At 63.6% G+C, this 55858-nt stretch carries 60 protein-coding genes, 1 pseudogene and 1 riboswitch (1 of these 62 cut by a window edge); of the genes and pseudogenes, 39 read left to right on the top strand and 22 right to left on the bottom strand.

The genetic code is table 11. From position 1 onward, the window contains the following. Nucleotides 1-116 (top strand): annotated as a pseudogene (locus tag ACX80A_RS11155) (IS481 family transposase); the annotation flags it as partial. Nucleotides 117-341: 225 nt separating this feature from the next. Here the strand turns inward: ACX80A_RS11155 and ACX80A_RS11160 are convergent. Further along, nucleotides 342-1568, bottom strand: a complete 1227-nt coding sequence (locus ACX80A_RS11160; RefSeq protein ID WP_459259775.1) for a TerC family protein — start codon at nucleotides 1566-1568, stop codon at nucleotides 342-344. A gap of 108 nt (nucleotides 1569-1676) precedes the next feature. Between ACX80A_RS11160 and ACX80A_RS11165 the strand changes: the two genes are divergently transcribed. Then, nucleotides 1677-2795 (top strand): alcohol dehydrogenase catalytic domain-containing protein, encoded by a 1119-nt coding sequence (locus tag ACX80A_RS11165; protein ID WP_459259889.1) that lies wholly within the window; start codon nucleotides 1677-1679, stop codon nucleotides 2793-2795. 119 nt (nucleotides 2796-2914) lie between these two features. Next, nucleotides 2915-3601, top strand: coding sequence for an SDR family oxidoreductase (locus ACX80A_RS11170; protein ID WP_459259776.1), 687 nt, complete (start codon nucleotides 2915-2917; stop codon nucleotides 3599-3601). Between the two features lie 47 nt (nucleotides 3602-3648). Here ACX80A_RS11170 and ACX80A_RS11175 read toward each other — a convergent pair whose 3' ends face one another. Next, nucleotides 3649-4374 carry a YqjF family protein gene (locus tag ACX80A_RS11175; RefSeq protein ID WP_459259777.1) on the bottom strand — a complete coding sequence of 242 codons (726 nt, stop codon included), beginning with the start codon at nucleotides 4372-4374 and terminating at the stop codon, nucleotides 3649-3651. 59 nt (nucleotides 4375-4433) lie between these two features. Here ACX80A_RS11175 and ACX80A_RS11180 point away from each other — a divergent pair, with 59 nt between their 5' ends. Next, a complete protein-coding gene (locus ACX80A_RS11180) occupies nucleotides 4434-5039 on the top strand; it encodes a class I SAM-dependent methyltransferase (RefSeq protein ID WP_459259778.1) in 606 nt (201 codons plus the stop codon). A gap of 65 nt (nucleotides 5040-5104) precedes the next feature. Here the strand turns inward: ACX80A_RS11180 and ACX80A_RS11185 are convergent, their stop codons facing one another. The 7 genes from ACX80A_RS11185 to ACX80A_RS11215 all read right to left on the bottom strand — a co-directional run bounded on the left by ACX80A_RS11185 (nucleotide 5105) and on the right by ACX80A_RS11215 (nucleotide 10903). Then, complete coding sequence (locus ACX80A_RS11185) at nucleotides 5105-5740, bottom strand: uracil-DNA glycosylase family protein (RefSeq protein ID WP_459259779.1); 636 nt, start codon at nucleotides 5738-5740, stop codon at nucleotides 5105-5107. A gap of 91 nt (nucleotides 5741-5831) precedes the next feature. Next, nucleotides 5832-7505: an alpha/beta fold hydrolase gene (locus tag ACX80A_RS11190; protein WP_459259780.1), complete on the bottom strand. Its 1674-nt coding sequence runs from the start codon at nucleotides 7503-7505 to the stop codon at nucleotides 5832-5834. A 188-nt stretch (nucleotides 7506-7693) separates the two neighbouring features. Next, nucleotides 7694-8065: a hypothetical protein gene (locus tag ACX80A_RS11195; protein WP_459259781.1), complete on the bottom strand. Its 372-nt coding sequence runs from the start codon at nucleotides 8063-8065 to the stop codon at nucleotides 7694-7696. Between the two features lie 102 nt (nucleotides 8066-8167). Continuing rightward, a complete protein-coding gene (locus tag ACX80A_RS11200; protein ID WP_459259782.1) occupies nucleotides 8168-8593 on the bottom strand; it encodes an Hsp20/alpha crystallin family protein in 426 nt (141 codons plus the stop codon). A 177-nt stretch (nucleotides 8594-8770) separates the two neighbouring features. Then, entirely contained in the window at nucleotides 8771-9988 is a 1218-nt protein-coding gene (locus tag ACX80A_RS11205) for an NAD(P)/FAD-dependent oxidoreductase (protein ID WP_459259783.1), read from the bottom strand. A gap of 3 nt (nucleotides 9989-9991) precedes the next feature. Beyond that, nucleotides 9992-10201, bottom strand: a complete 210-nt coding sequence (locus ACX80A_RS11210) for a hypervirulence associated TUDOR domain-containing protein (protein WP_459259784.1) — start codon at nucleotides 10199-10201, stop codon at nucleotides 9992-9994. A gap of 159 nt (nucleotides 10202-10360) precedes the next feature. Continuing rightward, nucleotides 10361-10903 carry a hypothetical protein gene (locus ACX80A_RS11215; protein ID WP_459259785.1) on the bottom strand — a complete coding sequence of 181 codons (543 nt, stop codon included), beginning with the start codon at nucleotides 10901-10903 and terminating at the stop codon, nucleotides 10361-10363. Between the two features lie 148 nt (nucleotides 10904-11051). Here ACX80A_RS11215 and ybaK point away from each other — a divergent pair, with 148 nt between their 5' ends. Then, entirely contained in the window at nucleotides 11052-11537 is a 486-nt protein-coding gene (gene ybaK, locus ACX80A_RS11220) for a Cys-tRNA(Pro) deacylase (RefSeq protein WP_459259786.1), read from the top strand. 37 nt (nucleotides 11538-11574) lie between these two features. On the opposite strand, the gene ACX80A_RS11225 is transcribed toward ybaK, so the two are convergent. Next, nucleotides 11575-12231 carry a peroxiredoxin-like family protein gene (locus tag ACX80A_RS11225; protein ID WP_459259787.1) on the bottom strand — a complete coding sequence of 219 codons (657 nt, stop codon included), beginning with the start codon at nucleotides 12229-12231 and terminating at the stop codon, nucleotides 11575-11577. A gap of 214 nt (nucleotides 12232-12445) precedes the next feature. Here ACX80A_RS11225 and ACX80A_RS11230 point away from each other — a divergent pair, with 214 nt between their 5' ends. From ACX80A_RS11230 to ACX80A_RS11295, 14 genes are all read left to right on the top strand, one after another. Then, nucleotides 12446-13117: a GntR family transcriptional regulator gene (locus ACX80A_RS11230; protein WP_459259788.1), complete on the top strand. Its 672-nt coding sequence runs from the start codon at nucleotides 12446-12448 to the stop codon at nucleotides 13115-13117. 161 nt (nucleotides 13118-13278) lie between these two features. Beyond that, a complete protein-coding gene (locus ACX80A_RS11235) occupies nucleotides 13279-14016 on the top strand; it encodes an SDR family NAD(P)-dependent oxidoreductase (RefSeq protein WP_459259789.1) in 738 nt (245 codons plus the stop codon). Next, on the top strand, nucleotides 14009-14713 hold the full coding sequence (locus ACX80A_RS11240) for a carboxymuconolactone decarboxylase family protein (protein WP_459259790.1): 705 nt from the start codon (nucleotides 14009-14011) through the stop codon (nucleotides 14711-14713). The genes ACX80A_RS11235 and ACX80A_RS11240 overlap by 8 nt, the downstream gene beginning before the upstream one ends. Beyond that, nucleotides 14710-15735 (top strand): TAXI family TRAP transporter solute-binding subunit, encoded by a 1026-nt coding sequence (locus ACX80A_RS11245; RefSeq protein ID WP_459259791.1) that lies wholly within the window; start codon nucleotides 14710-14712, stop codon nucleotides 15733-15735. Before ACX80A_RS11240 ends, ACX80A_RS11245 begins: the two co-directional genes overlap by 4 nt. 6 nt (nucleotides 15736-15741) lie before the next feature. After that, nucleotides 15742-16263: a hypothetical protein gene (locus tag ACX80A_RS11250; protein WP_459259792.1), complete on the top strand. Its 522-nt coding sequence runs from the start codon at nucleotides 15742-15744 to the stop codon at nucleotides 16261-16263. Next, nucleotides 16260-18494, top strand: coding sequence for a TRAP transporter permease (locus ACX80A_RS11255; RefSeq protein ID WP_459259793.1), 2235 nt, complete (start codon nucleotides 16260-16262; stop codon nucleotides 18492-18494). The genes ACX80A_RS11250 and ACX80A_RS11255 overlap by 4 nt, the downstream gene beginning before the upstream one ends. Next, the gene (locus ACX80A_RS11260; RefSeq protein WP_459259794.1) at nucleotides 18491-19738 is read left to right on the top strand and encodes an MFS transporter; all 1248 of its coding nucleotides are present in this window, start codon (nucleotides 18491-18493) and stop codon (nucleotides 19736-19738) included. The genes ACX80A_RS11255 and ACX80A_RS11260 overlap by 4 nt, the downstream gene beginning before the upstream one ends. Continuing rightward, entirely contained in the window at nucleotides 19735-20973 is a 1239-nt protein-coding gene (gene lhgO, locus ACX80A_RS11265) for an L-2-hydroxyglutarate oxidase (RefSeq protein WP_459259795.1), read from the top strand. The genes ACX80A_RS11260 and lhgO overlap by 4 nt, the downstream gene beginning before the upstream one ends. Next, nucleotides 20970-21902, top strand: coding sequence for a dihydrodipicolinate synthase family protein (locus ACX80A_RS11270; protein WP_459259796.1), 933 nt, complete (start codon nucleotides 20970-20972; stop codon nucleotides 21900-21902). Before lhgO ends, ACX80A_RS11270 begins: the two co-directional genes overlap by 4 nt. Beyond that, nucleotides 21902-22675, top strand: a complete 774-nt coding sequence (locus ACX80A_RS11275; protein ID WP_459259797.1) for an SDR family oxidoreductase — start codon at nucleotides 21902-21904, stop codon at nucleotides 22673-22675. Before ACX80A_RS11270 ends, ACX80A_RS11275 begins: the two co-directional genes overlap by 1 nt. A gap of 67 nt (nucleotides 22676-22742) precedes the next feature. Beyond that, on the top strand, nucleotides 22743-23627 hold the full coding sequence (locus ACX80A_RS11280) for a fumarylacetoacetate hydrolase family protein (RefSeq protein ID WP_459259798.1): 885 nt from the start codon (nucleotides 22743-22745) through the stop codon (nucleotides 23625-23627). Further along, nucleotides 23620-24813 (top strand): CaiB/BaiF CoA transferase family protein, encoded by a 1194-nt coding sequence (locus ACX80A_RS11285; RefSeq protein WP_459259799.1) that lies wholly within the window; start codon nucleotides 23620-23622, stop codon nucleotides 24811-24813. Before ACX80A_RS11280 ends, ACX80A_RS11285 begins: the two co-directional genes overlap by 8 nt. 44 nt (nucleotides 24814-24857) lie before the next feature. Continuing rightward, nucleotides 24858-26018 carry an acyl-CoA dehydrogenase family protein gene (locus tag ACX80A_RS11290; protein WP_459259890.1) on the top strand — a complete coding sequence of 387 codons (1161 nt, stop codon included), beginning with the start codon at nucleotides 24858-24860 and terminating at the stop codon, nucleotides 26016-26018. Beyond that, entirely contained in the window at nucleotides 26015-27733 is a 1719-nt protein-coding gene (locus tag ACX80A_RS11295; RefSeq protein WP_459259800.1) for an IlvD/Edd family dehydratase, read from the top strand. The genes ACX80A_RS11290 and ACX80A_RS11295 overlap by 4 nt, the downstream gene beginning before the upstream one ends. A 55-nt stretch (nucleotides 27734-27788) precedes the next feature. Here ACX80A_RS11295 and ACX80A_RS11300 read toward each other — a convergent pair whose 3' ends face one another. From ACX80A_RS11300 to ACX80A_RS11330, 7 genes are all read right to left on the bottom strand, one after another. Beyond that, the gene (locus tag ACX80A_RS11300) at nucleotides 27789-27998 is read right to left on the bottom strand and encodes a DUF4177 domain-containing protein (protein ID WP_459259801.1); all 210 of its coding nucleotides are present in this window, start codon (nucleotides 27996-27998) and stop codon (nucleotides 27789-27791) included. 851 nt (nucleotides 27999-28849) lie between these two features. Further along, nucleotides 28850-28978 carry a hypothetical protein gene (locus ACX80A_RS11305; RefSeq protein WP_459259802.1) on the bottom strand — a complete coding sequence of 43 codons (129 nt, stop codon included), beginning with the start codon at nucleotides 28976-28978 and terminating at the stop codon, nucleotides 28850-28852. After that, nucleotides 28978-29349, bottom strand: a complete 372-nt coding sequence (locus ACX80A_RS11310) for a hypothetical protein (RefSeq protein ID WP_459259803.1) — start codon at nucleotides 29347-29349, stop codon at nucleotides 28978-28980. Before ACX80A_RS11310 ends, ACX80A_RS11305 begins: the two co-directional genes overlap by 1 nt. A gap of 78 nt (nucleotides 29350-29427) precedes the next feature. Then, complete coding sequence (gene ypfJ / locus ACX80A_RS11315; protein WP_459259805.1) at nucleotides 29428-30345, bottom strand: KPN_02809 family neutral zinc metallopeptidase; 918 nt, start codon at nucleotides 30343-30345, stop codon at nucleotides 29428-29430. Between the two features lie 98 nt (nucleotides 30346-30443). Beyond that, the gene (gene fmdA / locus ACX80A_RS11320) at nucleotides 30444-31700 is read right to left on the bottom strand and encodes a formamidase (RefSeq protein ID WP_459259806.1); all 1257 of its coding nucleotides are present in this window, start codon (nucleotides 31698-31700) and stop codon (nucleotides 30444-30446) included. Between the two features lie 31 nt (nucleotides 31701-31731). Continuing rightward, the gene (locus tag ACX80A_RS11325; RefSeq protein WP_459259807.1) at nucleotides 31732-32022 is read right to left on the bottom strand and encodes an FmdB family zinc ribbon protein; all 291 of its coding nucleotides are present in this window, start codon (nucleotides 32020-32022) and stop codon (nucleotides 31732-31734) included. 33 nt (nucleotides 32023-32055) lie between these two features. Continuing rightward, the gene (locus ACX80A_RS11330; protein ID WP_459259808.1) at nucleotides 32056-32691 is read right to left on the bottom strand and encodes an AmiS/UreI family transporter; all 636 of its coding nucleotides are present in this window, start codon (nucleotides 32689-32691) and stop codon (nucleotides 32056-32058) included. A gap of 178 nt (nucleotides 32692-32869) precedes the next feature. Here ACX80A_RS11330 and ACX80A_RS11335 point away from each other — a divergent pair, with 178 nt between their 5' ends. After that, nucleotides 32870-33442 (top strand): hypothetical protein, encoded by a 573-nt coding sequence (locus ACX80A_RS11335; RefSeq protein ID WP_459259809.1) that lies wholly within the window; start codon nucleotides 32870-32872, stop codon nucleotides 33440-33442. Between the two features lie 11 nt (nucleotides 33443-33453). Here ACX80A_RS11335 and ACX80A_RS11340 read toward each other — a convergent pair whose 3' ends face one another. Both ACX80A_RS11340 and ACX80A_RS11345 read right to left on the bottom strand, forming a co-directional pair. Next, nucleotides 33454-34116: a cation diffusion facilitator family transporter gene (locus tag ACX80A_RS11340; protein WP_459259810.1), complete on the bottom strand. Its 663-nt coding sequence runs from the start codon at nucleotides 34114-34116 to the stop codon at nucleotides 33454-33456. After that, nucleotides 34116-34445 (bottom strand): ArsR/SmtB family transcription factor, encoded by a 330-nt coding sequence (locus tag ACX80A_RS11345; RefSeq protein ID WP_459259811.1) that lies wholly within the window; start codon nucleotides 34443-34445, stop codon nucleotides 34116-34118. The genes ACX80A_RS11340 and ACX80A_RS11345 overlap by 1 nt, the downstream gene beginning before the upstream one ends. 231 nt (nucleotides 34446-34676) lie before the next feature. On the opposite strand from ACX80A_RS11345, the gene ACX80A_RS11350 reads away from it, so the two are divergent. The 9 genes from ACX80A_RS11350 (at nucleotide 34677) to ACX80A_RS11390 (ending at nucleotide 42115) form a co-directional block, all read left to right on the top strand. Further along, the gene (locus ACX80A_RS11350; RefSeq protein ID WP_459259812.1) at nucleotides 34677-35690 is read left to right on the top strand and encodes a LacI family DNA-binding transcriptional regulator; all 1014 of its coding nucleotides are present in this window, start codon (nucleotides 34677-34679) and stop codon (nucleotides 35688-35690) included. After that, complete coding sequence (locus ACX80A_RS11355; RefSeq protein ID WP_459259813.1) at nucleotides 35687-37222, top strand: sugar ABC transporter ATP-binding protein; 1536 nt, start codon at nucleotides 35687-35689, stop codon at nucleotides 37220-37222. The genes ACX80A_RS11350 and ACX80A_RS11355 overlap by 4 nt, the downstream gene beginning before the upstream one ends. After that, complete coding sequence (locus tag ACX80A_RS11360) at nucleotides 37215-38198, top strand: ABC transporter permease (RefSeq protein ID WP_459259814.1); 984 nt, start codon at nucleotides 37215-37217, stop codon at nucleotides 38196-38198. The genes ACX80A_RS11355 and ACX80A_RS11360 overlap by 8 nt, the downstream gene beginning before the upstream one ends. A 47-nt stretch (nucleotides 38199-38245) precedes the next feature. After that, on the top strand, nucleotides 38246-39187 hold the full coding sequence (locus ACX80A_RS11365) for a substrate-binding domain-containing protein (RefSeq protein ID WP_459259815.1): 942 nt from the start codon (nucleotides 38246-38248) through the stop codon (nucleotides 39185-39187). After that, nucleotides 39184-40140, top strand: coding sequence for a ribokinase (locus tag ACX80A_RS11370; RefSeq protein WP_459259816.1), 957 nt, complete (start codon nucleotides 39184-39186; stop codon nucleotides 40138-40140). The genes ACX80A_RS11365 and ACX80A_RS11370 overlap by 4 nt, the downstream gene beginning before the upstream one ends. Then, complete coding sequence (gene rbsD / locus ACX80A_RS11375) at nucleotides 40137-40520, top strand: D-ribose pyranase (RefSeq protein ID WP_459259817.1); 384 nt, start codon at nucleotides 40137-40139, stop codon at nucleotides 40518-40520. Before ACX80A_RS11370 ends, rbsD begins: the two co-directional genes overlap by 4 nt. A 134-nt stretch (nucleotides 40521-40654) precedes the next feature. After that, a complete protein-coding gene (locus ACX80A_RS11380; protein ID WP_459259819.1) occupies nucleotides 40655-40969 on the top strand; it encodes a MarR family transcriptional regulator in 315 nt (104 codons plus the stop codon). Between the two features lie 34 nt (nucleotides 40970-41003). Then, on the top strand, nucleotides 41004-41588 hold the full coding sequence (locus ACX80A_RS11385) for a dTMP kinase (protein WP_459259821.1): 585 nt from the start codon (nucleotides 41004-41006) through the stop codon (nucleotides 41586-41588). Between the two features lie 185 nt (nucleotides 41589-41773). After that, on the top strand, nucleotides 41774-42115 hold the full coding sequence (locus tag ACX80A_RS11390) for a TfoX/Sxy family protein (RefSeq protein WP_459259822.1): 342 nt from the start codon (nucleotides 41774-41776) through the stop codon (nucleotides 42113-42115). Nucleotides 42116-42193: 78 nt separating this feature from the next. Here ACX80A_RS11390 and ACX80A_RS11395 read toward each other — a convergent pair whose 3' ends face one another. From ACX80A_RS11395 to kduI (ACX80A_RS11405), 3 genes are read right to left on the bottom strand one after another with little or no spacing between them, the layout of a single operon-like run. Next, nucleotides 42194-42967, bottom strand: coding sequence for an IclR family transcriptional regulator (locus tag ACX80A_RS11395; protein WP_459259824.1), 774 nt, complete (start codon nucleotides 42965-42967; stop codon nucleotides 42194-42196). After that, nucleotides 42964-43713: an SDR family oxidoreductase gene (locus ACX80A_RS11400; RefSeq protein ID WP_459259825.1), complete on the bottom strand. Its 750-nt coding sequence runs from the start codon at nucleotides 43711-43713 to the stop codon at nucleotides 42964-42966. Before ACX80A_RS11400 ends, ACX80A_RS11395 begins: the two co-directional genes overlap by 4 nt. Next, the gene (gene kduI / locus ACX80A_RS11405; protein ID WP_459259826.1) at nucleotides 43710-44489 is read right to left on the bottom strand and encodes a 5-dehydro-4-deoxy-D-glucuronate isomerase; all 780 of its coding nucleotides are present in this window, start codon (nucleotides 44487-44489) and stop codon (nucleotides 43710-43712) included. The genes ACX80A_RS11400 and kduI (ACX80A_RS11405) overlap by 4 nt, the downstream gene beginning before the upstream one ends. Nucleotides 44490-44715: 226 nt before the next feature. On the opposite strand from kduI (ACX80A_RS11405), the gene ACX80A_RS11410 reads away from it, so the two are divergent. The 10 genes from ACX80A_RS11410 to thiM form a co-directional block, all read left to right on the top strand. Then, entirely contained in the window at nucleotides 44716-46041 is a 1326-nt protein-coding gene (locus tag ACX80A_RS11410) for an ABC transporter substrate-binding protein (protein ID WP_459259827.1), read from the top strand. Next, complete coding sequence (locus tag ACX80A_RS11415; protein WP_459259828.1) at nucleotides 46038-46949, top strand: carbohydrate ABC transporter permease; 912 nt, start codon at nucleotides 46038-46040, stop codon at nucleotides 46947-46949. The genes ACX80A_RS11410 and ACX80A_RS11415 overlap by 4 nt, the downstream gene beginning before the upstream one ends. Continuing rightward, a complete protein-coding gene (locus ACX80A_RS11420; protein ID WP_459259829.1) occupies nucleotides 46946-47836 on the top strand; it encodes a carbohydrate ABC transporter permease in 891 nt (296 codons plus the stop codon). The genes ACX80A_RS11415 and ACX80A_RS11420 overlap by 4 nt, the downstream gene beginning before the upstream one ends. 47 nt (nucleotides 47837-47883) lie before the next feature. After that, a complete protein-coding gene (locus ACX80A_RS11425; protein WP_459259830.1) occupies nucleotides 47884-50661 on the top strand; it encodes a hypothetical protein in 2778 nt (925 codons plus the stop codon). Further along, nucleotides 50651-51754 (top strand): glycoside hydrolase family 88 protein, encoded by a 1104-nt coding sequence (locus tag ACX80A_RS11430; protein WP_459259831.1) that lies wholly within the window; start codon nucleotides 50651-50653, stop codon nucleotides 51752-51754. Before ACX80A_RS11425 ends, ACX80A_RS11430 begins: the two co-directional genes overlap by 11 nt. Next, entirely contained in the window at nucleotides 51751-52584 is an 834-nt protein-coding gene (gene kduI, locus ACX80A_RS11435) for a 5-dehydro-4-deoxy-D-glucuronate isomerase (RefSeq protein ID WP_459259832.1), read from the top strand. The genes ACX80A_RS11430 and kduI (ACX80A_RS11435) overlap by 4 nt, the downstream gene beginning before the upstream one ends. Beyond that, nucleotides 52581-53255 carry a bifunctional 4-hydroxy-2-oxoglutarate aldolase/2-dehydro-3-deoxy-phosphogluconate aldolase gene (gene eda / locus ACX80A_RS11440; RefSeq protein ID WP_459259833.1) on the top strand — a complete coding sequence of 225 codons (675 nt, stop codon included), beginning with the start codon at nucleotides 52581-52583 and terminating at the stop codon, nucleotides 53253-53255. Before kduI (ACX80A_RS11435) ends, eda begins: the two co-directional genes overlap by 4 nt. Nucleotides 53256-53284: 29 nt before the next feature. Continuing rightward, the gene (locus ACX80A_RS11445; RefSeq protein ID WP_459259834.1) at nucleotides 53285-54220 is read left to right on the top strand and encodes a sugar kinase; all 936 of its coding nucleotides are present in this window, start codon (nucleotides 53285-53287) and stop codon (nucleotides 54218-54220) included. 421 nt (nucleotides 54221-54641) lie between these two features. After that, a complete protein-coding gene (locus ACX80A_RS11450) occupies nucleotides 54642-55103 on the top strand; it encodes a VanZ family protein (protein ID WP_459259835.1) in 462 nt (153 codons plus the stop codon). A 67-nt stretch (nucleotides 55104-55170) separates the two neighbouring features. Continuing rightward, nucleotides 55171-55273: riboswitch (TPP riboswitch) on the top strand. Then, nucleotides 55265-55858, top strand: the 5' portion of a protein-coding gene (gene thiM, locus ACX80A_RS11455) for a hydroxyethylthiazole kinase (RefSeq protein ID WP_459259836.1). 240 nt of this gene lie beyond the right edge of the window; only the first 594 of its 834 coding nucleotides appear in the window; it begins with the start codon at nucleotides 55265-55267; the stop codon falls past the right edge of the window. It overlaps the preceding riboswitch by 9 nt.

Genomic DNA, 55858 nt, shown 5'->3' on the forward strand with positions numbered 1-55858 from the left:
GTGTTGCCGCGTTCCCGGCATGGCTCCACCACTACAACCATCACCGAGGCCACACCGCACTCAAAGGTCAACCACCAGCCAGCCGCGTCACCAACCTCTCAGGTCAATACAGCTAGGGCACCATAAATTCACTTGGCGGAAACACTGGGCATCGTGTGGATTCGCGACATGTCCGATGGTCGCCGCGCCATCCTGCACGCCGACGAGTACGCCATCTGGCAGATCAGCGCCGAGTAAATCTACCCCAAATCCAAAGAGGTGGCCCCGCCGTTCAGTCTGCGGGGCCACCCTCTGTGATTAAAGCTGGTTCGGGCCCTGTTTTGAGGCTACGTTGAACCCAGTTAGAGCTTGGTCGGGCCGCTGACTCCGGACTCGCGGGTCGGCTCCCTATCGACCGCAGCACCGTGGGCCTGGTGGGCCTTCTTGATGAGGTCCATGAACTCGGTCTCATTGCGGATGAGCTTCTTGTACTTCTCTGGAAGGGCGCGCAGCATTTTCTCCTCTTCAACCATGCGGTTGAAAATCTTCTCGCGCTCGTCGATGTCCGTCTCGTAGTCGAGGTCCATGTACTCGGTGGCGTGACGCTTCGCGCCGGAGACGGCCGTCTTGGCCTTGCCCTTGGGGCTGAAGATCGAGGCGAGCACGGTGATGACGAGGACCCCCAGGATCACCGACAGGGACAGCCCGGTGGAGATTTCGACCACCGGAACGGGTTCGCCGTCGTTGATGAACGGCAGGTTGTTCTCGTGCAGCGCGTGGAGAATCAGCTTGACGCCGATGAACCCGAGGATGACGGCTAGGCCGTAGGACAGGTAGATGAGGCGGTCCAGGAGGCCGTCGATCAGGAAGTAAAGCTGGCGCAGCCCCATCAGGGAAAAGGCGGTGGCGGTGAAGACGATGAACACGTTCTGCGTCAGGCCGAAGATCGCGGGAATGGAGTCCAACGCAAACAGGATGTCGGTGGCGCCGATGGCGATCATGACCAGCAGCATCGGGGTGAGGACCCGTTTGCCGTTCTCAATGGTGAACAGTTTGTCGCCGTCGTAATGTTCGGTAGCCGGGAGGAAGCGCCTGGCCAGGCGCACGATCAGGGTGTCTCCATGATCGTCGTCCGACGATGGCTTGAGCAGGTTGCCGGCGGTCAGCAGCAGAATCAGCCCGAAGATGTAAAAGACCCAGGCGAACTGGTTGATCAGCGCGGCGCCCAGGAAGATGAATCCGGTGCGGGCGATCAGCGAGAACACGATACCGAACAGCAGCACCTTCTGCTGGTCGGCCCGCGGCACCTTGAAGCTGGCCATGATGATGAGGAAGACAAACAGGTTGTCCACCGACAAGGCCTTCTCCGTCACGTAACCAGCAAAGTACTCGGTGCCCATGGTGGTGCCACCGAAGATCAGCACACCGACGCCGAAGAGGATCGCGAGTCCCACATAGATGGAGGACCATACGGCCGCCTCTTTCAGGGACGGCGTGTGCGCCTTGCGGACGTGAAAGAAGAAGTCGAAAAGCAGCAGCCCGACAATTCCGGCGATCGTTAGTGCCCAGACAAGGGGGGATACTTCCATGCGGTTTGTTCTCCTCATACAGATGGCGTACTACTCACGGTAGTTCGCTAAGGGAGTGGACGGCAAGGCGGCCCCAGGCCGTACATTGAACCCATGAACCCCTCCACGATGCGCAGCGCAGTCCTCCACCAAGCTGGCGCTCCCCACCCCTACGCCGCCAGTGCTCCGCTGATTATCGAGGAACTCGCCGTCCCGTCGCCTCGGTCTGGCGAGCTGCTGGTACGGATTGAGCGGGCCAGCCTCTGCCATTCGGACCTCTCGGTGATCGACGGGTCACGGGTTCGTCCGCTGCCGATGGCGCTGGGCCATGAGGCGACCGGCGTCGTCGACGTCGTGGGCACCAACGTAACGGATATCACAGCGGGTGATCGGGTGGTGCTGGTGTTTGTGCCCAGCTGCGGGTCCTGCCGCGCGTGCGACGCCGGCCGCCCCGCCCTCTGCCACCGTGCCGCCGAAGCGAACGGCAGCGGCGATCTACTGCACGGCCCTGCGCTCCTGCGCACCGCCGACGGCGCCCGGATCAACCACCATCTGGGCGTCTCGGCGTTCTCCGAGTACGCGGTGGTGGCCCGCGAGTCGGTGGTGGTGATCGACGACGACGTCCCCTTCGACGTTGCGGCCATGTTCGGTTGCGCAGCGCTCACCGGGATCGGGGCGGTGCTGAACACCGCGCGGGTGACCGAAGGTCAGGCGGTGATTGTGTTCGGTCTCGGCGCGGTGGGATTGATGGCCGTGATGGCAGCCGCTCAGGTACCCGGCACCACGGTGATTGCGATCGATCCGCTCCCCGCGAAACGTGACCTCGCCCTACGTTGCGGGGCGACGTCGGTGGGCGCCCCAGCTGAAGCGGAAGCCCTGGTCAAGGCCCTGGGCAGCGACGGGGTGGACGTGGCGATCGAGGCGGTCGGCAGTGCCCGGGTGATGGAGGCGTGTCTGGGGTTGCTGACCCGCGGTGGCGCGCTGGTGTCGGTTGGGTTGCCGCACCCCGAGCAAACCATCACTACCCAGGCGCTGCAGTTCGCCGGAGCGGGCAAACGCCTGCTCGGATCCTACATGGGCGACTCGGTTCCCGCCCGCGATATCCCCGCCTATCTGGCGCTCTGGCGGGAGGGGAAGCTGCCCGTCGAACTGCTCCACACGGATACCCGGGAGCTGGGTGACCTCAACGAGAGCCTCGACGCCCTCGCCGACGGTCTGGTGGTTCGGCGGATCTTCACCCTCCGGTAGTTGGCCCGGCGCAAGGTCCGCGGGAATCGCGGCTCCCCCGCAGACTCGCGGTTGCGCCGCCACTCCCCTGCGGCCCGGCCACTTTTCCGGCGTGCAGGGGCGCGCATAGGATGTGGAGCATGACTGAACTGCCCGTTGCCCTCATCACCGGAGCCTCACGGGGCATCGGCCTCGCCATTGCCCACGAGCTCGCCCCCACCCACCATCTGCTCCTGGGTGGCCGTGATGCCGCGGCCCTGACGACCCTCGCTCGCGGGTTCCCCTCCGCCGAACCCTTCACGGCCGAACTGACCGAGCTCACGCCCGACCAGGTCCAGGGCATCGACATACTCGACGTACTGGTCCACTCCGCAGGGGTGCTCCAGATGGGACACATAGCGGACCTGACGCCCGAGCAGTGGCGCACCAGTTTCGAGGTCAACGTCTTCGCCGTGGCTAACCTGACCCGACTGTTACTGCCCGCACTTCGCGCCGCCAAAGGTCAGGTAGTGGCCATCAACTCGGGCTCCGGGTACGCCTCCGGCGACGGGTCCGCTGTCTACAGCGGCACCAAGTTCGCGTTGCGCGCATTCACCGATGCCCTGCGCCAGGAGGAGCGCGGCAACGGCGTCCGGGTCAGCTCCATCCACCCGGGCCGGGTAGCCACCGACATGCAGCAGGAACTCCACAATTTTGAGGGCAAGCCCTACCGCCCCGAAGAGTGGATCCAACCCGACCAGGTCGCCAAGGCCGTCCGCCTCGCCGTGAACGCGTCACGCGATTCGGTCATCGAATCGCTGAACATCCGCCCATCCGGGATGGTCTAACCGACCCGCCGAAATCACGCACCATTCGGATCGGTGTTTGGGCGTGCTCAACTCCGCGAAATCACCCGCGGCTTCCCAAACTGCGTCTGCACTCCGGGCGAATACAGTACCGACTCAGGCGGTCCCGCCACCTCGATTCCGGCAGCGCGCACCAACCCGTCATCCAAGTGGTCCACGGTAGCCGGGTGCAATGGCCACGGCGCATGCGTGTTCGGGATGAACAAGGTCCGCCCTGCGAGTTCCGAATGTAGGCCAAACCGTGCCGTGAGGTTTATCGTCAGTGGATCGGCCGCTGCCGACGCCCGGTTCGGCCGGACAGCGAACGACGACGACGCCCCGCCCCGGAACCGCCGCACCGTATAACCGGCGAGCCCCGGATCGGGCACGGGGGCACACCGGGACCAGACGTACGGGATGCCCGCCGCCCGCGCAACCAGTACCACGGCCAGCCGGGAGGCATCAAGGGTCAGGAACACCACCCCGCGCGTCCCGTCCGGCTCACGCGAATACAGCCGAACATTGATCTCACTAAAGGACCCGAAATAGGGCACGGGCATTCCCGAGCCGATCCCCGCACCCACCATCCGGAAGCCGATCAGTCCCACCCAGGCGTCGCCGTCGTACACATCGGGTTCCGTGCCGGGAGGCATGAACTGAGCCGCCGTCGCCACCGGAATCCGCCAGTGCAAGAAAACAGCATCCAGCCACGCCTGGTCCATGATCGGCCAGCTGAGCAGGGGCGGGGATGCCGGCCAGGCAACTGATTCAGCCATGCGAAATCTCCTAGGTCCAGGTCGGTTTCATTCTCCCCTGATCGTATGCCTTGTAGGCTGTGTCAGTGAATGATGAGACCCTCTGGGCAGCAGAAAACCGTGAACACCCGGGGCATTCCGCCCGTTACATCAAGCGCTTCGAGGCGATGCGGGCCGACGGCAAGGACCTGCATGGTGAGGCGCGACTTCTCGATGCAATGGCATCCCGGAGCAGCCGAATTCTCGACGCCGGGTGCGGTACCGGCCGGGTCGGCGGGGAGCTGGCACGGCTGGGACACCACGTCACCGGTGTGGATGCGGACGCGGAACTCGTCGCCGCAGCGCACCGGGATCATCCCGGATCACAGTGGCGGACCGGAGACCTGAGCAGACTGGATCTCGGCGAGTCGTTTGACCTGATCGTCTGCACGGGGAATGTGTTGCCGTTTTTGGCGCCCGGGACGGCACCGGAAGTGCTGCGCCGGCTCGCCGACCATCTGGCCCCGGACGGCAGGCTGGTGGTCGGTTTCGGGAGTGGCCGCGGCTACACCACCGACAGTTTCTTTGCCGACGCCGACGCCGCGGGGCTCGAACGATCCAGCGAGTTCTCCACCTGGGACCTCCGGCCGTGGCGGTCGTCGTCGTCGTTCCTGGTGGCCGTGCTCGCCCGCAAACGCGCCGGTTAAACGACAGACGACGCCCGGTGACAGCCATGAAGGCTTCTCACCGGGCGCCGTCAGACGTGAGGCGCTTAGGCGCGGCTGATACCAGCGCGAGCCATCGCGTCGGTGTAGGCGGCCTGCATTTCCTGGCGCCACATTTCTTGTTTCGCTGGGGATCCCGCAAACGCGCGGTCCCCGGTGGAGCGCACCTTGTAGACCTTGAAGCCGCGGCGCTGAATGGCCCGGTTCTCCAACTGGGTGAGACGGCGCGCCACCTTATGGGCGTCGGTGCCGTGGGCCACGAGGGCCGAGGCGCGGGAGACGCGCTGCAGGAAGGCCAGCAGCGGCTTGACGCCTTCGTCGATCTGCTCAGGGGTGAGCGCCTTTTCCTTCACCTCGGTGACATACCAGGGGTAAACGTTCCAGGGCATCACGAACTTGGGCTGCAGCCCAACGCTCTCATAAATCTCAGCAGTGCGGATGGCACTCTGGTCGTCGTTCTCCGCCGACACAAATCCTGAGGCGAGGCTTGCGCCCGGGTTGGAGAACAGGCTCACAATCCGACACTCGTCGAGGTCATGTGCTGGGTCAATGTAGGGAAGTGAACGGTCCGGCTTCTGCTCGGCCAGAGTGTCACACATCCGGTTGATTTCTTCGATGTTCGGGTCGTAACGTCGTTCCCACTGCTGTGCTCGGTAAGCCGGGTCCGCCATGCGTCGTGCCAATTTTGCCTCCTCGCGGACAATGCCTGAAGTGGCAATAATGTTGTCCGCAGTCTTCCAGCTTACGCGCCCAAGCTGAACGAGGTGACCCGGGTCAGCCTGGGTGGACCACCAGTGCTTCATTCCGGAGAACAAAATCGAGGATGCCCGCTCCCACCGCCTCGGGCGCGCTGTGGTGAACGGCGTGCGGACTTCCCTCAATCTCCAGGAGGTCTCCTCGCTGGGCTGACTCCGCCAGGGACTGCGACCATCCGGAGCCAGCAATCGGATCCCGGGTACCCCGCATCACCAGAACTGCCTGCTTGACCATCGGAAGGCGTTCTTCGAGCCGGTAAGCCATGGCGACGGCGAGTTGGGAGACGTACCAACGCGGCCCGCAGCGCACCACGTCAAGGAATTGCGAGCTGTTGAGGAGTGGTTTCTCCAATGCCGAGTTGAACGCCAACCGGGGCATCTGGCGAAGAATTGTGCGCTGCTTGGCGTCAATGGCGGCCCCGATCAGGACCAGGCTGCTCACCAGATCCGGGCGGCTAATAGCCAACTCGGTGGCGCTTTGCACCCCCATCGAATGCCCCACTACAATGCACGGGCCAACACCGATGTGGTCCAGCAGTGCCCCGATCAGCTCGGCGTTGGCCGGATTGGTGAGCTTTTCTGCCGGTCTACCGGTCCACCCGTAGCCCGGCAGATCAATGAGATAGGTATCACCATGCTCGGCGAGGACACTGCTGAGGCGTTTGAAGTAGCGGTGGGACATTCCGATGCCGTGGATAAAGACAAATGTTCGCTGCGCGGTCAGGTCGCCGGTAACCGAACCCGCAGTACTAACCCCTGTGTGCATCAGCGGGTATGCCCGACACTGCCGGTCACCAACAGTGACGCTGTGGAAATCGGTGATGTCCGACGACGGCGCGGCACCAGCCCTCCGGCTGAGCACAGTGTGGACGTGGGAGAGGACAGCAAGCGGCCCCTTTCGCCCGGTAGCCGGTGGCTTCGCATCGACCGACGGCGCGTGATCATCTCGCCGAAGGAAAGCAAGGACCGCTTGGGTAACCTCCTTGGCACCACCACGATGCGCGACGTGGGGTTGACCGGGGATTTCCACCAAACGGCCGTCCTTCGCTTCGGCAGCAAGGCGCAAGCACCAGGGTTGCCTTGAAACCGGGTCATTGCTACCGCGAATCACGAGCACCGGCTGGGTTGCTAACGGGAGGCGTTCATGGATGTTGTAGTTGAGCATCACCGGGAGTTCAGTGAAGTACCAGGGCAAGCCGCACCGCGCGTAGTCGGCCAGAACCATCGCGTTGGTGAGGGGTCGCTCCCTCAAACTATCCAGTCCAAGGGCGAACGAATGCCACACCGCGGATCGGCGGGTAGGGTCGGTGACCGGCCCGATCAGGACCAGGTCCGTCACCAGATCGGGCCGCTGAACGGCGAGTTCCGTCACAAATTGGGCGCCCATCGAGTGGCCGATGAGTACGCAGGAACGAATGCCTGCCTGATCTAGGGTTCGCCCGAGCGCGGCGGCGTAGGCGTCGATCCCCAACTGCTGTCCCGGTTTAGGGGTTCCGCCAAACCCCGGCAGGTCCAATACATGGGTGTTGCCATGAAGGGCGAGCTCCGGCTGGAGCCGGTCGAAGTAACGGTGGGACATCCCGATGCCGTGCACCATGACGAAATTGGGGGTGTCGGAGACGGCTCCCAGCAAGGTGACCGACCGGAGACGGCAGGCAAGTGCATCCCCGGCTTCGGGAGAGGTGGGGGTCATAGTGGTACACCTGACGGGCTAGTCACGGGGAGGAGGCTGGGGGCGGCGATTTCCAGCAGAAATCGCACTGCATCACGGTGTAGACCCTACGACGCAGCACGGAAGAAAGCAAGCTTGCTTATAAAAGCATTGACCGGCGGCAAGTTGAACCCAACCCGTAAGCGGGTGGTAGGAACAACGACGGCTAATTAGGCGTCATCGCCATAGATGAATCTTTTCGCGAAAGCCACCGCCTTCTTGAACGCGTCGTTGCGGAGCGAGATTTCGTCAGCAGCGTCGCTGGTTTCGAGGTACGCCGTGCTACCGGGCCGGAGCACCCAGATGTCTCCATGCGGCGGGAGGTAGAACACGCCGAAGGAACGCTGCGTCTGATCGTCACCCCAGATGGGGACCGCCGCTACCGCCGCCCCGGTGTCCACGTTGATCCACTGCGCGCGGGGTTGTGGTTCAGCCCCAGCCGCCGGATCCAGGAACGGTGCGGCACCCTTTCCCCAGCGTTCCTCAAAACGCTCGTAGAAGGCCGGAACAAGCTGAGCGTCATAACGGCGCCATCCGGTCATTGCACTCTCCTTGCCTCGCGTGAGCGTGGACTTCTCCAACGAGTGGGGTGGCTCCCGTTGCCCCCCGGCGGGAACCACCCCTGCCTCACTGTTGGCCCCGCATCAGGCGTTAATTTCCTGCCGGGACTGTCCGTTGCTTTCGATTTCGATCCGTCGCGGCTTAGCCTTCTCAGCAATCGGGACACGCAGGGTCAGGACGCCGCCGTCGTAACTGGCTTTCACGCCATCGGTATCCAGCGTGTCACCCAGGATCAACTGCCTACTGAACACCCCACGGGGGCGCTCCGCGGCGATCAGCTCGATGCCATCTGGGGCCGAGGGTCGTCGTTCGGCACGGACGGTGAGCACGTTGCGCTCCACATCAAGATCAATGGATTCCGTGTCGACACCGGGAAGGTCGAAGGTTACTACAAAGTTCTCCCCTTCCTGCCAAGCATCCATCGGCATGGCAGCAGGCCGGGCCGTGGTGCCCAGAACCTGCTGGGCCAGTCGATCCAGCTCGCGGAATGGGTCGGTACGCATCAACATGGTTCCTACTCCTTAGCATCTTGAGTTGATGAATATCGCGTCGGCCACCTGCGGTGACTGACATAAATTTTTATAGCACCGGTGAGAAACCGATGCAAGAGGAATGTTTCAGTAATTTGGGACGCAATCCGGGGGTCTATGGCGCAGGCAAACTATGGGACGAATTGAACGCCGGGACTAGGCTCGGCCCTTCAAAATCAGCTTCCAGTACACCCATGGCAGGATGCGCCGCTCGAGGATGAAGGTGACGCGATGCTCCCGCATGATGCCTTTCCACGGGATGGAGGGCTTGGCGCGGTACTGGTCATCAAACTCGGAGAACACCACAGTGGATCGTGACACGGTGAATGGGCAAGCGGAGTAGTTGTTGTACGAGGCGGTGGCACTTTTCCCCTTGAGGACCGCCATCAGATTCTTAGCAACCGCCTGGGTCTGTTGGCGAAGGGCAGCGCCTGACTTGGAGTTCAGGGTGGCCGCGGCGTCGCCGAGGGACCAGACGGAGGGATACCTGATGGAACGCAGCGTCTTGGGATCCACCTGCACAAAGCCCGATGGGTCGCCGGGCGCTGGCAGATCAGTGGTTTTGAGCCAGTCTGGCGCCGACTGCGGCGGGACGGCATGCAACACATCGTAGGCAAGAGTCTGGCTGCTGCTGGCACCGTTGTCGCGGACCGTGACGGTCCGCGCACCCGCATCCACCTCGGTGATCTCGCTGTTCACGCGCAGTTCTATCCCGTACTCGGCGATCTTGCGGGTGAGTTCCTCGTTGGCCACGTCTTCGGGGAACACTGTGGGCGTCGGAACGATCAGCACCACCCGAATGTTCTCCAGAACGCCCTGCTGGGCCCAGTAATCGCAGGCCAGGTACACAGGTTTCTGCGCGGCTCCCCCGCAGGTCAGTGGACCGGGTGGCAGGTTAAAGACAACAGTCCCCCGCCGCGCGGCTTGCAATAGGTTCCAGGCCTTGGGCGCAAGTTCAATCTCGTAGTTCGACGCACCATATTCGGACGCCATTGCATCGGCCAAACCGGGCACCGCGTCCCAATTCTTCTGGATTCCAGGGCAGACCACCAGTTGGTCGTAGCGAACCCAGGTGCCGGATGCCAGGTGGACAGTGTGCTGTGCCGCGTCGACGTCGACAGCTGCATCCTTGATCCACTGAACCCCGCGGGGAATCACTGAGGCCTGCGGACGGATGGCTTCGGAGGCCTCGGCGGTCCCGCCCGCTATATGGGAGAACAGCGGCTGGTAGAGGTGATCGGCGCTCGGTTCCACCACCGCAATATCCTTGGCACCGTACCGGCGCAATCGCGCCGCCAGGGAGATCCCAGCGTTGCCGCCACCAATCACGACTATCTGATGGTGGGTTACGGTTGTGGCCCCGGCAGCGGTCATCGTCTAGTGCGACTTCTCGGTCAGGGCGCTGGCCTTATGAGCTGCACGGGCTCCAGTCTTGCCGGACTCGACAACGTACTGGGGCTCGTCGTCGCTGGCCCGGCGGGTATTGCCGTCCAGCTGGAAATCGCTGGTCTTCTTCTCCACAATCGTTCCGTGAGTGGTGCCCTGCGGAGTGTTCCACTCCACCTTCGTTCCTCTGCTCAGTGCCACCGTGACTCCTCCTAATTGAAAGTGTGCTTACAGCCTACGTGTAGTCCGGGCTGGGAGATCGAATCACTGGTGGACGGCGATCCCGGACGAGCAGAGGGACAGACCACCTGGGCCTGTCCCTCTGCTATGGACTTGTTATCGTCCAGAATTCACACTTGCTTAGCGACGGTTGGTGAACCCGCTCAGCACGTTTTTTGGGCGCTGCATTTCGCCCTGCTGCGCACCGAGGAGGATGACCGCTCCGCTGACGGCAGGCAGGATCCACTGAATAACCTTCAGCTGCTTCTGGGCCGTCGCCAGCTCAGTTGAACTCGAGGCGCCAGGCTCGGTTGCGCCCTGTGCGCCCTGATCGGCGAGTTCCCCGACCTTCTTGCCGAGAATGCCGGCGTACAGCGACAGACCCATTCCGGCTACTGTCACCACTGACTTGATCGTGGTGTTCGCTAGGGCGCCATCTTGCCCAGCAACCCGGTCCTTGTTGCCGAGGATCAGGCCGACGCCACCAATGGCGTGCGCCCCGAAGGCTGCAGCCTGAATGGGGGTCCACTTGGCCCAACCAGCCGCTGCCAGGCGGGTACGTTCTTTCGGGTCCTTGGCCTCGGCTGCCGCACCGTTGAGGCCCACGGCACCCATCAGTGATCCACCGAACCACGCGGCGGCGCTCAAGTCGTGGACGGATCGTGCCAGTAGATTTCCAGCCATAAAGATCACTCCTTGCTATCGGTCTTCCGTCTCGTGACGGAAAGAATCATGCCCTAAGCATACTTACTATGTGCTGGTCTTGCTACCACTTCTGAAATGGGCTGGATCCGAGCACACTTCTCCGCGGGCTATCCACTAGGCTTCCGGCATGAAGCGCACGCCGCCGTCCACTCCTGCTACGGTGGCCCTCACCACGGCCGGGATTCCCTTCACCGTTCAGAGCTACGCGCACGATCCGAAGTCCGGCAGCTTTGGAGCAGAGGCTGCAGCAGCCCTCGGCGTCGAGGCCTCCCGTGTCTTCAAGACTCTGATGGTGGATGTCGACGGCGTTCTCATGGTCGCCGTCGTCCCCGTTTCCAGCACCCTGGATCTGAAGGCGTTGGCTACCGCGTGCGGGAAGAAGAAGGCGGCGCTTGCCGACCCAGTACTTGCCCAGCGGCGGGCCGGCTACGTGTTGGGCGGAATTTCGCCGGTAGGCCAGCGGCAGCGCAGCCCGACGGTGGTGGATGAGTCAGCCCTGAAATTTAGCAGCATTTTGGTATCCGGCGGGCGCCGCGGATTGGAAATTGAGCTGGCCCCGGCGGATCTCATCCGGGTGAGCGGCGCAATGGTCGCCCCTATCAGGGCCGACTGAAACACGCACCCGCCGGAGGTCGCGGACCGGTCCAGCCCTACCTCAACCGGTCGAGGGCCTCGATGATCTGCGGCACCTCGGTGCGTCGGGTGTAATCGACGTGCACATCGGCGAACCGGACGGTGCCGTCCTGGTCCACCAGCAGGACCGTGGGGAACGGAATGCCCGCCGTCGAATCGGCGTTGCTGTCCGCCACATCGAAGCCTAGCTCCGAATGCGCTTCACGGGCGTCCGGACTTGGTTCCGTGAGGAGGCCTAGGTGACGGGCAAGCCGGCTTGCCGGATCCGACAGCACGGTGAAGCCAAGCTCACCGTTCTCGACGGCGGCTCGGGAGCCATCCGGCGTCTGCGGGCTGATGGCAATGAGCTGGATGCCGCGCTCCGTCAGCGTTGGAAGCAGGTCCCGCTGGTAGGTCTTGAGGGTGATGTTGCAATAGGGGCACCATGCGCCACGATAGAAAACGACGACGGCGGCTGCCTCCGCGAGCACCTGGCCCAATCCGATCGGTGAACCATCGACAGTAGTCAGCACGGCGTTTGGAACCGTGTCACCCTCCGCAATGACTTCCTGCGGGAGCCCCCGTGCGGTGAGATCCTCCTGCTCCCGGGCAAACACCGCCGACAACTCGGGGCCGATCTGCTCAGTGAAGCCGGTGTTGAAGTGGTCTACCTGTTCTGCGATGCTGCCGGACATAGTGGTCTCCTTCGATAGGGCCTGCTGAACCTGTCTGCCCCTACGGTAGAGCACCCGAACACCGCCCAGCCAGCGCTTGGTAACATCGTGCAACAAACGGCCGCCGCACACCCAGGATGACCAGCGGCAGCGACCAATGGTGCCCTGCCGCACCACGGCAGTATTCCGCTAGAGTCATGAAAATGAAAAGTGGCCTGCGGACCCCCGGTGCGCCGTGATCGACGACGACACAGTGGAATCCCAGCGGCCCACCACCGCACCAGCCTTTGTGCTCGCTCAGCTACGCCGTGCCATCATTGCCGGCGATTTAGTCCCCGGCCAGCCCCTCCGGCAGGACGCGCTCGCCGAACGCTTCGGCGTGAGCCGGGTGCCCCTCCGCGAAGCCTTCAAAGTCCTCGAAGGTGAAGGGCAGGTGGTCTACACTCCGCACCGAGGCTACAAGGTGGCCACCCTCTCCCTCACCGACCTGCTCGAGGTTTACCGCATCCGTGAACTCCTTGAGGCCGAGGCCGTGCGGGTGGCGATCAGGAGATCGGACGACGACGTTGTCGGCGAGCTGAGGGCTGCGGCGCAGGAAGTGGAGACTGCGAGCGCCGATGGCGACCTGCTCACCATGACCGAGGCCAACCGCCGATTCCACTTCCTGATGGTGACCGAAGCCCGGATGCCACGCCTCGAGAAGCTGATCCAGGTGCTGTGGGACGCCACCGAGACCTACCGGTTTGTCTACTACGGCGATGAGGTCAATCGGCACCGGGTCGAGGATGAGCATCGGCGCATCATTGATGCCTTCGCCGACCGCGATACAGACCGGGTCATCACGCTGCTCAATGAACACCGCAACCATGCGGTCGACGCCCTGAGAACGTTCCTCGACGCCCCCTAGTTGTTTACCCCACGCAAATATTTTTATGTGATGCGGGTTACATTTTGCCTGCTAATTGGATACAGTATCCAAATGAGCTGGTCAACGCCGCGCACGTCCACGCGGACCTCCCTTCGCCTGAACCAGCTGCCAGCGCGGAACACATCGGTCAGGCAGCGTTCATGAGCGATTGGCTCGGCCTGAGCGGTCAGCGGGTTTTGGTCGCTGGCGCCGGCGGAATCGGTAGCGCTCTGGCGGGCGCTTTCGCTGACGCGCAGGCAAACGTCGTGGTCGCTGATGTGAACCCGGCTGGACTCGCTGCATTGGATCCGCGGGTCCGCCCCCTTGAAGTCGATTTGTCGACGACGGCGGGCTGCGAGGACGCTGTCGCCCGCGCTGCAGCCGAACTCGGTGGGCTCGACGTGCTGGTGCACGCGGTGGGAGTCAACAACCGGGTCCCGCTCCTGGACACCACCGATGAGGACTGGGATCGGATGATCTCCATCAACCTCACCAGCGCCTTCCGCCTCGGCCGGGCTGCCGGCAAGCTGATGGTCGCCGCCGGCTACGGCCGTCAGGTCTACTGCTCCTCCGTCTCCAGCCTGCTCGCCCACCCAGACCACGGCCCCTACGCCGCCAGCAAGGGCGGCCTCAATCAGCTCCTGCGCGTGATGGCCCGCGAATGGGCGGCCGACGGCGTCACCGTCAACGCCGTCGCCCCCGGCTATGTGGAAACCGAACTGACCCGCGGGCATCTGGACAAGCCCGGCGTCCGCGACCACTACACCTCACTGGTCCCTGCCGGCCGGCTCGGCACCACCGGCGACCTCACCGGCCCGGCCCTCTTCCTCGCCTCCCGCCAGGCCGCCTTCGTCACCGGCCATGTGCTCTACGTTGACGGTGGGCGGACCCTTGTCTGAGCAAGCGTTGTCGGAACCGCAGCCGACCGAAAAAGCCGACGGCGGCCGCTTTCCCTTGCTCGAGCCCGGTGCCCTCGACGAGGAGCAGTTGGCCCTCTACAACACGATCGCCGGCCCACCCCGGGCTGGCGGCCCATTCCTGGTGGTTGACGACGACGGCCACCTCGCCGGCCCATTCAACGCCCTGCTCTACGCCCCTCAGATCGGCCAGGCTGTCCAGGCGCTCGGCGCCGCACTGCGCTTCGGCGGGAAACTGCCCGCCCGCACCCGGGAACTGGTGATCTGCGCCGTCGCCGCCGAACGCTGCTCAGCCTACGAGTGGTACGCCCACAGCCGTGTGGCCCTCACCGTGGGAATCACCCCCACGGAACTGGACAACCTCCGAGGGGGTTTTGTACCGGCGGAGTTGCCCGACGACGAACGGTCGGCCCTCACGTTCACCGCGGCCCTCCTCAACGGGCGGACAGTCTCCGATGCTGACCACGCGGCCACACTCGAGCACCACGGGCACGAAGGCATCACCGAACTGTCCATCCTGGTGGGCTACTACCGAGCCCTATCCGGACTGCTCGCCGCCGGCGACGTGAACGCGCCGGTTGTCAACGCACAGGCCACCAACGCGCTGGCCACCCACGAATCCACCCCCAATTCTCATCCTCAATCGCACATCACCACCACTAAGGGAGAACACCCATGACAACCTCACCACTGCACCGTCGCAGGGTCCGGCTTGCCGCAGCAGCACTCACCGTCCCCGCACTGTTCCTGTCCGCCTGCGGCAGCCCCGACACCAGCGGCGGAGGAAGCGGAAGCGGTGGCGGTGACGCCAGCGGCGCCGCCGAGGGCGGCACACTCTCCATCGCCACCGGCGGCACCGGTGGCGTTTACTACCCCCTCGGCGGCGGGTTCGCCACCGTGATCCGCGACAACGTCGAGGGCTACGACGCCACCGTCCAGGAAACCAACGCCTCCGTCGACAACATGCTCCTGATTGAAAACGGTTCAGCCCAGCTGGCATTCGCCGTCGGTGACGTTGTTTCCGACGCCGTCGAGGGCGTCAACGACTTCGACGGCAACCCGATCGAAATCTGCTCACTCGGCAACACCTACAACAACTTCATGCAGGCTGTCACTGTTGACGGCACCGGCATTGAGGGTGTGGCTGATATGGAAGGCAAGGTCGTCTCGGTCGGTGCCCCCGGCTCGGCCACCGAGGTCGCTGCCCTGCGTATACTTGAAGCTGCCGGCATTGACCCCGATTCGGGCTTCGAACGCCGTCAGCTCGGCGCCGCTGAAACAGTTGCCGCACTGCGTGACGGCACCATCGACGCCGGTTTCTGGTCAGGTGGCTTGCCCACTGGCGCGCTGATCGATCTGGCCAGCGACGGCGACATGAACCTCCTCAACATCGGTGAATACGCCGAGCAGCTCTCCACCGAATACGGCGAGTATTACGTCGAGGAAGACATCCCCGCCGATACCTATGAGGGCCAGACCGAAGCGGTCTCAGCGATCGTCTCACCGAACATCCTCGTTGCCAGCCCTGAGATGGACGAACAACTGCAGCATGACATCACCGCGGCGATCTTCGACAACGTTGAAGCCCTCACCCAGGTGCACCCCGCCGCCGTCGAATTGGACGCCGCCACCGCTGGAGAGATTTCCTACATCGACACCTGCCCCGGAGCTCAGAAGTACTTCGACGAAGCCGCAGGCTAAGCACTGATGCGCAAGCCCGCCGTCGTCGTCGCCGTCCTGGTGTGCCTTGGCACGCTGGGCGGTGGAGCGTTCGCGGTGGCCGCCCAGGACAGTCCTGATCAGGACACTCCAGGACGCCACATCGTGATCACCACCGACGGCGGCGGGCTGGCGGCGGTGCCCCTTTCAGGGGACACCTTCGCGGTCAGTTACCGCAATTCGCTCTACGGAACCATTGCCGAGGAACGCTACACGGTCCTCCCCGACGGCAGTTTCCGGCTCGACCAGATCGCCGCCGACCAACTCGCGGTGCTCGAAGAGTATTACGGTGTCCCCGGCGCCCCCACTCGCGCGGATCCCAACGACCGGCGGAACTTTGTGGTCGACCCAGACCCAGCACACCCAGCCGTGTTCAGCGACCTTTCTATTGCCGCCACCGATCTCGGTGAACGCACCCTCCACCTGCCCGGAACAGCGCCCGTTTCGCTGTGGGACATGGTCGACGACGATCAGCCCTTCATCCTGCTAGACATCAAGGAGACCCCATGACCGAGCGAATTGACGGCGACGGCGCCGTCAAGGCCGGCAAGCAGCACCGCCCCACCCCGGACGAGGCAATCGACCCGAGCCGCCGCGACCAGGTGAGAATCCCCGACGATGCCTCGGTCAACCCGATGGACCGCAACGACGCCATCGACGAGGATGCGCTGATCGCCGAGTTTGAGGCAGAAAAGCCCGCCCGGCAGCTGACCGGCACCCCTGCACTCGTGGTCAAGGTGGTGGGTGCCGGGCTGTCGCTGTTCGCCCTGTACTGGGTGTTCAACCCGATGGCCACACAGTTCTACCTGCCCGCGTTCCTGATGATCGGGCTATCCCTGACCTTCCTGGTATACCGGGGGTGGGGCCGGTCGGAGAAGATCAAGGACGCCGGGAAATCCGACAACCCCCACGTTTTTGACTGGGCGCTCGCCGTCGTCGCCGTGGTGCCGTTCGCGTACATCATCTCCGACTGGGACTCATTCTTCCGCCGCGCCATCAATCCCACCTACCTCGACCTAGCCATGGGTGTCATAGCCATCCTGGTAGTCCTGGAAGCCGCCCGGCGGACGGTCGGCATCTTGGTGCCACTGGTGGTGATCGGGTTCTTCGCCTACGCCTACTGGGGCCCTTACATTCCGGCACCGTTCACTACCTCGTCCTTCGACTGGATTCGGCTCGTGGGCCACAACGTGATGGGTACTCAGGGCATTTTCGGGGTGCCGACCGACGTCGCTGCCACCTACATCATCCTGTTCACCATCTACGGCGCGGTGCTCGGCGCCTCGGGCGCCACCAAGTTCTTCATCGACCTCTCCTTTTCGGCGTTCGGCCAGTCGAAGTCCGGCCCCGGCCGGACCGTCACTCTGGCGGGCTTCCTGCTGGGTACCGTGTCAGGCTCCGGCGTCGCCACCACGGTCACCCTCGGTGGCATTTCCTGGCCGCTGCTGCGCAAGGCCGGTTACCCGAAGGAACACGGCGGTGGCATTCTGGCCGCCGCGGGTATCGGCGCGATCATGTCGCCTCCCACCCTCGGCGCTGCGGCGTTCATCATTGCCGCCCTCCTCGGGGTGTCCTACCTGCAGGTGCTGATCTGGGCCACCATTCCGACCCTGCTCTATTACTTCGGCATCATCCTCGCTATCGAGATGGACGCCCGACGGTTCAAGACCAAGGCCGTCGCCATGGATCACAAGCCCGTGGGTAAGCTGCTGCTGCGCTTCGGCTACCATTTCAGCTCGCTAATCGCGATCGTCGCATTCATGGCCTTGGGCATGACCCCGTTCCGCGCCGTGGTGTTCGCAACCGTCCTCGCCTTTGTGCTGAGCTTCTTCGACCGCGCTTCCTGGATGACCCCGAAGCGGATCTTCGATGCCCTGGCCACCGGCGCCACCGGCGCCCTCTCCGTCATCCCCGTGATGGCTGCGGCAGGCCTGATCGTCGGCATCATGACCCTGACCGGTCTGGGTCTCAAGCTCGCCAGCATCATCGTCGACTTCGCCGGCGGCAGTCTGCTGCTCACAGCGATCTTCTCGGCCATCGCCGTGATCCTGCTCGGTCTGGCCGTCCCGGTCACCGCGAGCTTCATTATCTCTTGGGTGATCATCGGACCCGCCCTGCAGGACGTGGGCGTTCCCGGCTTCGCCGCGGCAATGTTCATCTTCTACTACTCCGTGCTCAGCGAGGTATCGCCTCCGACGGCGCTCTCACCATTCGCCGCATCCGCGATTACCGGCGGCAAGCCGATCAAGACCATGTGGCTCACCTGGCGGTACACCCTGTCCGCCTTCCTGGTGCCGTTCATCTTTGTGCTCTCCGGTTCCGGTGTGGGACTGCTGCTCCAGGGCGGCGTCGCAACCGTGGCGCTGGCCCTCTCGGTGTCGCTCGTCGCAGTTGCGTCGCTCGCGGTCTCCACGGGTGGCTGGCTCATCGGGCCGGCCCGCTGGCCCGAACGGGTCATCCTGGGCATCGGCTCTCTGCCGCTGCTCACCCTCGACCCGCTGTACATCGGAATCGGCGTCGCGATCATCGCCGTCGGCGTGCTCGTCCACATGATCGGACGGAAACGTCACCCGTACGATCCGGACACCGACCCGGCAGTGGCGGACTCAACTGATGCTGCCGATGCGGGTGCCGATTCCGCGTCCAGCACGACGTCGGCCACCTCCTCGGGGACCGCAGCGCACCGCGCGCCGTCGCCGTCAACCACATCACCGAAGGCAACGGACCCCACCGCTTCATGACCCAAGCACCGTCGACGCACGCAGCGGTCACCATGCTGCAGGCCGTCTCCGTCACCACCACAGGGGTGCTTCCTGCCTTCCTGCTGGGTGCGTTGGCGGTGCAGATCCGTGGGGACCTGGATATTGGCCCGGCACAGATGGGAATGGCCGCGGCCACCCTGTTCACCGTGTCCGGGGTGCTGGCCCGCCCGCTCGGCGGGCTGGTGCAGCGAATTGGTGCGGCGAAAGGCATGGTCGCCTCGGCGACTCTCGCCGCCGTCGCGCTGGCTGGCGCCGGACTGGCACCGACGTTCGCGTTGCTGATCGTCGCCTTGTTCGTGGGTGGTCTGGCCAACGCGATGGCCCAGCCGTCGGCGAACCTGGGCATCTCCCGGGCGGTCAATCCGAACCGGCTGGGGCTGGCGTTCGGCGTCAAACAGTCCTCCATTCCAGCGGCCTCGATGATCGCCGGGATCGCCGTCCCGGTCATTGCCCTCGCCGTGGGCTGGCGGTACGCGTTCCTGCTCGGCTCGCTGATGGCCGTCGCCATTGCCGTCTGGGCTTTTTTCAGCGCACCCGGCACCCGTCCCACCCAACCCGGGGAAACTCCCAGGGCCGACCGCGGCACCCCCAGGGGCGGCCTGGTGATGCTGAGCGTGGGCGCCGGGTTCGCCGCCGCCGCAGCGACGTCATTGGGCGTGTTCCTGGTGGACTCGGCCGTGGAGTCCGGGATGGCGCCCGGAACTGCCGGGATGTTGTTCGCTGGCGCAGCGCTGCTGGGGCTGGTGATCCGCATCCTGCTGGGCCTCGCCATGGACAAGTATCCGCACCGCAGCCCCCTGGTGCTGATCACCAATCTGCTGGCGCTCGGCGTGATCGGGTACCTGCTTTTGGCGCTGGGCACCAGTTCGCTGCACTTCGTTCTCGGAGCTCTGCTCGCTTATGGCGCCGGCTGGACCTGGCCCGGTCTGGTGCACTTCGCTGTGGTGCGGGACAACCGCGCCAATGCTGCCACCGCCACCGGGGTCATCCAGACCGGGTTGTCCCTGGGCGCCGCGGCCGGGCCGCTGCTGTTCGGGCTGCTGACCGCCGCCACGTCGTATGACACCGCCTGGCTCGCGGCCGCCGTCGTCGCCGGTCTGGCCGCCGTGACCTTCACCGTGGCGCGGCGCATGATTCGCCGGTCGCGGGCAGTTGCCGCCGCCGAAGTACCGGAATCCGCTAACCCGGCTGACACGTTGACCCCAATGGAGGAGAAAAGATGACGCCCACGCGTTTCGCAGTGGTGGGAGGTGGCATTGTTGGTGCCGCCGTCGCCCGCCGGCTGTTGCAGGTTCAGCCCGACGCCCACGTCACAGTGCTCGAAAAGGAGCCCATCCTCGCCGGTCATCAGACCGGCCGGAACTCCGGCGTCGTGCACGCCGGGCTGTACTACACACCCGGGTCGCTGAAGGCGCGGCTCTGCCGGCAGGGCGTTGACATGCTCAAGGCCTACTGCGCTGAGAAAGACCTGCCCTACGACGAGTGCGGCAAGGTGCTCGTCGCCCGCAATCCCGTCGAGGAAGGCCGGCTCGGCGACATCATGGAGCGCGCCGTCGCCAACGGGGTGCCGGGCGTGCGCATCATCAATCAGGACGAACTGCTGGAACTCGAGCCCCATGTCAAGGGCACCTCGGGCATTCACTCCCCGCACACGGCGATCGTCGACTACGGCGCCATCACCCGGTCCCTCGCCATGGATGTGGAGGCCGCCGGCGGCACCGTCCGCACCAATTTCGAGGTCACCGCGCTGACCGAACGCGCCGGGCAGACGGTGGTCACCGGCAAGCATCACGGCGCCGAAACCTCCGACGCCTACGACATGGTGATTGTCTGTGCAGGATTGCAGGCGGACCGGGTTGCGAAGCTCGCCGGCGACGACGACGATCCCAGGATTGTGCCCTTCCGCGGTGAGTACTACCTGTTGCGTCCCGAGCGCCAGCACCTGGTCCGAGGCCTGGTCTATCCGGTGCCCGACCCCCGGTACCCGTTCCTCGGCGTGCACTTGACGCCGACCACCGACGGCGAGGTTATGGTGGGACCCAACGCGGTGCTGGCCCTGGCCCGCGAGGGCTACAAGTGGTCCACCATCTCCCCGCGCGATCTCAAGGACGCGGTGATGTACTCGGGCTTCCGGTCCTTCGCGAAGCAGCACTGGCGCACCGGTGCCGCCGAGATGCTTGGGTCGCTGAGCAAGCGCCGGTTCGTCGCCGAGGCCCGCAAGTACGTCCCGGAGATCACTGCCGACGACGTCGTCCCCGGCCCCCGTGGCATCCGCGCCCAGGCGCTGACCCGTGACGGATCGCTGGTTGACGATTTCCGGATCACCCGGCAGGGGTCAGTGCTGTGCGTCCGCAATGCGCCGTCCCCCGCCGCCACCTCATCCCTCGCCATCGCCGAGCACATTGTCTCGCTGGCACTCGAGAACGCCACTGACCGAAAGGACACCTCATCCCTGTGACTACTTCCCCTATTACGACGCAGCCTGTTTCCCCGCTCGCCCGAGGTCTCTGGGGCGTGCTTGCCACGCCGTTCAGTGGCCCGGACTTCGCCGTCGACGCCGAGTCCCTCCGCAGCGAGGTCCGCCTCTACATCGGATTGAACGCCACCGGCATGGTGGTGCTCGGCGTGTTTGGCGAGGGCGTCTCCCTGGACACCGCCGAGCAGACCCTGATCGTGCAGACTGTCGCCGAGGAAGCCGGTGACACTCCGCTGGTGGTCGGTCTCTCGGCGCGGTCGACGGCGGTCGCCGTCGAGCAGGCACGCACAGCCGTTGCCGCCGCAGGCAACAACCTTGGCGCCCTGATGGTGCAGGCCAACAGCGCCAAACCGGAGCTGCTCGCCGCGCACTTGGGCGCCATCAACGACGTCATCCCCGCCGAGACCGGCGCCGGGATTGTCCTGCAGGACTACCCGGTGGCCTCAGGCGTGAAGATCAGCGCCGCGCAGATCCTCGCCGTCCTTGAGCTGTGCCCGTTCATCAGCGCCGTGAAGTCCGAAGCACCACCCACCGCTGTCCCCATTGCCGCGCTCACCGCAGCCACCACGGTGCCGGTGTTCGGCGGGCTCGGCGGCGTCGGCCTGCTCGATGAGCTGGCCGCCGGTGCAGCAGGCGCCATGACCGGGTTCTCCCACCCGGAAGGCCTACAGGCAGCGCTCACCGCGTTCGCCGACGGCGGTTTCCCCGCCGCCCGCGCGGCGTTTGCCCCATGGCTGCCGCTCGCCAACTTCGAGGGTCAGCCCGGCATTGGACTGGCGCTGCGCAAGGAGATCCTGCGCCGCCGCGGCATCATCGCCGACGCCGCGGTTCGCCCTCCCTCCCCCACCTTGCCGCCGGCACTTGCCGACATGATCGACGCCCACCTTGATGCTGTGAAGGAAATTGCCTGATGGATACCGGACTTGAAGGGAAAAACGTATTGGTGCCGGGCGCGAGTTCGGGCATCGGCCTGGCCATCGCGCAGGCGCTGGCCGATGAGGGTGCCAATGTGGTCCTCGCCGCCCGCCGCGAGGACGTGGTGCAGGCCGAAGCGGCCAAGCTGCCCTCCGCCGTCGGGATCGCGATGGACCTGACCGACGACGGCGCCCCCGCCGCCCTGGTGGAGGCCGCCGAGAAGGCGTTCGGGCCGATCGATGTGCTGATCCTCAACAGCGGCGGCCCGCCTCCCGGCGGCGCAGCTGACGTCAGCGATGAGCAAGCCCTTGCCGCGGTGCACCAACTGCTCCTGCAGCACATGCGCCTGACCAACTTGGTGCTGCCCGGCATGCGCGAGCGCGGCTGGGGCCGCATCGTCGCCGTCGGGTCCAGCGGGGTTCAGCAGCCGTTGCCCAACCTGGCGCTCTCCAACATCGGCCGGGCCGGGCTGGCCGGCTACCTCAAGACCCTCGCCGCTGAAGTGGCCGCCGACGGCGTCACTGTGAACATGGTGCTCCCGGGCAGGATCGACACGGACCGGGTGGCCTCACTCGACGCCGCAGCGGCCAAGCGCACCGGCAGCACCCCCGACGAGGCCCGCGCAGCGTCGGAAAAGACCATCCCCGCCGGACGGTACGGTGCGCCCGAGGAGTTCGGCGCCGTCGTCGCCTTCCTCGCCAGCGTCCCCGCAGCTTATGTGACTGGGGAACAGATCCGTTGCGATGGCGGGCTGGTCCGCGCCTACTAGCTCCTGCAGTTCCCTCGATCCTCTCGGCTCTCAACCTCTCGATACAGAACAGAAAGAAGCGCTGACCATGCATTTGGCCTCAGTACGCGAAGGCGACGACGAGCTCGCCGCAGTGATCCACCCCGAGCGCGGCGTCGCGCTGGTCCGCGACCTCATTCCCGGCTTCTCCGGCGACCTGCTGGAACTGCTGGCCACCGATTCGCTCGGGAAGCTGGAGTCGTTCGCCGAGTCGGCGGACACCGCCGTCTTCCGTGACCGCGATTCGGTGACCTTCGGTGCCCCGTACCGGCATCCGCGGATGCTGTGGGGCATCGGCTTGAACTATGTTGAGCACGCGTCGGACCTGTCCGAGGGCGTCCCGGACGAACCGGCGTCGTTCATCAAGGGCGATCACACCATCATCGGCCCGGGCGAAAACATCACCATCCCGCACCAGAGCGTTCGCACCACCGCTGAAGCGGAACTGGGCCTCGTCATCGGGAGCTACTGCCGCGACGTGGAGCCGGAGGACGCGCTGTCCTACGTAGCCGGCGTCGTCACCCTGCTGGACCAGACCGCCGAGGACATCCTGGAGAAGAACCCCCGGTTCCTCACCCGGTCCAAGAACTTCCCCGGCTTCTTCTCCTTCGGGCCGGAGATCGTGCCGCTCGCCGAGGTGACGGACGACGCCGGGTCGCTGGCCGCCGTCGAGGTGTCCACCGTGATCAACGGTGAGGTGCACCGCAGCAACGTGGTGGGCAACATGAGGTACTCCCCCGAGTACCTGGTCAGTTTCCACAGCAAGGTGATGCCGCTCTACCCGGGCGACATCATCTCCACCGGCACCCCCGGCGCCGTGCACATCAAGGCGGGCGACGTGGCCGAGTGCCGCATCCCCGGCGTCGGTGTGCTCAGCAACCCAGTGGTTGATCAGGAAGCCAATCATCAGGAAGGCCGTGGCGGTAGTGAGTAACAAGCCCGACGACGGATTCCCGGCGGGACCTCTGGACGGCATCAAGGTGGCCGACTTCTCCAGGGTGCTCGCAGGACCGTTTGCCTCGATGATGCTGGCCGATTTCGGGGCCGACGTGATCAAGGTGGAAAGCCCCTCCGGCGATGACACCCGCAGCTGGACGCCGCCGGTGGACGAGTACGGGGTGGGTACGTATTTCTCCAGCGTGAACCGCAACAAGCGTTCGGTGGTGTGCGACCTGGCCACTCTCGAGGGGCAAGCGGCGGCGCTGGAGATCGCGTTGACGGCCGATGTCGTCATTGAGAACTTCCGTCCCGGCATCATGGAACGGTTCGGGCTGGACTACGACTCCCTCAAGGACCGGAGGCCCGATCTGATCTACTGCTCCATCACCGGGTTCGGCAGCACCGCCGGCGCGCACCTGCCGGGCTATGACCTGCTGGTGCAGGCCGTCGGCGGGCTGATGAGCGTCACCGGCGGGCTCGACTCCGAGCCCAGCAAGGTCGGCGTCGCCCTGGTGGACGTGGTGACCGGACAGAACGCCGTCGTCGGGATCCTCGCCGCCCTGCGGTCCCTGGAGCAGACCGGGGTGGGCCAGCGGGTCGACGTGAACCTGTTGTCGTCGTTGCTGTCGGGGCTGGTGAACCAGGCGTCGAGCACGCTGGCCACCGGCGAATCGCCGCAGCGGATGGGCAACGCGCACCCGAGCATTGCCCCGTACGAGACGCTGCGGACCGCCGATGGTCCGCTGGCGGTCGCCGTCGGGACTGACAAGCAGTTCGCCGGTCTGGTCCGGGTGCTCGGCGTACCCGAGCTCTCCAGCGATGAACGGTTCGCCGGCAACTCAAACCGGGTGGCCAACCGGGTGGCGCTGAAGTCCCTGCTGGAACAGCAGCTGGGATCGAAGTCCGCCGCCGAGTGGTCGGAGCTGCTCAGCGTCGCGGGTGTGCCGGCCGGGAAGGTGAACTCGATTGTCGAGGCGCTGGAACTGGCTGACACGCTGGGCCTGGCCCCCGTCGTCGAGATTGCCAATGCCGACGGGTCGCGGACCAGCCAGCAGGTCGCCAACCCGATCCACCTTTCCGGGACTCCCGCCCGGTACCGGCGTCCGCCGCCCCTGTTGGGCGAGCACACCGGCGCCGCCTTTGACGTCCCCGCCGTTCCCGCACTGCACCACCTACAGTGAAAGCAGGATCCCCAATGACTTCCTCAACAGTTGAAAGCAGAACCATGACTGACATGTCAGACCTGATCGGTATTGAAGGCCTCCTCTCCCCCGAGGAAATCACCCTGCGCGAGACCGTCCGGTCCTTCGTGGACGCCGAAATCAAGCCGAACATCGCCCAGTGGTACGACGACGCCGTTTTCCCGATGGAGATTGTCCCGCAGATGGCCGAGCTGGGCCTGCTCGGCATGCACATCAAGGGCTACGGCTGCCCCGGGAAGTCGTCGGTCGAGTACGGGCTCGCCGCAATGGAGCTGGAGGCCGGCGACTCAGGTTTGCGGACCTTCGTGTCGGTGCAGGGCTCGCTGGCGATGAGCGCCATCTACAAGCACGGCTCCGAGGAGCAGAAGACCGAGTGGCTGCCGCAGATGGCTGCCGGTACCGCGATCGGTGCGTTCGGGCTGACCGAGCCGACTGCCGGGTCTGACCCCGGCGCCATGCAGACCTTTGCGAAGCGCGACGGATCGGACTGGATCCTCAACGGCGCCAAGCGCTGGATCGGCCTGGCCTCGGTGGCGAAGCTGGCCATCATCTGGGCGATGACCGACGACGGCGTCCGCGGCTTCGTGGTGCCCACCGACAGCCCAGGGTTCGTCGCTACGCCGATCAAGCAGAAGCTCTCGATGCGGGCGTCCATCCAGTGCGACATCACTCTGACCGACATCCGGTTGCCGGAGGGCGCGATGCTCCCGAACGCCAAGGGGCTGCGCGGACCGTTCGAGTGCTTGAACGAAGCGCGCTACGGCATCATCTGGGGTGCCATGGGGGCGGCCCGCGACAGTTACCTCACCGCGCTGGCCTACTCGCAGGAGCGTCTGCAGTTCGGGAAGCCGCTGTCCGGCTACCAGCTGACGCAGGAGAAGCTGGTAAACATGGCGCTGGAGATCAACAAGGGCACGCTGCTCGCATTGCAGCTGGGCCGGTTGAAGGATGCCGGGACCCTGCAGCCGTACCAGATCTCGGTGGGCAAGCTGAACAACTGCCGCGAGGCGATCGCTATCTGCCGTGAGGCGCGGGCGATGCTGGGCGGCAACGGTGTCACCCTCGATTACTCGCCACTGCGGCACGCGAACAACCTGGAGAGCGTCAGGACCTACGAGGGCACCGACGAGGTGCACACCCTTATTCTGGGCAACCACATCACCGGCGTCCCCGCGTTCCGGTGAGTGACACCGCTGCCCGCTCTGATAGTTCAGCCACCGGCATCCGCAAGGGCCTGACCAACTACGGGGACGCCGAGTTCTCGCTGTTCCTGCGGAAGGCGTTCATCAAGGGCGCCGGGTATTCCGACGACGCCCTTGACCGGCCGGTGATCGGGATCATCAACACGGGCAGCGGGTTTAATCCATGCCACGGCAACATGCCGGCACTGCTGGAGGCGGTGAAGCGTGGGGTGATGCTCGCCGGCGGGTTGCCGGTGGACTTTCCCACCATCTCCATCCACGAGAGTTTCTCGCAGCCGACCAGCATGTTCCTGCGGAACCTGATGTCGATGGACACGGAGGAGATGATCCGGGCCCAGCCGATGGACGCCGTCGTGCTGATTGGCGGCTGCGACAAGACGGTGCCGGCCCAGCTGATGGGGGCCGCCTCGGCCGGGGTGCCGGCGATTTCGTTGGTGACCGGCTCAATGCTGACCGGCGGCTACCGTGGCGAGCGCGTGGGTGCGTGTACTGACTGCCGGGCATTCTGGGGCAAATTCCGTGGCGGGGAGATTTCCAAACCAGAGATCGACGACGTGAACTCGCGTCTGGTCGGCAGCGTGGGCACCTGCTCGGTGATGGGCACAGCCAGCACCATGGCGTGTCTGACCGAGGCGATGGGGATCGCGATGCCGGGTTCGGCGTCTGCTCCCGCGGTCACGGCTGACCGGGTGCGAATCGCCGAGGCGACTGGAACCCAGGCCGTTGCCTTGGCGGCGGCCGGCACGAAGATGGACACCATCCTGACCCAGGATTCGTTCGAGAACGGGCTGCGGGTGCTGCTCGCGATCGGCGGATCCACCAACGCGATCATTCACCTGACCGCGGTGGCCGGCAGGTTGGGGATCCGGTTGTCGCTGGAGCAGCTGGACCGGATGAGCACCGAGACCCCTGTGCTGGTGGATCTGAAGCCGTCCGGGAAGTACTACATGGAGGACTTCCACCGGGCCGGCGGGGTTCCCGCCGTGCTGCGTGAGCTAGGGTCCCTGATTCAGCGCGATGTGCCAACGGTGACCGGTCGGACGCTGGGTGAGGAGATTGACGACGCCGGTCCCGGCTTTCCGCAGGACATCATCCGACCGCTGTCCAACCCGGTCTACCCTGAGGGCAGCCTCGCGTTCCTGCGTGGGAACCTGGCGCCGGGCGGGGCGATCATCAAGCAGGCAGCCGTATCCCCTGCGCTGCTGGAACACACCGGACCCGCTGTGGTGTTCGAGAACACCGCGGACCTGGCAGCGCGGATCGACGACCCCGATCTGGAGGTCACCGCCGATTCAGTCCTGGTGTTGAAGAACATCGGACCAGTTGGAGCCCCGGGGATGCCCGAGGCCGGGTACCTCCCCATTCCGAAGAAGCTTGCCTCGCAAGGGGTGCGTGACATGGTGCGGATCTCGGACGGCAGGATGTCCGGCACTGCGGCCGGCGCTGTGGTGCTGCATGTGACCCCGGAGTCAGCGGTCGGCGGACCCCTCCGGCTGGTGCAGACTGGGGACACGATCACTCTGAGTGTCAGCCGTCGGCTGATCCAGTTGGAAGTATCCGATGTGGAGCTTGCCCGGCGTGAGGATGCGATGGGTCCGGCGGCTCCGGTTGTCCCTGAGCGTGGCTATCGGAAGCTGTTCGTCACTGAGGTAACCCAGGCCGATGAGGGCTGTGACTTCCGCTTCTTGCAGGGCTAGATGTCTGGGCCGAACAGCTGCTTGGCCCTTCCATGGGCGGAACCGCTAAAGCGATCTATGCGAGGCTTTCAAACACCATCGTCGCCTGGATGCGGTCGCCGCCGCCGATTCCTTTGCTGCCACTACTCGAGGTAGTGATGGTGTGAAGGCGGTAGCCCTTCGCAGCTTGATCGTTGATGGCTTTCTCCAAAGAGGTCAGGTTGCCCGAACCGGTTCCCAGCAACTTCTCCTTCAAGATCACCTGGATGACGACGTAGTGTGGCATTGGATCAGATCCCCTCGTTGCTGGCCATTTTGTGCCACGCTATAAGATGCGGCGACGAATCTCTGCAGCAATGAGGCGCGGCGGAGCGTTCTACGAGACACCCACCGCCCAAACAGCCTAAAAAAACCCGCGCCTCAGCCGACGGACCGACCACCGTCAGCCAATGACTGCTGCCCAGCAACGCGCGCCCCCACATTTTCGAGAAAGCCTGGAACAGCTTTGACAAAGAACCTAGGGACACCCCCTGCGTTCTGCGGTTCCGACTGTCTTGCCACCATGCGTTCAAACCGAGCACTCCATTGCTGACGCGGGTGAAGGTTCCACGACACGTCGAGCCCGCTGGACGAGACCACGACTGCCAGATGAACAAGCCGGCTCCCCCTACCGGCCCTTGCTGAGGCTTTGTTTTTGCCGCTCCTCCTTTTGGAGCACATCCATCTGTGATTGGGTGGAGCGCTTCTTGTCTCAGCTCAACGCCGTCCATGTGGGTGAGCTACAGGGTTTCCTGGTTGCCGGGTATGAATCCACATCGTCCGAGCCCGCGGTTACGGACAAGAAGTTCGCAGCACCCATGGCCACGTGGTCGCCGTCTTCTTCGACGGGTGGGACGAGGAAGAACTCGAAGTCGTTGCCCAGGGCCTTCTGGTAGTTCGCTGCTTCCCAGTTGCCGTTGAAGGCGAAGAGGTCGCGTACGTTCCGCCGGCTGCGTCGTAGTCTCCGCAGAAGTCTGCCGCCGCAGCGACGGGGTGACCCGTGGCGGAAGCTTCGGTTGCCGATGACGCAGGTGTGGTGCCCTCGCTGGCCGGAATCCTAGCTCTGCGCTAGCCGGAGAGTCTGCTCCGTAAAGTAGGTCACTTCCCCGTTGACATCCTCGACCCGATGACGAAATTGCCCGAGGGAGTGGCCCGGATCTCGATGACTGCACCACGCCCGTGCGGGGTGAAGATGTCGGCGCCCGGCGTTAGAACGGTTTGTTTCATCAGGGGACAGGCACTTCCACGTCGACGATGCCGACGAAGCGGCTGCCAATTCCCTCATACTCGCTGCGAACCAGGCCCGGCAGCGCCGGCGGAATGTCTTCGAGTGCGTGGTCTTCGCAGCATACATAGGTGAACGGTGGCCACCACTTCTTCGGCCGCGCGGCTTCCGAGAAACCACAAACCGCGCAGGTCAACTGGACCCAGACAGGACGCTTGCCCGTGCGGTTGTTTCTGGACTGGACGAGCCATCCCGGCGGATTGTCCACAATTTCGGATAACTCGGCGTCTGACAGCCGGGAAGGGATACCGTGACGGTGTGCCATTTCCAGCGGAATATCAAGGATTTGAGCTGCTTCACGTCGTGTAACCACCAGTCAACGATACGGGATGCGGGGACCCGCAAGGTAGCGCGAAGTCTCGATCCGAGAGGTTTAGTGGTCGGGAGAGATTCAGGCCCCGGGCGAATCCAGGTCCGAGGCGCTAAAGGTATCGCAAGCCTTGATGTCGCCGGTTTCGTACCCTCGGAGGAACCAGGCCTGGCGCTGCTCGCTGGAACCGTGAGTCCACCCTTCCGGATTCACCTGGCCGGTGGAGGCTTCCTGGATCCGATCGTCGCCCACTGCTGAGGCCGCGGAAAGGGCATCCTGAAGATCCGTCGAGGTGAACTCGCGCAGGAACGGTTCTCCGGATTCAGCATCCGGCACGCTGATGGCGTGGCCAGCCCACATGCCCGCATAGCAATCTGCCTGCAGTTCGACTCGGACCGCTCCGGATTCCGGTCCCTGCGGATCCTCCTGTGCCGCGTTCAGCGTGTTCGTAATTTTTTGGATGTGATGCCCAAACTCGTGGGCGATGACGTATTCCTGGGCGAGCGGCCCCCCGGAGGCGCCGAAGCGCGTCACCAGGTCGTCGAAGAACTCGGTGTCGTAATAGGTCTGTTCATCGAGCGGGCAGTAGAACGGACCGACGGCGCTGGTGGCATTGCCGCAGCCGGTGTCCGTCTGACCGGTGAACAACACCACGCCCGGCTGGTTGTACTGGACGCCGAAGTCTTCCAGGTAGGGAAGCCAAAAAGCGTCAAGGCTTTCGGCGGTACCGAGGATCCTGCAGTCGAGTCGCTCATTGGCATCGGCGCCGGTCTGGCACGCGTTGATGGCGTCAGTCTGCTGGCTCCCGCCTTCCGCGCCCCCGCCCGCACCGCCGTCGAGCCCCAGGTCGCTAACCACACCCGGTCCGAACAGGAGCGATAGCAAGAGAATTACCCCACCACCCAGGCCGCCACCGACGGCCATGCCGCGGCCACGACCCCGGCCCCGGCGGTCGTTGACGCGGGACGGGTCCAACTGCGCGCTGTCGTTGAAGCTCATGGCTCAACAATATCGGGTGCACACGGCAGACCGAGTGCACGCAGCACCGGCGCCAGAAGCGTAGCCGCGCACTGGCACCGGCGGTCTGCGGAGGGCACCTACACGTTGTTGGACTTTGGCGCGCCCATCCCCGGGTCGATCTGGTGTGGGCCCGCGGACGACGGACGGACGTCGAAGTCGAAAATCGACGTCGGGATGTACACCGTTGAACACGAGTTGGGGATATCGACCACGCCGGAGAGCCTGCCCTCGATCGGCGCCGACCCGAGGAGCAGGTAGGCCTGCTCCGGGCTGTAACCGAACTTGGTCAGGTAATCGATGGCATGCAGACAGGCCCGCTGGTAGGACAGGTGCGAATCGAGATAGTGCTGTTTCCCCTCCAGGGTCACCGAGGTGCCGGAGAACGCAATCCACTCGCTGTAGCGGGGATCCACGATGCCCGGCATGAAGATGGCGTTCTCGCTCACCCCATAGGTGTCCATGCCGCCCTTGATGACATCGACCCGAAGGTCGATGAACCCGCCCATCTCGATGGCGCCGCAGAAGGTGATTTCGCCGTCGCCCTGAGAGAAGTGCAGATCCCCGAGCGACAGGTTAGCGCCGTCCACGAACACCGGGTAGAAAATGCGGGTGCCCTTCGACAGGTTCTTGATGTCCTGGTTGCCGCCATTCTCCCGTGGGGGTGCGGTGCGGGCAGCCTCGCCCGCGACCCGGTCGAACTCCGACGCCGGCAGGCCCCCCAGCACAGCGAATTGCGGCTCGGGCGGCAGCGCCAGCGGCGGTACCCGGTTGGGGTCCGTGGCAATCAGGTCCCCCTCCCGCTTGTTCCATTTGGCCAGCAGCTCGGCGGAGGGAGCGGTTCCCATCAAACCCGGGTGAATAAGCCCCACATAGGAGACATTAGGTACGTGCCGTGACGTGGCCACCTGGCCGGTAAAGTCCCAGATCGCCTTGTACGCGTCGGGGAACTGCTCGGTGAGGAAGCCACCGCCGTTGTTCCGCGAGAAGATACCGGTGTACCCCCAGCCCTGCCCTGCCAGCGGACCGGAGTCTTCCTGCGGGATGGGGCCGACGTCGAGAATGTCGACGACCAGGAGGTCGCCGGGCTTGACGCCTTCGACGGCGAAGGGCCCGCTGAGCTTGTGGACGGTCAGCAGTGGGGCGTTGAGGATATCGTCCGCGGAATCATCGTTGACGATCGCCCCGTCGAACCATTCACGGCAGTGGACCCTGAAGGAGTCCCCCGGCTTGACCGTCGCCACCGGTGGAATCTCCGGGTGCCACCGGTTGTGTCCAATCTTTTCCTGATCCTCAAACTTCTTTGTTGAGTCAAGCGGAAATATGACGTCGGGCATTTCGTCTCCTCTGGGTTAGCCGCGCCAGGGTCTAGGGTCGCGGCAGTTTACTGTGAAGTGGATTGGACGTGTAGCGCTGGCTTTGACGGGTCGACCTACCTGGCAGTGCCCCTGAGACAATCGGCGGCTCTGAGGCGCTGCGTTGGGTTGAGTCGATGAGTTGGAAGGCCGCCGATCCGGTTTTGGACAGGTTAGGCGCACTGATTTTTCGGCGGGCTGCCTGGCCGCAAGCGGGGCAGGGTCGCAGGTCGGACGCTGCACCCATCGGACTGATGACCTCGAAGATGCTGCAGTCGGGGCACCGGTATTCGTAGATCGGCATTGGACGGGCTGTCCTTCCTACGCGTCGGGTCTTTTAAGCTGGCGCTACTACTTGGCCCTCGCGCGACGTCCTGCTTCGGGGGATGCCCCTACGCCCGAGGACGAAGGCTGCGGCCAACGCGGCTGCAGCGGCAATTGCCACGATGACGGCGTACCCGTCGTTCGTCTCGTACCTGCCTGTCAGCAGGAGGAAGGCAGGAATGGTCCCGGTGATGTGGGCGACGAAGATGGTGAACCAGCCGGTCACGAAGGTCAGGGATTCCCGACCCAGACCCAGGAGCAGGAAAAAGAGGAACCACAGGACAGCCCAGGTCAGCCAGATCGCCCCGAAGACCGGGTCTCCCACCAGGGTGAACTGGAGGATGCCGATGATCCCGGCGCAGCCTGCGACGAAGATGGAGAACCAGCCCAATCCCTCTCCGCTGATCCCGGTCATTTGCAGGATGCCGACATAGAGGTAGGTGAAGCCGAAGAGATAGAGTCCCGCAGCACCAAAGATGACCGACAGATCATTGTTGGACTGAATGAGGATGATGGTCGGGAAGACTACCTGCATCACCCCGACGAAGAGGTTGAGGATCGCGGCGGACTTGCCCGGAACTAGCCCGATCAGCATGAGTCCATTGATGAAAAGAACCGCTCCGACGTACAACAAACCAACGCTGCTCATGGCGCTCCTCGAAAGGGCGAAAAGATAAAGCTTGAGTTAGGAAAGCCGCTCCAGGACACCGGACAGGGAGTCCAGAAGCAGTAGATGAGTCTCAGCATATGAACTTGTGACGGCGACGTTAGTAGTCCGGAAATTTGCTGTCAATGGAGGTAGTGCGCGCTATGGCTACGCTGAGTGCATGGACGACATTAAACGAGCCAAGATCGGCAAATGGGAGAAACTTCAACTCCTGGTCTCCCTTGGTGTTGTGTTCCCTGCGTACCTGATCTGGGGGTTTTTGGAGGGCCTCGGTTTCGACTTCTGGGCTCGAACCGGGTTCACCTTATTCATTTATGTCGGCCTGCTGTACTTGCTGATGCGGCCTGCGGGTGCCGAGCGCCGGAGACGGCTTGAAGCGGAGTTCGCCCGGGGTATCTTCGACTGTTCCATAAGGTTCGCAAATGCCTTGCTTGGCTCGCTGCGGGACCTGTGGGACGACGGTGTGGTCCAGCTGGACGGGCAGGCACTGGATTTTCAGACGCAGCTGGGCGACGTGCAGCCTTCGCCGGCTGGCCGGAAGAGGAAGTATGCCATCCTGGAGATCGTTGACTGGACCGAGCCGGCAAAGAAGCCGAGGGCTTGGCGCCGAGGGTGGGCTGTCGCCGTCGTGCGGACCGACAAAGGCATGATGCATCTAGCGGCAGACGAGAACGCCCTTGCCCGCCTTGAAGACGCCCATTCGAAGCCGACAACTGACGGACCTGAGCTTTGAGCGGTAGACGGCTAGTCAGCCTCCGGGCGGCGCAGTGGGTTCGCGCAACAGGCGTCACCCTTCCACGCTTCTCGGCCTTCTTTGATCGCCCAGACGGCGATGACCAATGCGGCGATTGGGTCCGCCCAGGACCAGCCAAGAAAGCTGTTTAGCAGGAGCCCTGCCAGCAGTACCCCGGAGAGGTAGGAACACAGCAGGGTTTGCTTTGAATCCGCGACAGCTGACTTCGACCCCAACTCGCGGCCGGCACGGCGTTGGAAATAGGACAGCAACGGCATGATCGCCAGGCTGACCGCGGCAAGCACGATCCCAACGGTTGAGTGATCGGCCTCGGAACCATAGATGAGGGCCCGGATAGCGTCGAATCCGACGAAAAGGGCCAATCCGAAGAAGGAGAACGCGATGAATCGTAGTGCTGTTTTCTCCCGCGTTTCGGGATCCTTGGCGAAGAACTGCCAGGCTACCGCAGCGGCGGAAGTCACCTCAACGATCGAGTCAAGCCCAAAGGCGATCAGGGCGCTGGAGGACGCCACCGTTCCGGCGGTGATTGCTACCGCGGCTTCAATCACGTTGTAGGTGATCGTCGCGGCGACGAAGAGACGGATGCGACGTGAAAGTATCGCCCGACGGGCCGAGCCGGGACGGCCGGCAGTGAGGGGTGTCAGTAAACTCATCAGCGGCATCCCTCGGACGCGCTATTGGCGCAGTGTTCTGGATCGGTCGCCAACACCACAGCCAGCAATTCGGTGAGTGCGTTGTGCAGTTTCGGATCGGCTAGTTCGTAGCGGGTCCGACGCCCTTCAGGAACGGCCACCACCAACCCGCACCCGCGCAAACAGGCCAAATGGTTGGACAGGCCTTGACGGCTCACCCCCAACACATCCGCAAGGTCGCTCGGGTACGCCGGAGCATCCCGGAGCGCCAGCAGAATCCCGCATCGGGTCGGATCGGAAAGAGCATGACCGAACCTGGACAGCACCGATGAATGCGTCAAAGTCTCCATCCGCCCATAGTACAGCGTTCACTGAATTCATGGGAAACTGTATGCAACCTGATGTCTGACCGCTCGCCCTACCCGAATCACCCGTCGGGTTCAAAGCGATCATCGTCGCTGGCTACAACGCCTGTTGCAGCCAGATTCAACTGAGAACAGCATTGACCGCCTTCTCGACCTGTGGCATAGTTTGGAATCGATTCCATGGAAACGATTCCATGGTGGTTGAGGAGCAACAGGGTGCGATCACTGACGATCAAAGACGTCGCCGACAAGGCGGGGGTCTCAGTAGCAACCGCCTCGCGCGTGCTCTCCGGACATCCTTCGACTTCTGCTGAAGCCCGCGCCACCGTCACCGAGGCCGCCCAGCAACTCGGCTTCCGCCCCAACGCCCAGGCCCGCTCCCTCCGAAAGACCACCACCGAAACCATCGGCCTGGTCCTCCCCGACGTCCGCAACCCCTTCTTCGCCGATCTGGCCCACGCGATTGAACAGCGTGCCCGCGACTTCAAATATCTCACCCTCTTCGGCAACGCCAACGAAAGCGCTGAACAGCAGGACCGCTACTTCGACGTCTTGCTCTCCCAGCGCGTCGACGGCCTCATCGCCGCGCCCCTTGGGGACCTCGATAGCCTCAAAAGCATCCTCGACAGCGGCATCCCTACCGTCTTCGTCGACCGCGTCATCGCTGACACCGCCGTCCCCAGCGTCACCCCCGACAACGTCACCGGCATCCAGGAAGCGGTCCGCCACCTCACCGCCCAGGGCCACCGTCGCATCGGCTACATCGCCGGCCCGCAGTCCACCTCCACCGGCCGCGAACGGCTCGCCGCCTACCAGGACGCCCTCGCCGAAACTGACGCGGACGACGACGCGGACCTCATCTTCCTCGGCGACTTCCAGGCCGCCAGTGGCGCAGCGGGGGCACGCCATCTGCTCGAACTCCCCGAGCCGCCGACCGCCCTCCTCGCTGCAGACAGCCTCATGAGCATCGGTGCCATCGGTGTCTGCAACGAAAGCGGCATCGGCATCGGCACTGACCTCGCATTCGTCGCCTACGACGACATCGAAGCCTTCACCCTCCTCAACCCCGCCCTCACCGTCATCGCCCACGACGTCGACTCCATGGGCCGTCAGGCCGTCGAAATGCTCACCCAGGTGATCGCCGGCGCGACCCCCGCATCAGTCATTCTCCCCAGCAAGCTCATCATTCGTGGCTCTACCCCGCCCCTCCCAGGAAGCACTCCACCATGAACGCCAGACCCATCCTCACCCTGGACAACGTCACCAAGTCCTTCGGTCCGGTCACCGTGATCAAGGGGGTGACGGTCAATGTCTACCCCGGCAAAGTGCAGGTCCTACTCGGCGAAAACGGTGCCGGTAAGTCCACCCTGATCAAAATGATGGCCGGCGTGCACCAGCCCGACGGCGGCCGCATCCTCGTCGACGGCGACGAAGTCAAAATTACCGACACCAAGGACTCCGAAGCTCACGGCATTGCCACCATCCATCAGGAGCTCAATCTTGTCGGATCGATGACCGTCGCAGAGAACATCTCCATGGGCCGCTTCCCCCGCCGCTTCGGCCTGGTGGACAAACGAAAGATGCGCGAGACCGCCCGCGAAGCCCTCGAATTGATCGGCCTCGACATCGACGTCGACCATCAGGTCGGAGACTTAGGCATCGCCCGCCAGCAACTCGTCGAAATTGCCAAGGCCCTCAGCCTCAACGCCCGCATGCTCGTCCTCGACGAACCGACCGCTGCCCTTACCAAGCGCGAGATCGCCGCGCTGTTCGCTGTCATCGAGGACCTGCGCAAGCGCGACGTCGGCATGGTTTTCATCTCCCACCATCTCGACGAGATCGCCTCCATCGGTGACTCCGTGTCGGTCCTGCGCGACGGCGAATTCATCGCCGAAGTGCCTGCCGACACCCACGAAGACGAATTGGTCCGCCTGATGGTGGGCCGCTCCATAGAAGCGCAGTTCCCCCGCCGCCGCGAATGGGACGGCTCCGCCGACATTCTCCTGGAAGTGAAGGGACTCTCCACCAAGGGGGTCATCGACGACGTCACCTTCTCGGTTCGTGCGGGCGAGATCGTGGGCCTGGCCGGTCTGGTCGGCGCGGGTCGTACCGAAGTCATCCGCGCCATCGCCGGAGCTGACCCGTACGTGGACGGCAGTGTGCAGGTCCGGGGTAAAGACCTCCCGAAGTCCAACATCGGCGCAGCGGTGCGAGCCGGCATCGGGCACGTGCCCGAAGACCGGAAGGGCCAGGGCCTGGTCCTCGGAGCAACAATCAACGAGAACATTGGGTACGCGACGCTTGGGACAACGGCAAAGTCCGGCCTGGTAGACCGCGCTGGCCAGCGCAGTCGCGCCCAGGAGATTGCCGCCAAGCTCCGCATCCGCATGCACACCCTGGACCAGCCGGTGGGATCCCTCTCCGGCGGAAACCAGCAGAAGGCGGTCTTCGCCCGCTGGATTGTGGCGAACTCCTCGGTGTTGCTCCTCGATGAACCAACCCGCGGCGTCGACGTTGGCGCCAAGGTTGAAATTTACGAACTGATGAACGCGATCACCGCTGCCGGCGGCGCTGTCGTCATGGTCTCCAGCGAACTCCCCGAGGTCCTTGGGATGAGCGACCGAATCCTGGTGATGAGCGGTGGACACATTTCAGGTGAACTGGGGGCTGAAGATGCCACCCAGGACGCCATCATGACGCTGGCCGTGCGCGACGTGCAGCGTGATCTCGAAGACAAGTCAATGGAGGACGGTCATGAATAAGGTTGCAACCGCTACCGCACCCAAGCAGGTGTCGGGCGGAGCGAGGACAAAGAAGTTCCTCGCCGACAACGGGGCACTGGTAGGCCTGGTGGTGCTGGGGCTTGCCCTGTTCATCGCCACCCCAGACTTCCTCACCGGCCCCAACCTGCTGAACATTGGTATCCAGGCCTCGGTGATCGCTGTCCTGGCGTTCGGGCTGACCTTCGTGATCGTTGCGGCGGGCATTGACCTGTCCGTCGGCTCCGTGGCGGCGTTGTCCGCAATGGGGTCCGCGTGGATCTTCTCGCAGGGATCCATGCCGGGCTGGGTTGCCGTGATCGGCGGCCTGGCGATCGGCACGCTGAGCGGTGCGGTGAGTGGTTATGCGGTAGCGTTCGGGCGCCTTCCGTCCTTCATCGCCACGTTGGCCATGTTGAGCGTGGCCCGCGGTCTGACCCTGGTCCTCTCCGACGGTCGACCCATCCCTACCGCACCCGAGGTGTCCTTCCTCGGCGGGAATCTGGGCGTTATCCCGATGCCGATCGTGGTGCTGGTGATCGCCGGGCTCGCGGCAGCGTTCATCCTGAACTTCACCGTGATAGGGCGCTACATGTACGCGGTGGGCGGCAACTCTGAAGCCGCGCGTCTGTCCGGCGTCCCGGTCCGCAAGGTTCTGGTTACCGTCTTCGCGCTTTCCGGACTGTTCGCCGCAGTGGCAGGCCTATTGCTGTCGGGACGGTTGGACTCTGCCCAGCCACAGGCTGCCGTGGGCTACGAGCTGGACGCGATTGCCGCGGTCGTCATCGGTGGCGCCTCACTGGCTGGCGGCGTAGGCCGCATCACCGGCACCCTGGTGGGCGCCCTGGTTCTGGTGGTCATCCGCAACGGCCTGAACCTGCTGAACGTCTCCTCCTTCTGGCAGCAGGTGGTGATTGGCGTGGTGATCGCCGTCGCCGTCGGCATCGATTCTCTGCGGCGCAAGAACGCACCCCACTAAACCTTCCCTCCGCTATCAAAAATCCATTACTGAGTTAGGAAACAACAATGAAGTTCACTTCCCGCAAAACCGCAGCACTGACCGTCTCCCTGGCGCTCGCCCTGAGCATGACCGCGTGCAACCGCGGCGGCGACGAGGCAGCCGAGGGTTCCGCATCGGCCACCCTGGCGCTATCCACCCTGAACAACCCGTTCTTCGTTGAGCTGCGCGACGGCGCCGAGGCAGCAGCCGAGGCCGCTGGCATCGAACTCGAGGTCGTCGATGCCCAAAACGACTCCGCCACGCAGACCAACCAGCTGGCGACCGCCGCCACCAGCGGCACCGACGCCGTCCTAATCAACCCGGTGGATTCCGACGCCGCAGCCGCCTCGGTGGCACCGCTGATCGACGCCGACATTCCGGTAGTTGCCGTCGACCGCGCCGTCAACGGGGCCGAGGTCCAGTCCCTCGTCTCCAGCGACAACGTGGCGGGCGGCCGCCAGGCGGCCGACGAACTGGCGGCAGCCATGGGCGAAGAGGGCGAAGTGATTGTCCTGCAGGGCGTCGCCGGCACCTCAGCCAGCCGTGACCGCGGCGCCGGCTTCGAAGAAGGCATGGCTGCGTACCCCAACATCACCGTGGTGGCCATGCAGACCGCCAACTTCGACCGCGCCGAAGCACTGAACGTGGCAACGAACCTGTTGCAGGCCAACCCCGACGTGACCGGCATCTTCGCCGAGAACGACGAAATGGCGCTCGGCGCCATCCAGGCCCTGGGCGACCGTGCCGGCGACGACGTCAGCGTGGTTGGCTTCGACGGCACCGAAGACGGCCTGGCCGCCATCGAGGCGGGTACCATGACAGCCACTATCGCGCAGCAGCCCGCCGAACTGGGCAAGCAGGCAGTTGAAGTTCTGGAACAGCTCCTCGCCGGTGAAACCGTTGAAGAAACCATCCCTGTTCCCGTCACCACCGTGAACACCGACAATGTCGGAGAATTCACCGAATGAGCACTGAGCCGTCGGGCGTCGTCGTCGTAGGGTCCATCAACGCCGACCTCGTAGTCACTCTGGAACGCCACCCTGCGCCGGGCGAAACCCTGCTGGGCCGGACCATGACGGTGATGCCCGGCGGCAAGGGCGCCAACCAGGCCGTAGCTGCGGCGAAGCTTGGCGCCCGGACCGCCATGATTGGCGCGGTAGGTCAGGACGCCTACACGGACGTCGCCCTCTCCGGGCTGCACGGTGCCGGTGTTGATACCGGCGCCGTGCAGCGCGTGGGAACCACCACCGGCGTGGCCATCGTGGAGGTCGACGACGACGGCGAGAACACGATCGTGGTGATCCCCGGCGCCAACGCCGAAGTGACCCCGGAGTTAGTTGCCTCGTCGTCGCAGGTGATCGCCGACGCCGCAGTGCTGGTATTGCAGGGCGAGATTCCTGCTGCCTCGGTCGCTGCAGCCGTTGCGTTGGCCCGCGGACGGGTGGTCGTCAACCTCGCGCCGGTCATTTCCTTGGACCGGGCCGCTCTGCTGCGGGCCGACCCGCTGGTGGTCAACGAACATGAAGGCGCGCTGGTGCTGGCGCAGCTTACCGGTTCGGCCGATACTTCCGATCACGGGGCCACCGCACGGGCGCTGGTGGGCTGCGGTTTCTCATCCGTCGTGATGACCTTGGGCGGCGACGGAGCCCTGCTGGCTTTCGGTGCCGACTTGCTGGAGATCCCGGCGCCGAAGGTTCCCGTCGTGGACACCACCGGGGCTGGCGATGCCTTCACCGGCGCGCTGGCCGCCCGGTTGAGCGCCGGGGATTCCTTGCCGGACGCCGTGCAGGTTGCCGTGCTGGTCGGGGCATTCGCCGTCGGGGCCGAAGGCGCTCAGCCCTCCTACCCCTCGCTCAGTGACCTGCTGCCTACAGCACCCACCACCCCATTCTCAACTACTGGACAGGACGGCGACGCGTGAAGAAGACCGGAATCCTCAATGGACCGCTGAACGGGATCCTTGGGACCCTGGGCCACGGCCATCTCGTGGTGATTGCCGACGTCGGGATGCCCCTGCCCGATGCGGGCACCGTCGTCGACTTGGCCCTGGTGAAGGGGGTTCCGTCCTTCACCAGGGTGCTGCAGGCGGTACTGGCCGAGATCCAGATCGAATCCTCGCTGCTGGCTTCCGAGGCGATGGGCTCATCGGTCGAGGACGTCGTTCGCAGCGGGGGTCTGAACCCGGACTTCGTGAGTCACGAGGACCTGAAGGCTCTCCTGCCGTCCGCTCGACTGATCATCCGAACCGGCGAGGCGACCCCGTTCGCGAACGTGGCGCTGCGCTGCGGTGTGACCTTTTAGCGTTCGAAACATCTGTTGAAACGGAGCTAGGCGGGAGGACTCAGAAGACGCGCTCCGAGCGGACGACAGCCGGGAGTGCGCAGGGAAGGACGGAGGAGGACAATTTCAGTACATCAAAGGAAAGAATCACTCCCATGTCCCACCCCAGCTCAGCCGGCTTTGTCGCCAACCGCCAGGCCCCCGACGCAGCGAACCACGGTACCGCTCCAGCCCAACGTCCTCCGTGGACGTTCCTCACCAATCACAGCCATGTGCTCCTGACCATCAATGGGAACCCGAATGCGCTTGTCGAAGAGATAGCCGCCACAGTGGGAATCATTGCCAGAGCAACCCTTCACATTCTTGCGGATTTAGAAGACGCCGGTTACCTGCAGCGTCTCCAAGAGATTGGCGCACTTCTGGCGATCTTCGCCCCCACCGACGGACATTCACGAAAGGAGTTATCGTGAGAGATCAGGACCTAACCCACCTGCACGACGAGCCGTGATCATCGTTCTCTCCGGCGTCGATGGGGCTGGCAAGACCACAGCCGGTCAACTGCTGACCGAGCAGCTTGCCGCTGCCGGTTATCCCGCAATCTTTACCGCTAACCCCTCCGGCCGCCGAAGCATGACCGCTTGGCTCGACCGGACCGGTTTTCGGGTGCCTATGACCGTGTTGGACGGGATAGAAACCGGCATGCGCTGTGTCAATGTAGCGGTCTCCCACCTGCGCGCCAGGAAGAATTCCGGTGTTGTCGTCATGGACCGGTACCTCTACTGCCAGCTCGCGCTGCGGCAAGTGCGGGGTCTACGTCCGGGCCGGTTTCTGCCTAGCCTGATCAAGGTCCTACCTACCCCGAATGTGGTGTTCTACTTCGAGGTTGACGCCGACGTCGCCTATGCACGAGTCAGCAGCCGCGCTGCGGACACTGAGACCCTTGAGCATCTCGGAGCCCTGGATAAGGCGTACAAAGAGCTTGATGACTTTTCGTCGTTCGTCCGCATTGATGCAAACCACTCGTCCGAGCGGGTTGTCGAGGACATCTTGCAGGAACTTGGGGTGTGCGGCCTGGGGCGTCAGCCGTGAGTATACCCATGCCCGCTACGCCAGCGCGATCCTCGTGGCGATCTCATCGTGCTCTGGCTTCGCACCCGGGGCGCGCAACACCTCCGTAAACCAGCGAATGGCACAGGTCCCGTCGCGCACTGTCCCTTGACAGGAAACGGCCCTCGCATCATATTCAAAGTGCATCTGCGAGCAAGGGAGCTACCATGACGACCACTGGTTTTGCACGCGACATTCTTGCTCAGCGGCTTCGAGACCTCTTCGCCGCCTACCAGAATGTACGAGAGATACGAATGTTCGGCGCCGTCTCGTTCATGGTCGATGACCGCATGGCAGTTGCCGCCGATCGCGCCGGTGACCTGCTGGTGCGCACCAACCCGGCCGACTACGATGATCTGCTTCGTCGCGGTGGGGTGCCGGCGCTGATGGGTCAGGAGAAGCCGATGGGGCGCGGCTGGCTGACTGTGCCACGTCAACAGTTCGACGACGACGCGGAACTCGCCTATTGGGTCACCGTGGGCATCGACTCCCGGAACGCGCCGGGCTGAACCCTGAACCGAGAACCGCAGTTCGTCCGGTTAGACGCCGTACGGGGTATCTCCAGTTGTTAGGCCGATGACGCCAGATCAACCGCCCGAGCGAAGCTTCTTGCTGATCAGGCTGGCCGTCTCAATGATCAGCGGCGCAATCTGCTGAACCCTTTCGGCTGTCATCTCGTGGTCCAACCCCGAACAACTCAGTCCACCGATCAGTCGGTCTTTGCCGTCGTGCAAAACGGTGCCCACGCAGCGGATATGCATTTCATTTTCCTCGTCGTCAACTGACCACCCACGCTTGCGGATTACTTCAATCTGCTCCCATAGTGCCTTTTTGGACATGATGGTCTTGTCGGTGCGGCGCTGCAGCGCCGCGGTGCTGATCAGATTACGGGTCGAACTCTCATCCAGTGCGGCGAGAACGGCTTTACCGATGGCCGTCGACCAGAGCGGGATGGCATCTCCAACCCGCGATCGCATTTGATAGGACGCCGGCCCATCAATCTTGGCGATGTACACCAGGCCGTCCTGCCCGAAACGGGCCATATGGATGGTGAAACCCACCCTGTCACGGAGCGCGTGAAGGTAGGGAAGCGCCACGTCCACCACTTGCCCATCGTTGTGGAGAAGCGTCAGTAAGGCATGCACGCGAAGTCCCGGACAATAAGTCCTATCCTCGTTCTGCTCGACCCAACCGTTCTCGGCCAGGTCGCTGAGCATCCTGTGGACGGTGCTTACGGATAGATTGGTGGCAGTTGAAATGTCGGAAACTCGGTGATGCACTGCGACGGCTTCCAACACAGCCAGGCCCTTCATCAGGGAGGACCGTTGCTGTTGAGTGGCCGGGGCTTCCAAATCGGTCATCGACCCATCCACCCACCATCGACCACAAGCGTGTGGCCATTCACGTATCCGGCCTCCGGCCCGGCAAGAAAAGCCACCGCCCCCGCGATATCCTCGGGCGACCCCCATCGGCCAGCCGGAATGCGCTCACGAATGGAACGCTCACGGTCAACGTCATTGCGTAACGCTTCGGTATTGTTCGTTGCGATATAGCCGGGAGCGACGGCGTTGACTGTAACCCCCTTCGCAGCCCACTCGTTTGCCAGAGCCTTGGTCAGCCCGACGACGGCGTGCTTGGACGCCGCATAGGACGGCACGTTGATCCCGCCTTGGAAGGAAAGCAGGGAAGCGATTGATATCACCCGCCCGTGGCCGCGGTCGATCATTCCGGCGCCGAACACCTGGCTCAGGTGCCAGATGGTATCAAGGTTCAATGAGAGCACCCGGGTCCACGCATCCGGCGCGTGTGCAGCCGCCGGCTCCCGGTGAATGATGCCGGCGTTGTTCACCAGGATGTCTACTGCTCCCAGCCGTTCGGCCTGGGCGCGGGCATCGAGGGGGTCCCCCAGATCGGAAACGATCACGTCGACCGGGCCGCCATGCCGCGCAACGGACTGCGCCGCTTCGTCCATACCTCGATGGCCCCACAACGTGACGTTGGCCCCGGCTTTGGCGAGTCGCTCCGCGCAGGCGAGCCCAATACCGGTACGGGCTCCCGTAACAACGGCATGCTGACCCTCAAGCGGACGTAGAAGATCGGCATTCACCGCAGGTCACCCGGCTTCACGGCCTCGACATCGGTGTAATCGATATTCTCCCCCGCCATTGCCCACACAAACGAGTAAGCGGCGGTAGCGGCGCCGCTGTGAATGGACCACGGCGGAGCTACGACTGCGTCCCGATTTCCCAGGATCAACTGGCGGACATTGTGTGGTTCCCCCATTTGGTGGAAGAGGACAGCGTCACCCAAACCGTCGTAGAGATAAATTTCGGTTCGGCGGTTGTGCAGATGTGGTGGCATGGTGTTCCACACCGATCCAGCACTCAGCGTGGTGATGCCCAGAACGAGCTGATTCGATTCAATCCCGTCAGCATGAATGTACTTACGGATAGTTCGTACGTTCGCTTCCTCCCCGGAACCGAGGTGAACAGCCTCAACCCCTTCACGCGAGGCTAGCGCCGCCGTCGTTCGCCGGTGAGCTGGCGCAGACACCAGGTACACCGCCCCTTTACCGGAAAATACAACCGGGCCAGTCCCGCACGGCAGATACAGAACGTCGTGGGAAGCCACCTCCCACGTTTCCTCTCCAGCCCGTACCGAAACCGATCCCTCCAGACCTACAATCCCCATCTCGCGCCGATCAAGGAACTCTTTCGACCGCAGTTCAGGTGGGCTCGATAGTTGAAGAGGTTCACCCGTGACGACCACTCCGCCGATGACCAACCGGTCATCGTGCGCGTAGGCAAAACGAATTTCTCCCGGGCCGAAGAGTCCAGAAACCACAAAACGGTCTTTCAACTTCTCGTTGGTTAGGGCGGACAAGTCATCTGGATGGGTGCTCCACAGTCGTCTCACTGTTCAGGGCTCCTTGGCGTTGGGAAGACGGTACCGTCCATGCGGCGTCGCCGGGTCATAACATCACTAGATCATATTTTCTACTCACCGGAAAGACTCTTTCCATTTTTCTGGATATCAGTCATGATCCTTAGGTGTTCGTGATGTAGAGCACTGTCCTGCGAAGGCGGGATCACCATCAAGGAGGATGTAAGTGGCTAAAAATAGACGAATCACAACCCGCCTGCTGATTGCCGCCGGCGCAACGGTCCTGCTCGCGGCGTGCGCACCCGGTGAAGTTATCGGCGAAAACTCCGCGGAGGACACACCGCTTGAGGTGCAGAGTGTGGACCCGGCGGAATTTGCTGGCGAAACCCTTAGCTATGTGTACTTCACGGATGGCCCGGACGAACAGGCCACCAGAGACCTGATTGCAGAGTTCGAGCAGGAGCATGACGTGACCGTCGAGCTCGAGGTGCTGCCCTACGCGGACCTCGTGACGTCCACTCAGGCGCGGCTCTCCGGCGGCAACGCTCCCGACGTCGTAAGGCTCACCGGCTTAACCGACTTCCGTGCCGACCTGCTCGACCTGCGTACCTACCTCGGCGAAGACTACGCCGAGGAGTTCCTTCCCGGTCCGCTGACGGGAGCGCTCGGGGACAACGAGGAGCTTTTGGCGGTCCCTTCAGACGCTACGCTCAATGGGCCATTCGTCAACGTCGACCTGTTCGAGGAAGCAGGAGTGGACCTCCCCGACCCGGCCGATCCCTGGACCTGGGAGGAAATGGTCGACGCGGCCACCGAGGTGAAGGACGCCACCGGCACCGAGTACGCGTTCGCCATGGACAAATCGGGTCACCGCGTTTCGACAATTCTCAGCCAGTACGGAACGGCACTCGCCTCTGGCAACGAAGCCGTCCTCGATCCTGCCAAAGCAGAACAGGCACTGACCCCACTCATTGAAATGATGGAAGACAACCGCATGCCGCGCGACTTCTGGCTCGGTTCCGGCACACGGTATGAGGGCGCAAACGAAATCTTCCTCGCTCAGGACACCCCGGTTTACCTGTCCGGGAACTGGCAGGTTGGACAGTTCGCCGAGAATGCTGAATTCAACTGGGCGGTTGCCCCCAACCCCTGCGCGGAAGAATGCGGCGGATTCCCGGGCGGCAAATACATGGCGGCGCTCGCCGAAGGTCCCAACCCGGCTTTGGCCGCCGAATTCATTCGCTTCATGAACACCACTGAGAACCAGGAAACGTTCATCACCGCCAGCGGCTTCCTGCCCACAAGGGCAGATCTGTCTGAGCAAGGCGTTGAGTATCCAGACCGTCAGGAAGATATGGACGTTTTCCTTGAGGACCTGGCCAGGACCCCCGAGCTCGGTTACGAAGCCAACGCAGCCCCCGCGCTTGCAGGTGCAGGAACCGAACTTGTCGATGAGATCTCCCAGGTTCTTGCCGGCGAGAAAGACCTGTCAACGGCTGTTAGCGACCTTAAAGCCAGCACAGAAGCCCTCGTGGAGGAACTCGCGCCATGATTGAGGCGCCTGCCAAGCAGGCCCAGCGGCGTCGCAAGCCGCCGCTGGGCCTGCGCCTGGCCCCCTATCTGTTCCTTCTTCCCAACATGGCAATTTTTGGCCTGTTCACCATCTGGCCCGCCATCAACGGTCTGAACATCTCCCTGTATTCCTCGTCCAACGGGCGCACCTTCGAGTACGAAGGAACAGGGAATTATCAGCAGATCCTCGGGGACGCCGAGTTCTGGGACATCGTGATCAGCACCGTCATCTACGCGGTGGCGTTCGTCCTCCTGTCCGTCGTCATAGGCGTCATGCTGGCAGTCCTGGTGGACCAGCAGCGACGGGGCCGATCCTTTTTCAGAGCCGCGTTCTTCATCCCGGTCCTTATTTCGCCGGTGGTGGTCGGTCTGGTCTGGAACTGGATGCTGGAACGTCAGAACGGTCTAGTCAACACGTTTCTCGGCACCTTCGGCGTCCCGGAAATCCCCTGGCTGGTCGATAGCTCCCTCGCACTGATCGCCGTCATCGTAGTCGGGGTCTGGATGCAAGTGGGCTTCTACATGCTGATCCTTTTGGCGGGCCTTCAAAGCATTGACCCAACCCTTTACGAGGCTGCCGGCATCGACGGAGCCTCACGCTGGCGCCAGTTCCTCAACATCACCTTTCCGCTTCTCCAGCCCAGCATCCTCGTTGTCGTGGTGCTGGCAACCATCCACGGATTCCAGGCATTCGACTACATCTACACCCTCACGGGCGGCGGGCCGGTGGGAGCAACAACGCTCATCGTCCAATACATCTATGAGAACGGTTTCGTCTCACCCATCAGGTACGGCGCTGCGGCAGCCGGGAGCGTCCTGCTCTTCTGCGCAATATTCGCGATCACGATCGTCAACTACCTGATCGGACGCAAGAGGGAGGCAGTATGAGCACCGCCCAGACCGTCGAGTCGCCACGCGGCTCGCGTCTGAAAAACTCGTGGACCACTACGGGCCAGCGGAAAGTCACGTCGACCGACGCACTGCGCGTCACGATCCTGACCACCTCTGCGCTCGTAGCACTTATTCCCATTCTTTGGCTGGTGCTTGGTTCGTTCAAGACCCCCACCGAGTTGTCAGAGCGGCCGCCGAGCCTGCTTCCTGATTCCTGGGGCCTCACCAACTATGCCGAGGCCCTGACCCGGTTCGATTTCGGCACCTATCTGATGAATAGTGTCATCGTCACGATCGCAGCGACCGCGCTAACCCTCGTCATCAACTCTATGGCTGCCTACGCCCTGGCGAAATACAACTTCCGCGGCAGGAACGCACTGTTCCTGCTGACGCTTGCGACGATCATGATTCCACTCCAGGTCATCCTGATCCCGGTGTACCAGGTGGTTGCGTCCTTCGGGATGGTCAACACCCTATGGGGGCTGATCATCCCGGCGGCGGCCACGCCAACCGGGGTCTTCATCCTGCGCCAGTACATGCTGTCCATTCCCGATGAATTGATTGAGGCCGCACGCGTTGACGGCGCGGGGGAATTCAAGATCTTCCTTCGCATCGTGCTGCCGGTCTGTCGACCAGCCCTCGCCGTAGTGGCTATCCTGTCGATTATGTGGCGCTGGAATGACTTCCTCTGGCCCCTGGTGGTGGCACAAAGCGAAAGTGTCTACACGCTGCCAGTAGCTCTGGCCCGGTTCACCGCGCAGGAAACCGTGCCATTCAACCTCATCATCGCCATGAGCGTGGTCAGCATTTTGCCAGTCATCATTCTGTTCCTGTTCTTCCAGAAACAGATCACCACGGGCATCGCGAACACCGGCATCAAGTAATCCCCTTCACCATCCCCACTCCAGACGCAAAGGAAAACTAGACCCAAATGAGTGAAGCTTCGAAGCCAACGAACAGGACCGTGCATGCCACGGGACCGGACGGCACCATCCGCGATTGGTTGGTATCCCCCGCGTGGGCGGCACCGTGTGGTGATTTGGAGAACTTCCTTTCCCCTGACGGGAATCCGTGGGGCGAGGGTCGATGGGTCCTGACCAATGGTCCCGACGTCGGCGACCTGAAGGAACGGCTCTACCAGGCTCATCCCATCACCACACAGGCGCTTCCGGAGCCACAAGAGGGCGGAGACATCCAGTGGTCCGCTGATGGGACGGTATTTCAAGCCAATTGGCGGCGGACGCGCACCGGCAAGGACGGGCTTCTGGATTGGTCCGCATTCTGCTTCACTCCTGAGTACCGGTATTCATTGGCAAGCACTGTCCTTGAGGTCGACCAAAGCGATTGGCGCACCATCGAGCTACACACCACAGGCCCATTCGTCCTGTGGCTAGACGGCGAAGTGGTGCTTCAGAGCGGCAAGGTTTCCTATATGGAACCGGAGGTCCACTCGGTGCGGGTCCGGCTGCATTCCCGCACCACAACGGTTCACCTGGCAATGTGGCAGGTTGCCTTCCGCGAGTGCCGCCAGATTGCCAGGCTCCGCGTGGTCGGGCTGCCGGTACGTGTGGTGATTCCCTCGCCGGGTGCAGACGAGTCCGCGGCCCGGCTGGCCGAAACGATTCTCGCGCAGGTAGCCTCCCGGTCCTGGGCTCAGGAAGGCCGGGAGGGTACGCTGCGGGCACCGGCTGGCACAGCACTGCGGCTTCGCGTCGGCGAGCACGCCGCCTGGCAGCATCTGCGTGCCGATGAGAACGGCACCGTAACCTACCTGCTGGAGGACGCGCCGGAGGAGGAAGACGAGGGTGCCGACGTCGCCCGGACAGCGGGAGCGTCGATGCTCTCCAGTGGTGAAAGCATCGTGGAGGTGGGCCTCGACGATGCACGCTGCCCACAGACCCTGCGCATGCGTGTGGCTGTCCTGCCACCGTTGAGCACCAATGAACCGTCCGGAGACCCCGAGTCCTGGCGGCATGAGGTGCTGGAACACATTACCGGCCGGGGTGAGGCCCCGCCACGGGAAACAGGCGTCGCTGGCCTGCTTGGACGCTACGCTCTGGATGACACGACTACGGTAGGCGCCGAAGACCTGGAGTCCGCCCTCCATCGCGTCCTTACCCGCGGTGACTGCGCCGACTTTGAAGTGGTGTCCCTGCTGTTGGCCTGGCATTGGATTCCGGAGCAGCAGTGGGATGCAGCGGTCCGCACGGAAGTCGCGGCAGCGATCACGGGCATGAAGTACTGGATCACCCAGCCTGGTCTGGACGCCATGTGCTACTTCACCGAAAACCACCAGTTCGTCTGGCACGTCGCTGAACTACTCGCCGGAGAAACCTTCCCCGACGCGGTGTTCGACGTCGATTGCCGGTCCGGCAGCGAACATGCTGCCGAGGCCAGCGCGCGAGCGGCAGGATGGCTTACCCGCAAACTGCGGGGAGGATTCAGTGAGTTCGACTCCAACGCCTATCTCGCCATCGACAGCTATGCACTGTGCGCATTGATCGAACTCAGCCAAGAGGAGTCACTGGTCAACGCCTCCCGGACACTGTTGGACAAGGTTCTCGTCACCCTGGCCACCAACTCCTGGCGTGGCACCCACGGGGCAGCGCACGGAAGGTCGTACGTTCATACCTTGCGTAGCTCGCGATTCGAGGAGACCTCCCCCATCCTCCGGCTCATCGCTGGCGTCGGGACGCTCAATGACGCGGTACTACCCGTCACGGCGCTCACCTTGGCACGAAAGTATTCCATCCCGGATGTCGTCAGGGAGCTCGCCGGAAATCAGCCTGACGAATGGTGGGGGCGGCAGGTCTACCGCGGCGAACTTGCCTACGACCGCGACCTCCTGGAACGCCCGTACCGCTCGGATCTGCGAATCTATAAGACGCCCGATGTGATGCTTTCAAGCGTGCAGGATTACCGGGCTGGCCTACCCGGGCTGCAGGAGCACGTCTGGGGTGCGACGCTCGGGCGGGAACTGCAGGTCTTCGTCACCCATCCAGCGAATTCCGACACCGGGTCCTCTGCCCGGCCGAACGCGTGGGCGGGGCACCGGATACTTCCTCGAGTACATCAACACCGTGAGTCGCTGGTGCACCTCCAGCGGTTCACCACCACCGATCCTGAACGCACAACTCACCTGTGGCTGCCCATTACCCAGACCGACGAGCACGTTGTCATCGGCGACTGGATCCTCGCCCGGCGGGGGAACGGTTACGTCGCTGTCGCAACCCCTGGCGGCGTACGGGAAATGTTCGACGGCGAAACGGCGGGGCAGGAATGGCTTCCGGCGCGGGGTGGATCCGTCTGGGTGGGTGTGGTGGGCCGGGCAACTGTGGACGGGGATTTTGCCCAGTGGGTCGAGCGTCTCACCGCCAACCCTATTGATTGGCACCCGCGCGGAGAACAGGATCCGGGCGTCCGTTTCCAGCGCCACGGCAAGCCGACGCTGGAAGTCAGCTTCGATACGGCCTTCCTGGTGGATGGCGTTCCCGCTGGACTAGTTGACGGTGTCCCCGAACGTGATCCCCATCTGGAAAACCCGGCAGTGTGCGCTGAATTCGGGGATCCGGTCACGGACGTCAACTGGAATGGTAAGTCCCTGCGGCTTGAGGTCGCCGAAGCGCTCTCAGGGATGGCAAACCGATATCCGCTCGACGCAGCGAGTATTCCCAAGGAACACGCGGGGAGAGTGTTCCATGGCGGGTGAAGACACAACGTCGGCCGAGCTGTCCTCACCGCCAGTTACCGCACTGTCCCGCGAACAACTGATTGCAGGCATTGACGACCTGGAGACTGCCCTGATCTCCCGAACCGCCGGAACCGGCATCGAACGGTGGTTCTGGGGCGAGGGAGTGTGCCTGCTCGCCGTATGGCGTGCGGCGGCCGCCCGCGGGGCAGCGAGCCCCGAACTCGTCACCACCTTTGCCAAGTCCTTCATTGCTAGCCCGCCTGCACTGGAGCACGTTAACAACCTCGCCCCAGGTGCGGCCATCGCGGAACTCCACCGCAGGGCACCCAGCGCAGGGACGAAGGCACTGCTCGAAGCCTGCATCAGATGGTACGAGAAAGCGCCAGAAGCCACCCGAGCTCCTAACGGCGCATTGGAGCACTGGCCTGACGGCGTGTGGGCGGACACCGTCTACATGGCCGGCGAGTTCCTGCTCCGCGCTGGGGTCACCCTGGAACGGTCTGAACTCGTGCAGGACGCAGTCAACCAATGGATCGCCCACGCTGAGCTGCTGCAGGACGAGGACACCGGACTCTTTGCGCACGGCACCCACGCAGGTACCCGGATTGATAACTTCTGGGGCCGGGCCAACGCCTGGACAGCGCTTGCCGCCGCCGACCTACTGGCACTTGCACCAACCGCGGATGGAATCGACGAGGTCAGCGAGCGTCTCCAACGGCAGTTGCACGCTTTGGCAACGCTGCAACCCCCGCACGGGGTCTGGGACGTTCTTGTTGACGGACAGGTGGAAGTTCGCGGCGTTCTGGAGACCTCAGCGGCTGCGGGAATCGGCGCAGCCATGCTTCGCACGGACGCATTCCTGCAAGGCGCGCCCCCGGCGCAACGGTCGTCTGTTGATCTGCGCGCCGCTGGCGAACTCGCCGTCCGCGGTGCGCTTGCCTACGTCAACGACGGCGTGCTGACCCGGGTGAGCGCCGGAACCGTTCTCCAACTCATCCCGTTCGGCTATTCAGTCATCCGCGATGACCGGATTCAACTGTGGGGGCAGGGTCTTGCACTCGAAGCAATCGCAGCCTGGCGCGAAACAACCAATCATCAGGAGAATGTATGATCACGGACCGGTATGCCCACAATCCCGACGACGTCGCCCTGATGACCACGCAGGAATTGCGTGAGTCCTTCCTCGGTGAAAATCTCTTTCAACCGGGTCAGGTCAATGGACTCCACACACACCACGACCGTATCCTCGCACTGGGCATCGTGCCTTTGGACGAGCCTCTGGCGCTTCCGGTTCCTGACTTGGTTCGCGCCGAGCATCTACTGCAGCGGCGTGAAGCTGGCGTCATCAACCTCGGGGGCCCCGGCGTCGTCAGCGCTGGCGGAATCGACTACGCACTGGACCACACGGAGACCATGTATCTGGGCCGGGGCACGTCGGATGTATCGTTCTCGTCAGAGGATTCCGGGAACCCAGCAGCGTTCTATGTGTTCACCGCGACTTCGCATCAGGATTTACCCACCACACTGATTACCCCGGACATGGTGAATGTGGTGGAGCTGGGTTCTGCTGAGGCCGCCAACCGCAGGACACTCAACCAGTGCATCTACGAGGGCGGCACCCGAAGTTCACAGATTGCCTTCGGTTACACCCGGATTCATGAAGGCAGCGCGTGGAACACCATGCCGGCACATACGCATGACCGGCGGACGGAGTGCTACCTCTACTTCGATCTTCACCCGGCAGAGCGGGTCTTCCATTTCATGGGTGAGGCTAACGAAACAAGGCATTTGGTGGTCGCGAACCGTCAACTAGTCATTTCGCCCAGCTGGTCTGTGCACTTCGGCGCGGGCACTGGAGCCTACACCTTCGTCTGGGCGACGGCTGGCGAAAACACCACGTATAACGACATGGACGGCGTCCACGTCACGGAGATGGCATGAGCGTTTCAGGCAACGTGCTTGCGTTTGTCGATGCGTTGGGCTTGGTCCCTGTTGTGGTCATCGATGATGCCAAGCATGCAGTACAACTACTGACCGCGCTGAAAGATGCCGGGCTGCCACTCGCTGAGATCACCTTCCGAACACCTGCTGCGGCCGACGCGCTGCGTGCCGTGGCGGACTCCGGCCTTACCGAGGGGCCCCACCGGGTGCTCCTGGGTGCCGGGACCGTGACCACTGTAGAGCAGGTTGATGTCGCTGTCTCGGCTGGTGCCGAGTTTGTTGTGTCGCCGGGCTTCAATCCGAGGATCGTGCAGCATTGCCAGGACCGCGGTGTCGTGGTTATCCCTGGTGCGGTTACCGCCACCGAGATTCAGGGGTGCGTGGAGATGGGGCTCACCACGTTGAAGTTTTTTCCGGCGGGCACTTCGGGTGGTGCTGAGGCTGTCAAGGCGTTCGCGGGCCCCTTCGCCGACGTGCGTATAGTCCCGACGGGCGGCATCGATCTGAGCAATCTTGCCAGCTACCTTAGCCTGCCCAACGTCAGTGCGGTAGGCGGTAGTTGGATGGTCCCACGTCAGGCCATTCGGACCGGGGATTTCGCTCTGATTCAGACACTGGCCGCAGAGTCCGTCCAGGTGGCCCGTTCTGCCAAGCCTGGGGTGAACCAGTGATTCCACCCAGTGAAGGACGACCACTAGGCGTGATCACCCTCGGTGAGACGATGGCGCTGCTGAAAACGGAGGGTGTTGGGCCACTCTCCCACGCGGGGTCCCTCACCATAGGCATCGGCGGCGCCGAGAGCAATGTTGCCGTTGCGTTGAAGCGGTTGGGTGCACCGGCCACCTGGATCGGCCGGATCGGTGATGACAGTTTCGGACAACTGATTCAGCGTGAACTCCTCGCCGAGGGGGTCAACGCTCTGTGTATCAGTGACCCTTCCGCGTCGACTGGCCTCATGATCAAGGAGCGGCGAACCCCGAACTCCATTCGGGTGTCCTACTATCGCGGTGACAGTGCCGGGTCACATCTGGGCAGGGGCGACATCCCCTGCGACCTGTTTCCCCGGGCACAGCTGTTGCACTTCACCGGCATTACACCGGCATTGTCGGACTCCGCAGCCGACGCCGTCAGATATGCCATTGAGTGCGCTAAAGTTGCTGGGCTCGCGATCTCGTTCGACCTCAACTACCGCTCCTCGCTTTGGTCAGCGCAAGCTGCCCGCAAGGCCTATCTTGAGCTCATTCCCCAATGCGACATTGTCTTCGCCGGTGATGACGAGGCCGCGATCGCAGTGGGCGAAGCCGACAGTCCGACCCTCCTCGCCAAACGGCTGGTGGCGCTCGGTCCGACTGAGGCAGTAATCAAGCTGGGGGCTTCAGGTTGCGTCGCCCTGGTCGACGAGGAGAGGTACCATCAACCCGCCATCGCAATCGAGGCTGTTGACACCGTGGGTGCGGGGGACGCATTCGTAGGGGGTTACCTCGGGGAACTTCTCGCCGGCAAAACCGTTCCGCAGCGTTTGCTGACAGCGGTCCGGACGGGCGCATTTGCTTGTCTGGTGCCCGGTGATTGGGAAGGGCTGCCCCGGCGATCGGAGCTCGCATTGCTTGAAGTGCCCGAACCCGTAATTCGCTGAGACGACTGGACCACGCAAGAGGGCACGTCGCCTGGGCCTGGGCCGGGCGGACGTTCTCAACGCCGCGCTCGACGGTTTAGTGGCGACCACGTCCCTCGCCATCAACCAGGTGTTCCTGGCCAGCGTGCTCATCTACGTCCCGGTACCCACGTTGATGGTGCGCCTATCTCTTGTACTCAAACCACGAGTCAACTGAGTCGAGAACATTCTTGTCAGCATTCTCGGTACCCTGAGCATTCTCGTGTCATGTATTGGCGAGGTTGCCGCCCGGGACACTCGGTGGGCGTGCCGTGTCCACAGCTGGCAAGGACTTAGCCTCTACACTCGTGGGATACACCCCAGGCTTTCGATCCGGGGCGCTGTCTTTCCCTAGGCGAAGGAGTCTGCGGTGATCAGCTCTTTCCTTGCACAGCATTCATCAGTGGCACCTATTTTCTTGTGGAGTGCAGTCGCCGCGAGCGCTTTCCTCGGATGGCTGCTCCACCGGTTTGGGAAGTCCCGTGCGCTTCTGGTCCTTGCGTGTATTGGCCTGATCGGTGCTCTCGCGCTGACCGTCACCCCGTCGACCAGCCAGCCCACCACCTTTTGCCTGGTCCACTTCTCGGGACCGTTCCAAGGGATTGAACCCCTGGCCAACGTCGCGATGTTGCTTCCGCTGACACTGTTTGCAGCTCTTGGATGGCGGCGCCCACTGCCGGTGCTCTTCGCAGTCTCAGGCCTGTCAGCCCTTATCGAGATTATTCAGGCGCTCACGCCGAGCCTTGGCCGCACCTGCGACACGAACGACTGGTTCATGAATACCCTAGGTGCCGCTATCGGCACGCTACTGGCGGCTGGAATTGGCGCCTTGGAGACCCGTCGCAGGCGCCGAACAGGCGAATAGCCTCGATCCAAAAGAGGCCGTGTAATGTCCTCTTTCCGCCCGCCGTGCTTACGTCCTCTAGGGTGGTGGTAGTGACACGGGGTGCTGACCGCCAACGGTGCAGCTGAGAATTCACACCCGTTGAACCTGATCTAGTTCGAACTAGCGAAGGGATGTCGCGGATGGCTATTCGCTATACATCGTTTGACTGTGCCGTGCTCGTTGACGCTTTGAGGGTCCAGAGACCGCTTGTGCAGTGTATTACCAACGCTGTCGTCACAAATTTCACGGCGAATGTTTTGCTGGCCGTCGGTGCGGCCCCCGCAATGGTGGATATCCCCTCGGAAGCGGGACAGTTCACGTCCGTGGCTTCCGGACTCCTGATTAATCTGGGGACTCCCCGGGAGGAGCAGCGGGCCGCGATGGTTGAGGCCGTTTCTGCGGCCAGTGACGCCGGGATTCCATGGGTTTTGGATCCGGTGGCCATTGGGTCCCTGACGGTCCGCACCGCGCTGGCGCGTCAACTTGTTGAGCGTCGACCGAGCATCATCCGCGGCAATGCTTCGGAAATCCTGGCTCTGGCCGGGGCAGGTGCTGGAGGCAGAGGGGTGGATTCGACGGAGAGTCCCGTGGCAGCCGCGGAGGCCGCAAAGCATCTTGCTGCCGCGTTCTCCGCAACGGTGGCAGTGTCAGGTGCAGTGGACCTGATCACGGGTCCCGACGGCGAAGCCGTCACCGTGGCGAACGGACACCCGTTGCTGACCCAGGTGACAGGT

This window comes from Arthrobacter sp. TMN-50 (assembly GCF_054511125.1).

Bases quoted from the DNA above. Each gene is read 5' to 3' on its own strand.
- ACX80A_RS11160 (WP_459259775.1), bottom strand. From the start codon at position 1,568: ATGGAAGTATCCCCCCTTGTCTGGGCACTAACGATCGCCGGAATTGTC.
- ACX80A_RS11165 (WP_459259889.1), top strand. From the start codon at position 1,677: ATGCGCAGCGCAGTCCTCCACCAAGCTGGCGCTCCCCACCCCTACGCC.
- ACX80A_RS11170 (WP_459259776.1), top strand. From the start codon at position 2,915: ATGACTGAACTGCCCGTTGCCCTCATCACCGGAGCCTCACGGGGCATC.
- ACX80A_RS11175 (WP_459259777.1), bottom strand. From the start codon at position 4,374: ATGGCTGAATCAGTTGCCTGGCCGGCATCCCCGCCCCTGCTCAGCTGG.
- ACX80A_RS11190 (WP_459259780.1), bottom strand. From the start codon at position 7,505: ATGACCCCCACCTCTCCCGAAGCCGGGGATGCACTTGCCTGCCGTCTC.
- ACX80A_RS11195 (WP_459259781.1), bottom strand. From the start codon at position 8,065: ATGACCGGATGGCGCCGTTATGACGCTCAGCTTGTTCCGGCCTTCTAC.
- ACX80A_RS11200 (WP_459259782.1), bottom strand. From the start codon at position 8,593: ATGTTGATGCGTACCGACCCATTCCGCGAGCTGGATCGACTGGCCCAG.
- ACX80A_RS11205 (WP_459259783.1), bottom strand. From the start codon at position 9,988: ATGACCGCTGCCGGGGCCACAACCGTAACCCACCATCAGATAGTCGTG.
- ACX80A_RS11215 (WP_459259785.1), bottom strand. From the start codon at position 10,903: ATGGCTGGAAATCTACTGGCACGATCCGTCCACGACTTGAGCGCCGCC.
- ybaK (WP_459259786.1), top strand. From the start codon at position 11,052: ATGAAGCGCACGCCGCCGTCCACTCCTGCTACGGTGGCCCTCACCACG.
- ACX80A_RS11225 (WP_459259787.1), bottom strand. From the start codon at position 12,231: ATGTCCGGCAGCATCGCAGAACAGGTAGACCACTTCAACACCGGCTTC.
- ACX80A_RS11235 (WP_459259789.1), top strand. From the start codon at position 13,279: ATGAGCGATTGGCTCGGCCTGAGCGGTCAGCGGGTTTTGGTCGCTGGC.
- ACX80A_RS11245 (WP_459259791.1), top strand. From the start codon at position 14,710: ATGACAACCTCACCACTGCACCGTCGCAGGGTCCGGCTTGCCGCAGCA.
- ACX80A_RS11250 (WP_459259792.1), top strand. From the start codon at position 15,742: ATGCGCAAGCCCGCCGTCGTCGTCGCCGTCCTGGTGTGCCTTGGCACG.
- ACX80A_RS11255 (WP_459259793.1), top strand. From the start codon at position 16,260: ATGACCGAGCGAATTGACGGCGACGGCGCCGTCAAGGCCGGCAAGCAG.
- ACX80A_RS11260 (WP_459259794.1), top strand. From the start codon at position 18,491: ATGACCCAAGCACCGTCGACGCACGCAGCGGTCACCATGCTGCAGGCC.
- lhgO (WP_459259795.1), top strand. From the start codon at position 19,735: ATGACGCCCACGCGTTTCGCAGTGGTGGGAGGTGGCATTGTTGGTGCC.
- ACX80A_RS11275 (WP_459259797.1), top strand. From the start codon at position 21,902: ATGGATACCGGACTTGAAGGGAAAAACGTATTGGTGCCGGGCGCGAGT.
- ACX80A_RS11280 (WP_459259798.1), top strand. From the start codon at position 22,743: ATGCATTTGGCCTCAGTACGCGAAGGCGACGACGAGCTCGCCGCAGTG.
- ACX80A_RS11290 (WP_459259890.1), top strand. From the start codon at position 24,858: ATGACTGACATGTCAGACCTGATCGGTATTGAAGGCCTCCTCTCCCCC.
- ACX80A_RS11300 (WP_459259801.1), bottom strand. From the start codon at position 27,998: ATGCCACACTACGTCGTCATCCAGGTGATCTTGAAGGAGAAGTTGCTG.
- ACX80A_RS11305 (WP_459259802.1), bottom strand. From the start codon at position 28,978: ATGAAACAAACCGTTCTAACGCCGGGCGCCGACATCTTCACCCCGCAC.
- ypfJ (WP_459259805.1), bottom strand. From the start codon at position 30,345: ATGAGCTTCAACGACAGCGCGCAGTTGGACCCGTCCCGCGTCAACGAC.
- fmdA (WP_459259806.1), bottom strand. From the start codon at position 31,700: ATGCCCGACGTCATATTTCCGCTTGACTCAACAAAGAAGTTTGAGGAT.
- ACX80A_RS11325 (WP_459259807.1), bottom strand. From the start codon at position 32,022: ATGCCGATCTACGAATACCGGTGCCCCGACTGCAGCATCTTCGAGGTC.
- ACX80A_RS11330 (WP_459259808.1), bottom strand. From the start codon at position 32,691: ATGAGCAGCGTTGGTTTGTTGTACGTCGGAGCGGTTCTTTTCATCAAT.
- ACX80A_RS11335 (WP_459259809.1), top strand. From the start codon at position 32,870: ATGGACGACATTAAACGAGCCAAGATCGGCAAATGGGAGAAACTTCAA.
- ACX80A_RS11340 (WP_459259810.1), bottom strand. From the start codon at position 34,116: ATGAGTTTACTGACACCCCTCACTGCCGGCCGTCCCGGCTCGGCCCGT.
- ACX80A_RS11345 (WP_459259811.1), bottom strand. From the start codon at position 34,445: ATGGAGACTTTGACGCATTCATCGGTGCTGTCCAGGTTCGGTCATGCT.
- ACX80A_RS11355 (WP_459259813.1), top strand. From the start codon at position 35,687: ATGAACGCCAGACCCATCCTCACCCTGGACAACGTCACCAAGTCCTTC.
- ACX80A_RS11360 (WP_459259814.1), top strand. From the start codon at position 37,215: ATGAATAAGGTTGCAACCGCTACCGCACCCAAGCAGGTGTCGGGCGGA.
- ACX80A_RS11365 (WP_459259815.1), top strand. From the start codon at position 38,246: ATGAAGTTCACTTCCCGCAAAACCGCAGCACTGACCGTCTCCCTGGCG.
- ACX80A_RS11370 (WP_459259816.1), top strand. From the start codon at position 39,184: ATGAGCACTGAGCCGTCGGGCGTCGTCGTCGTAGGGTCCATCAACGCC.
- ACX80A_RS11380 (WP_459259819.1), top strand. From the start codon at position 40,655: ATGTCCCACCCCAGCTCAGCCGGCTTTGTCGCCAACCGCCAGGCCCCC.
- ACX80A_RS11390 (WP_459259822.1), top strand. From the start codon at position 41,774: ATGACGACCACTGGTTTTGCACGCGACATTCTTGCTCAGCGGCTTCGA.
- ACX80A_RS11395 (WP_459259824.1), bottom strand. From the start codon at position 42,967: ATGACCGATTTGGAAGCCCCGGCCACTCAACAGCAACGGTCCTCCCTG.
- ACX80A_RS11415 (WP_459259828.1), top strand. From the start codon at position 46,038: ATGATTGAGGCGCCTGCCAAGCAGGCCCAGCGGCGTCGCAAGCCGCCG.
- ACX80A_RS11420 (WP_459259829.1), top strand. From the start codon at position 46,946: ATGAGCACCGCCCAGACCGTCGAGTCGCCACGCGGCTCGCGTCTGAAA.
- ACX80A_RS11425 (WP_459259830.1), top strand. From the start codon at position 47,884: ATGAGTGAAGCTTCGAAGCCAACGAACAGGACCGTGCATGCCACGGGA.
- ACX80A_RS11430 (WP_459259831.1), top strand. From the start codon at position 50,651: ATGGCGGGTGAAGACACAACGTCGGCCGAGCTGTCCTCACCGCCAGTT.
- kduI (WP_459259832.1), top strand. From the start codon at position 51,751: ATGATCACGGACCGGTATGCCCACAATCCCGACGACGTCGCCCTGATG.
- eda (WP_459259833.1), top strand. From the start codon at position 52,581: ATGAGCGTTTCAGGCAACGTGCTTGCGTTTGTCGATGCGTTGGGCTTG.